The organism is Niastella vici, assembly GCF_002077945.1.
In the GTDB taxonomy this organism is placed as follows: domain Bacteria; phylum Bacteroidota; class Bacteroidia; order Chitinophagales; family Chitinophagaceae; genus Niastella; species Niastella vici.
Genome location: NZ_LVYD01000124.1, coordinates 230,687 through 288,357, shown reverse-complemented (window position 1 = coordinate 288,357; position 57,671 = coordinate 230,687). Strand labels below are relative to the sequence as shown.

General features: G+C 45.5%; 55 protein-coding genes and 1 tRNA gene (1 of these 56 cut by a window edge). 26 read left to right on the top strand and 30 right to left on the bottom strand.

What is annotated here, in order from left to right:
* Positions 1 to 53: 53 nt before the first annotated feature.
* The 3 genes from A3860_RS38730 to A3860_RS38720 form a co-directional block, all read right to left on the bottom strand.
* The gene (locus A3860_RS38730; protein ID WP_081155958.1) at positions 54 to 962 is read right to left on the bottom strand and encodes a transglutaminase domain-containing protein; all 909 of its coding nucleotides are present in this window, start codon (positions 960 to 962) and stop codon (positions 54 to 56) included.
* 359 nt (positions 963 to 1,321) lie between these two features.
* Positions 1,322 to 1,591, bottom strand: a complete 270-nt coding sequence (locus A3860_RS38725) for a hypothetical protein (RefSeq protein ID WP_081155957.1) — start codon at positions 1,589 to 1,591, stop codon at positions 1,322 to 1,324.
* A gap of 495 nt (positions 1,592 to 2,086) precedes the next feature.
* Entirely contained in the window at positions 2,087 to 3,787 is a 1,701-nt protein-coding gene (locus A3860_RS38720) for an HAD-IIB family hydrolase (RefSeq protein ID WP_081155956.1), read from the bottom strand.
* A gap of 223 nt (positions 3,788 to 4,010) precedes the next feature.
* On the opposite strand from A3860_RS38720, the gene ku reads away from it, so the two are divergent.
* Together ku and A3860_RS38710 are read left to right on the top strand one after the other, a co-directional pair.
* Positions 4,011 to 4,805 (top strand): non-homologous end joining protein Ku, encoded by a 795-nt coding sequence (gene ku / locus A3860_RS38715; protein ID WP_081156271.1) that lies wholly within the window; start codon positions 4,011 to 4,013, stop codon positions 4,803 to 4,805.
* A gap of 208 nt (positions 4,806 to 5,013) precedes the next feature.
* Positions 5,014 to 5,508, top strand: a complete 495-nt coding sequence (locus A3860_RS38710) for a hypothetical protein (RefSeq protein WP_081155955.1) — start codon at positions 5,014 to 5,016, stop codon at positions 5,506 to 5,508.
* A 6-nt stretch (positions 5,509 to 5,514) separates the two neighbouring features.
* On the opposite strand, the gene ligD is transcribed toward A3860_RS38710, so the two are convergent.
* From ligD to A3860_RS38690, 4 genes are all read right to left on the bottom strand, one after another.
* Positions 5,515 to 8,298: a DNA ligase D gene (ligD, locus tag A3860_RS38705; RefSeq protein ID WP_081155954.1), complete on the bottom strand. Its 2,784-nt coding sequence runs from the start codon at positions 8,296 to 8,298 to the stop codon at positions 5,515 to 5,517.
* A 56-nt stretch (positions 8,299 to 8,354) separates the two neighbouring features.
* A complete protein-coding gene (locus A3860_RS38700; RefSeq protein WP_245843719.1) occupies positions 8,355 to 9,269 on the bottom strand; it encodes an alpha/beta fold hydrolase in 915 nt (304 codons plus the stop codon).
* A gap of 226 nt (positions 9,270 to 9,495) precedes the next feature.
* Complete coding sequence (locus tag A3860_RS38695) at positions 9,496 to 9,756, bottom strand: hypothetical protein (protein ID WP_081155953.1); 261 nt, start codon at positions 9,754 to 9,756, stop codon at positions 9,496 to 9,498.
* 62 nt (positions 9,757 to 9,818) lie between these two features.
* A complete protein-coding gene (locus A3860_RS38690; protein WP_081155952.1) occupies positions 9,819 to 10,166 on the bottom strand; it encodes a hypothetical protein in 348 nt (115 codons plus the stop codon).
* 463 nt (positions 10,167 to 10,629) lie between these two features.
* On the opposite strand from A3860_RS38690, the gene A3860_RS38685 reads away from it, so the two are divergent.
* From A3860_RS38685 to A3860_RS38675, 3 genes are all read left to right on the top strand, one after another.
* Complete coding sequence (locus tag A3860_RS38685; protein ID WP_081155951.1) at positions 10,630 to 11,424, top strand: alpha/beta fold hydrolase; 795 nt, start codon at positions 10,630 to 10,632, stop codon at positions 11,422 to 11,424.
* 46 nt (positions 11,425 to 11,470) lie between these two features.
* Positions 11,471 to 11,881 (top strand): DUF3175 domain-containing protein, encoded by a 411-nt coding sequence (locus A3860_RS38680; RefSeq protein WP_081155950.1) that lies wholly within the window; start codon positions 11,471 to 11,473, stop codon positions 11,879 to 11,881.
* Positions 11,882 to 11,989: 108 nt separating this feature from the next.
* Entirely contained in the window at positions 11,990 to 13,174 is a 1,185-nt protein-coding gene (locus A3860_RS38675; RefSeq protein WP_081155949.1) for an acetyl-CoA C-acyltransferase, read from the top strand.
* Positions 13,175 to 13,226: 52 nt separating this feature from the next.
* Here A3860_RS38675 and A3860_RS38670 read toward each other — a convergent pair whose 3' ends face one another.
* A complete protein-coding gene (locus A3860_RS38670) occupies positions 13,227 to 13,946 on the bottom strand; it encodes a hypothetical protein (RefSeq protein WP_081155948.1) in 720 nt (239 codons plus the stop codon).
* A 163-nt stretch (positions 13,947 to 14,109) separates the two neighbouring features.
* Here A3860_RS38670 and A3860_RS38665 point away from each other — a divergent pair, with 163 nt between their 5' ends.
* Complete coding sequence (locus A3860_RS38665; protein ID WP_081155947.1) at positions 14,110 to 14,628, top strand: GNAT family N-acetyltransferase; 519 nt, start codon at positions 14,110 to 14,112, stop codon at positions 14,626 to 14,628.
* A gap of 670 nt (positions 14,629 to 15,298) precedes the next feature.
* Here the strand turns inward: A3860_RS38665 and A3860_RS38660 are convergent.
* Entirely contained in the window at positions 15,299 to 15,697 is a 399-nt protein-coding gene (locus A3860_RS38660; protein ID WP_081155946.1) for a single-stranded DNA-binding protein, read from the bottom strand.
* A gap of 195 nt (positions 15,698 to 15,892) precedes the next feature.
* On the opposite strand from A3860_RS38660, the gene A3860_RS38655 reads away from it, so the two are divergent.
* A complete protein-coding gene (locus tag A3860_RS38655; protein WP_081155945.1) occupies positions 15,893 to 16,339 on the top strand; it encodes a hypothetical protein in 447 nt (148 codons plus the stop codon).
* Here the strand turns inward: A3860_RS38655 and A3860_RS38650 are convergent.
* From A3860_RS38650 to A3860_RS38640, 3 genes are all read right to left on the bottom strand, one after another.
* Positions 16,299 to 17,009: a LytR/AlgR family response regulator transcription factor gene (locus A3860_RS38650; protein ID WP_081155944.1), complete on the bottom strand. Its 711-nt coding sequence runs from the start codon at positions 17,007 to 17,009 to the stop codon at positions 16,299 to 16,301. The two genes, A3860_RS38655 and A3860_RS38650, sit on opposite strands and share 41 nt — an antisense overlap.
* Positions 17,006 to 18,049 carry a sensor histidine kinase gene (locus A3860_RS38645; RefSeq protein WP_081155943.1) on the bottom strand — a complete coding sequence of 348 codons (1,044 nt, stop codon included), beginning with the start codon at positions 18,047 to 18,049 and terminating at the stop codon, positions 17,006 to 17,008. Before A3860_RS38645 ends, A3860_RS38650 begins: the two co-directional genes overlap by 4 nt.
* 70 nt (positions 18,050 to 18,119) lie before the next feature.
* Positions 18,120 to 19,346 carry an acyltransferase family protein gene (locus tag A3860_RS38640; protein ID WP_081155942.1) on the bottom strand — a complete coding sequence of 409 codons (1,227 nt, stop codon included), beginning with the start codon at positions 19,344 to 19,346 and terminating at the stop codon, positions 18,120 to 18,122.
* 321 nt (positions 19,347 to 19,667) lie between these two features.
* Here A3860_RS38640 and A3860_RS38635 point away from each other — a divergent pair, with 321 nt between their 5' ends.
* A complete protein-coding gene (locus A3860_RS38635) occupies positions 19,668 to 20,654 on the top strand; it encodes a pyruvate dehydrogenase complex E1 component subunit beta (protein ID WP_081155941.1) in 987 nt (328 codons plus the stop codon).
* A 266-nt stretch (positions 20,655 to 20,920) separates the two neighbouring features.
* Here A3860_RS38635 and A3860_RS41445 read toward each other — a convergent pair whose 3' ends face one another.
* Both A3860_RS41445 and A3860_RS38630 read right to left on the bottom strand, forming a co-directional pair.
* The gene (locus tag A3860_RS41445; protein ID WP_158085495.1) at positions 20,921 to 21,064 is read right to left on the bottom strand and encodes a hypothetical protein; all 144 of its coding nucleotides are present in this window, start codon (positions 21,062 to 21,064) and stop codon (positions 20,921 to 20,923) included.
* 119 nt (positions 21,065 to 21,183) lie between these two features.
* A complete protein-coding gene (locus A3860_RS38630; protein ID WP_143774477.1) occupies positions 21,184 to 21,963 on the bottom strand; it encodes a DUF4846 domain-containing protein in 780 nt (259 codons plus the stop codon).
* Positions 21,964 to 22,034: 71 nt separating this feature from the next.
* Here A3860_RS38630 and A3860_RS38625 point away from each other — a divergent pair, with 71 nt between their 5' ends.
* Entirely contained in the window at positions 22,035 to 23,198 is a 1,164-nt protein-coding gene (locus A3860_RS38625) for a sigma-54-dependent transcriptional regulator (RefSeq protein WP_081155940.1), read from the top strand.
* A 25-nt stretch (positions 23,199 to 23,223) separates the two neighbouring features.
* Here the strand turns inward: A3860_RS38625 and A3860_RS38620 are convergent, their stop codons facing one another.
* Positions 23,224 to 24,150, bottom strand: a complete 927-nt coding sequence (locus A3860_RS38620) for a MerR family transcriptional regulator (protein WP_081155939.1) — start codon at positions 24,148 to 24,150, stop codon at positions 23,224 to 23,226.
* Between the two features lie 184 nt (positions 24,151 to 24,334).
* Between A3860_RS38620 and A3860_RS38615 the strand changes: the two genes are divergently transcribed.
* The 3 genes from A3860_RS38615 to A3860_RS38605 all read left to right on the top strand — a co-directional run bounded on the left by A3860_RS38615 (position 24,335) and on the right by A3860_RS38605 (position 27,205).
* A complete protein-coding gene (locus tag A3860_RS38615; RefSeq protein WP_081155938.1) occupies positions 24,335 to 25,918 on the top strand; it encodes a S26 family signal peptidase in 1,584 nt (527 codons plus the stop codon).
* A gap of 126 nt (positions 25,919 to 26,044) precedes the next feature.
* The gene (locus A3860_RS38610) at positions 26,045 to 26,530 is read left to right on the top strand and encodes a cytidine deaminase (protein WP_081155937.1); all 486 of its coding nucleotides are present in this window, start codon (positions 26,045 to 26,047) and stop codon (positions 26,528 to 26,530) included.
* Between the two features lie 81 nt (positions 26,531 to 26,611).
* Positions 26,612 to 27,205: a suppressor of fused domain protein gene (locus tag A3860_RS38605; RefSeq protein WP_081155936.1), complete on the top strand. Its 594-nt coding sequence runs from the start codon at positions 26,612 to 26,614 to the stop codon at positions 27,203 to 27,205.
* A gap of 8 nt (positions 27,206 to 27,213) precedes the next feature.
* Here the strand turns inward: A3860_RS38605 and A3860_RS38600 are convergent, their stop codons facing one another.
* The 6 genes from A3860_RS38600 to A3860_RS38575 form a co-directional block, all read right to left on the bottom strand.
* Entirely contained in the window at positions 27,214 to 28,275 is a 1,062-nt protein-coding gene (locus A3860_RS38600; protein ID WP_081155935.1) for a flavin reductase family protein, read from the bottom strand.
* Positions 28,276 to 28,277: 2 nt separating this feature from the next.
* A complete protein-coding gene (locus A3860_RS38595) occupies positions 28,278 to 29,279 on the bottom strand; it encodes a YhdH/YhfP family quinone oxidoreductase (RefSeq protein ID WP_081155934.1) in 1,002 nt (333 codons plus the stop codon).
* A gap of 94 nt (positions 29,280 to 29,373) precedes the next feature.
* A complete protein-coding gene (locus A3860_RS38590; RefSeq protein WP_081155933.1) occupies positions 29,374 to 29,880 on the bottom strand; it encodes an O-acetyl-ADP-ribose deacetylase in 507 nt (168 codons plus the stop codon).
* Positions 29,881 to 29,967: 87 nt separating this feature from the next.
* The gene (locus tag A3860_RS38585) at positions 29,968 to 30,471 is read right to left on the bottom strand and encodes a methylated-DNA--[protein]-cysteine S-methyltransferase (RefSeq protein ID WP_081155932.1); all 504 of its coding nucleotides are present in this window, start codon (positions 30,469 to 30,471) and stop codon (positions 29,968 to 29,970) included.
* Positions 30,472 to 30,474: 3 nt separating this feature from the next.
* Positions 30,475 to 31,113 (bottom strand): TMEM175 family protein, encoded by a 639-nt coding sequence (locus tag A3860_RS38580; protein ID WP_081155931.1) that lies wholly within the window; start codon positions 31,111 to 31,113, stop codon positions 30,475 to 30,477.
* A 19-nt stretch (positions 31,114 to 31,132) separates the two neighbouring features.
* The gene (locus A3860_RS38575; RefSeq protein WP_081155930.1) at positions 31,133 to 31,468 is read right to left on the bottom strand and encodes a tRNA-binding protein; all 336 of its coding nucleotides are present in this window, start codon (positions 31,466 to 31,468) and stop codon (positions 31,133 to 31,135) included.
* Positions 31,469 to 31,503: 35 nt separating this feature from the next.
* On the opposite strand from A3860_RS38575, the gene A3860_RS38570 reads away from it, so the two are divergent.
* From A3860_RS38570 to A3860_RS38560, 3 genes are all read left to right on the top strand, one after another.
* A complete protein-coding gene (locus A3860_RS38570; RefSeq protein ID WP_081155929.1) occupies positions 31,504 to 31,914 on the top strand; it encodes an OsmC family protein in 411 nt (136 codons plus the stop codon).
* 184 nt (positions 31,915 to 32,098) lie between these two features.
* On the top strand, positions 32,099 to 33,517 hold the full coding sequence (locus tag A3860_RS38565) for a Gfo/Idh/MocA family protein (protein ID WP_081155928.1): 1,419 nt from the start codon (positions 32,099 to 32,101) through the stop codon (positions 33,515 to 33,517).
* A gap of 870 nt (positions 33,518 to 34,387) precedes the next feature.
* Positions 34,388 to 35,824 (top strand): Gfo/Idh/MocA family protein, encoded by a 1,437-nt coding sequence (locus tag A3860_RS38560; RefSeq protein ID WP_173820329.1) that lies wholly within the window; start codon positions 34,388 to 34,390, stop codon positions 35,822 to 35,824.
* Between the two features lie 74 nt (positions 35,825 to 35,898).
* Here the strand turns inward: A3860_RS38560 and A3860_RS38555 are convergent, their stop codons facing one another.
* From A3860_RS38555 to topA, 3 genes are all read right to left on the bottom strand, one after another.
* Positions 35,899 to 36,789 (bottom strand): transglutaminase family protein, encoded by an 891-nt coding sequence (locus A3860_RS38555; protein WP_081155926.1) that lies wholly within the window; start codon positions 36,787 to 36,789, stop codon positions 35,899 to 35,901.
* Positions 36,790 to 36,881: 92 nt separating this feature from the next.
* Positions 36,882 to 37,427: a YcxB family protein gene (locus A3860_RS38550; RefSeq protein WP_081155925.1), complete on the bottom strand. Its 546-nt coding sequence runs from the start codon at positions 37,425 to 37,427 to the stop codon at positions 36,882 to 36,884.
* Positions 37,428 to 37,592: 165 nt separating this feature from the next.
* On the bottom strand, positions 37,593 to 40,190 hold the full coding sequence (gene topA / locus A3860_RS38545; protein WP_081156268.1) for a type I DNA topoisomerase: 2,598 nt from the start codon (positions 40,188 to 40,190) through the stop codon (positions 37,593 to 37,595).
* A gap of 423 nt (positions 40,191 to 40,613) precedes the next feature.
* Here topA and pxpB point away from each other — a divergent pair, with 423 nt between their 5' ends.
* From pxpB to A3860_RS38520, 4 genes are all read left to right on the top strand, one after another.
* Positions 40,614 to 41,315: a 5-oxoprolinase subunit PxpB gene (gene pxpB, locus A3860_RS38535; protein WP_081155923.1), complete on the top strand. Its 702-nt coding sequence runs from the start codon at positions 40,614 to 40,616 to the stop codon at positions 41,313 to 41,315.
* A gap of 135 nt (positions 41,316 to 41,450) precedes the next feature.
* The gene (locus tag A3860_RS38530; protein ID WP_081155922.1) at positions 41,451 to 42,443 is read left to right on the top strand and encodes a 5-oxoprolinase subunit C family protein; all 993 of its coding nucleotides are present in this window, start codon (positions 41,451 to 41,453) and stop codon (positions 42,441 to 42,443) included.
* A complete protein-coding gene (locus A3860_RS38525; RefSeq protein WP_081155921.1) occupies positions 42,437 to 43,201 on the top strand; it encodes a 5-oxoprolinase subunit PxpA in 765 nt (254 codons plus the stop codon). The genes A3860_RS38530 and A3860_RS38525 overlap by 7 nt, the downstream gene beginning before the upstream one ends.
* 185 nt (positions 43,202 to 43,386) lie before the next feature.
* Positions 43,387 to 44,586, top strand: coding sequence for an NRAMP family divalent metal transporter (locus A3860_RS38520; RefSeq protein WP_081155920.1), 1,200 nt, complete (start codon positions 43,387 to 43,389; stop codon positions 44,584 to 44,586).
* Positions 44,587 to 44,588: 2 nt separating this feature from the next.
* Here the strand turns inward: A3860_RS38520 and A3860_RS41440 are convergent, their stop codons facing one another.
* Positions 44,589 to 44,747 carry a hypothetical protein gene (locus A3860_RS41440; protein ID WP_158085494.1) on the bottom strand — a complete coding sequence of 53 codons (159 nt, stop codon included), beginning with the start codon at positions 44,745 to 44,747 and terminating at the stop codon, positions 44,589 to 44,591.
* Positions 44,748 to 44,849: 102 nt separating this feature from the next.
* Here A3860_RS41440 and A3860_RS38515 point away from each other — a divergent pair, with 102 nt between their 5' ends.
* Positions 44,850 to 46,115, top strand: a complete 1,266-nt coding sequence (locus tag A3860_RS38515; protein ID WP_081155919.1) for a DUF4407 domain-containing protein — start codon at positions 44,850 to 44,852, stop codon at positions 46,113 to 46,115.
* On the opposite strand, the gene A3860_RS38510 is transcribed toward A3860_RS38515, so the two are convergent.
* From A3860_RS38510 to A3860_RS38490, 5 genes are all read right to left on the bottom strand, one after another.
* The gene (locus tag A3860_RS38510; RefSeq protein ID WP_081155918.1) at positions 46,107 to 46,598 is read right to left on the bottom strand and encodes a hypothetical protein; all 492 of its coding nucleotides are present in this window, start codon (positions 46,596 to 46,598) and stop codon (positions 46,107 to 46,109) included. The two genes, A3860_RS38515 and A3860_RS38510, sit on opposite strands and share 9 nt — an antisense overlap.
* Before the next feature lie 96 nt (positions 46,599 to 46,694).
* On the bottom strand, positions 46,695 to 47,309 hold the full coding sequence (locus A3860_RS38505; RefSeq protein WP_081155917.1) for an SGNH/GDSL hydrolase family protein: 615 nt from the start codon (positions 47,307 to 47,309) through the stop codon (positions 46,695 to 46,697).
* Between the two features lie 244 nt (positions 47,310 to 47,553).
* Complete coding sequence (locus A3860_RS38500) at positions 47,554 to 50,214, bottom strand: TonB-dependent receptor domain-containing protein (RefSeq protein WP_081155916.1); 2,661 nt, start codon at positions 50,212 to 50,214, stop codon at positions 47,554 to 47,556.
* A 288-nt stretch (positions 50,215 to 50,502) separates the two neighbouring features.
* Positions 50,503 to 51,111 (bottom strand): DUF445 domain-containing protein, encoded by a 609-nt coding sequence (locus A3860_RS38495; RefSeq protein ID WP_081155915.1) that lies wholly within the window; start codon positions 51,109 to 51,111, stop codon positions 50,503 to 50,505.
* A gap of 100 nt (positions 51,112 to 51,211) precedes the next feature.
* Positions 51,212 to 51,285, bottom strand: a tRNA-His gene (locus tag A3860_RS38490).
* 153 nt (positions 51,286 to 51,438) lie between these two features.
* On the opposite strand from A3860_RS38490, the gene A3860_RS38485 reads away from it, so the two are divergent.
* The 6 genes from A3860_RS38485 to A3860_RS38460 form a co-directional block, all read left to right on the top strand.
* Positions 51,439 to 53,595, top strand: a complete 2,157-nt coding sequence (locus tag A3860_RS38485; protein WP_081156267.1) for a carboxy terminal-processing peptidase — start codon at positions 51,439 to 51,441, stop codon at positions 53,593 to 53,595.
* A gap of 124 nt (positions 53,596 to 53,719) precedes the next feature.
* Positions 53,720 to 54,241, top strand: coding sequence for a KdsC family phosphatase (locus A3860_RS38480; protein WP_081156266.1), 522 nt, complete (start codon positions 53,720 to 53,722; stop codon positions 54,239 to 54,241).
* Positions 54,242 to 54,364: 123 nt separating this feature from the next.
* Complete coding sequence (locus tag A3860_RS38475) at positions 54,365 to 55,309, top strand: geranylgeranylglycerol-phosphate geranylgeranyltransferase (RefSeq protein WP_081155914.1); 945 nt, start codon at positions 54,365 to 54,367, stop codon at positions 55,307 to 55,309.
* A gap of 1 nt (position 55,310) precedes the next feature.
* Positions 55,311 to 55,892, top strand: a complete 582-nt coding sequence (locus A3860_RS38470) for a Maf family protein (protein ID WP_081155913.1) — start codon at positions 55,311 to 55,313, stop codon at positions 55,890 to 55,892.
* A gap of 176 nt (positions 55,893 to 56,068) precedes the next feature.
* Complete coding sequence (locus tag A3860_RS38465; protein WP_081155912.1) at positions 56,069 to 57,373, top strand: DUF2851 family protein; 1,305 nt, start codon at positions 56,069 to 56,071, stop codon at positions 57,371 to 57,373.
* 95 nt (positions 57,374 to 57,468) lie between these two features.
* Positions 57,469 to 57,671: the beginning of a glycosyltransferase family 2 protein gene (locus A3860_RS38460; RefSeq protein WP_081155911.1), read on the top strand. Its footprint extends 550 nt past the window's final position; 203 of the gene's 753 nt are visible here — the first part of the coding sequence; it begins with the start codon at positions 57,469 to 57,471; the stop codon falls past the right edge of the window.

Below are 57,671 nucleotides of genomic sequence, written 5' to 3'. Positions count from 1 at the left end.
AAGTTTGTTAGTTCCAACTAAATTATAAACTTAAAAACCGGCTTCTTTTCCCCCTACAGATTAATAATTGCGTACGCAGTTTCACTCACATACGGGCCGCCGGGATAGCGGGCGGTATAATCGAGGTTGATCCAGTATTGTCCGTTTTGTTCGTGGTAATACATGTTGTCGATGGCTTCATTGCCAAACAGGTGAATTACGGCCTGTTGCATCATTTCGAACTGTTTTTCGTCGCCGCACAGCAGTTCGGGATATAAGTGCCCGTCGGTGAGTATCATGCGGCAATGAGCGCCAATGGCCTTCATACAGGTTACCATCAATAGGGTATGGTCATCGCAATCGCCGCCGAGGCCATTCTGGATGGTTTCCCTGGCTGTGGCGAAATATTCATCCCTTTCCGAATCGGATACATACTTGAAGTTGCTGTTTATATGTTTGAACAGCGATAACAGGCGCACCTGCGACCCATATTTGGGATAATATTCATCGAACGACTCCAGCGAATATTTTACTGAATAATTTCTAACCAAAGAATCGGTGGCGATCACTTTCGATTGAAGCGCTTTAACCGTTTTGGTAAGCGGTCCGTCAAAAAAGGTTGGACGTAAAACCAGGTCAATTTCCTTTTGCTCCTTTTTACCCCAGTTGTTCTGCACCATGGTTTTATAATCCCTGAGCATATTACCAAAGCCGTAGCCATTGGTAAGCTGGTTGTAAATGAGCACCAATATCAATAACCCTACAGCAGGTAACAATAAAAAACGGAACAGCCGGAGGGTTGTAAAAGTAAGTGCAGCGGCAAGAATAATGGAAACGGTGAGATCGAGGTTCCAGTCGCCAAGTACTAATGGTGGAATGTAGCGGTTGATTAATGGGGCCAAGGGAATTACTGCCAGTATGCTCAATATAACCAGCAGCACTTTTCGGGTATGGCCGTATTTGTCGTCCTGGGCTTGGTTCATAACGCTTGTAATTTACATAACGTAAGATCAACCGTTTTTATCGTATGGCAAGTGTTAAACTTTTACTTATTTAACCGGTAAAGATTTTACCTGATAACGCGGTATAAAATTGCATGGAGTGGTATCAGGCGCTTACCGCCGGTTAGCCAAATTGAATCCCGGATTACAGTGAAACAATAAGGTGACCGGTTAAAGCAAACTTACGAAAAACCAGTTAGAAAGTAAAGGGTTTCCCCTTGTGATAAACAGAAAAGAAAAAGGTTTAAAGTTGTTACCACTTTACATGAAATTTCTCTTTAAAGCGTATTTCATCAAGTGAGTCAACTACTTTAAACCTTCTATCTTACAGAGTAAAAATTTTACTCGTCGTCTTCTTCCTCATAATAGGCATCCTGGCTGTCGTTGTAAACAGCTTCCCACTCTTTGACTTTGTCGTCACTCAGCAGTTCCAGGATGTCAAAAATCGGATCAGCTTTCTTTTTCCACACCAGTACCGGCATATCCTCATATTGGGTTATGTACAGGCACTGGTCAGTTTCTACCGTTATCTTAATAAGCGTTACAGGTTCGTCTTCTTTTTCCTGTATCAAATAATAACAGCCGGGCTCTAATAATGAATACGAATACATACTAATATCCTCCACCTTTTTTAATGTTTCAAAAAAGAAGAATCAACAGGTTGCAAGCCGAATTTAATAGGTAGTGTACGTCGCTTCGTTCTAACAGAATTTAATGGGTCGGTTCCATGTAGTATAATGGGATATGTAAGTAAAGTTTCCCGGAACGCGTACAAACCAAAATTAGGATAAATAATCACACCGGCCATAATCCTGGAGGCTGCCAACCCGAATTTATAATTTGTTTAAATTTGCCTATTGACAATCAGTGGTTTGCGTGTTTTAGCCTTATTAGCTGGCAAACATTAATTGATGAAATTTAAATTTTCGGGCGCTTCCGTTAAAAGCGGTTTTTGGCACCGGTTTTAGGCCGGGCAAGCTGGCAGAAGGATGCCAATTTGCTAATTGGCTAATCCCGTGGAGCATGGAATATAGGTAACAGTTTCAGATTTTCCCCTTATTGGCAAATCGGCCCAACCGGTTCAGGCTTTAACCGGAAATAGCACATTATGCTGTATATCGTTCATTTATAAGGTCCACGATCTTTTTTCGGGAATCCCGGAAATGCTTCTCGTCTTTCTCAACCACCTCAACCAGGTCGGCCAGTTCTACATCGTGCACCGAATTCCGCAGCCAGTTCGAATAATCCTTTCTTTTTAAATGAAAGAGCCAGGTTTCCTCATCAATGCCCGACGCCATTTGCGTAAAGATCACCAGGTTGTAGGCTTTCAGGCTTAGCTTGTCTTCCGGGCCCCTGAAATAAAAGCTGTTATAATCCATATCGCCCGTAGCATACTTCTTTTTGTGCCGTTGCTGCAGGTACACCGGGGTACCCGTGTTTATGAGCACCGGTTCCTGTCTCGCTTCCACATCCCATACCCAGGCCTGGCCCTTCTGTAAGGGCGTTACGGCGTTCCCGGGCAATTGAATACCCCTGAAGGCACTGAAATCCCCGATGGCTTTGGCGGCATCATCGCCCATAGAGATCAGAAGGGTTGTTTTATTCAGAATGGCTTCATTCATGCCTTCGGTGGAAACGGTAATGAACAGGCAGTTTTTAAACTCATCGGGAATGGCATAATACGATGCATTTGCCGGCGCCGGTAACATGTGGTGGGCTTCATCGACCAGTATCCAGTGAGGATGGCCCATTTCCCTGCGCATTTGCGATAAAGCCGATAATAAGCCGTTAAAGAAACGGGGCCGGTCTTCGAGCGGAACGGCCAGAATGCATACGATCACACTTTGCATGGGATTGGCCAGCAACGACATCATTTCTTCCAGCACCGGCTGATGCACGTTATCGCCGATGCGCACAACAGAAGGCAGGTCAACATAATCGCCTTCAGGATCTATTAAACAGAACTGGTAATGTTTCTCAATCAGCTTTTCGAGAATAAAAGTAGCCATGGTGCTTTTACCACTTTTGGTAGTGCCGGAGAGCAGGATGTTAGGGCCGTACGGACTGATCCCAAAACAGGTTTCGTTGAGTTGCTGCCCCAGGGGCAGATAATGGCGGATCAATTTGCCGTCGAGGTTCTCCAGATCATTTTCCAGTAAACGGTCTATAAGCTGAATAACGCCTTTGCCATGCGCATAGTCAGTTACCCAGTCGGCCATGTTTTGAACGGCCGGTAAAGCGTTTGAAACGGCTACTGCGCATTCGGCTGCCTGTAACATGGCTCCATCGTTCTCTGCATCACCAACGGCTACCACGTTGTGCAACGACATATTCAATTCTTTCAGCGTTTCTTTCAGGCCTTTTGCTTTGTTGATGCCTGCCGGAAGGATCATTACCGCGCCTTTGTTAAAGATCACCTGCAGTTCAAGCCCGGCCTCTTTAATTGTCTCCAGTACTGTTGTATGATGCGGTTCCCAGGTGGCCACGATCACTTTTCCGATCGACAAAGGTTCTACCCGGCGGCGGTATAATTCATTGATGAAGGAAGCAGGTGGCAGCTCACCCAGGTAACGCTCTTCTTTTGTGTCGGGGTTATACAAAAGAGCCCCGTTCTCTGCCACAATGCGGTCGAACAATTCGTGTTCAGGAAAAACGGTTTTTAGTTCGTCCAGTACACGGCCGGTGATCAGTATCAATTTGCGGGTAGATGCTTTTAACCGGTTCAGGGCATCAATAACCGGTTGTTCAACTTTACCGTGTGTCGCTAATGTTCCGTCATAGTCTGCTGCCAGGCATAAATATCTCATTCTCTATAATTTAAATTGCAACAAGTATCAACGTTGTGGTTACAATCATCTGGCCACAAAACCTGCGTAAAAAAATACCCAATTGCAGCGTTTTACTGGTAATAATGGCCTTACCAAATGTGTTCAGCAGCCTGGTACCAACTCATCAGATCAAAGAATATTACCACTTTGGGAAGGGGATCTCAACTGGCATAAAAGTTTAAGCACTTCTAAAAATTCAGTTATGCGAGCCATTTGGACCGGAGCCATCGGTTTCGGGTTAGTAAACATTCCAATAAAATTATACAGCGCCACACAAGCCAGTGAGCTTGACCTGGATATGCTTGATAAAAAGGACCATGCCAATATCAGGTTCAAGCGGGTGAATGAAAATACGGGCAAGGAGGTTGCCTGGGAGAACATTGTACGCGGTTATAATCTGGATGGCCATTATGTGGTACTGACCGATGAGGACTTTCAGAAAGTGCGGCCCGAAAAGACAAAGATCATTAACATAACCGAATTTGTTGATGAAACGGAGATAGATACCATGTATTATGAAAATCCCTATTACCTGGCGCCTGAAAAGAATGGGGTAAAAGCGTATAACCTGTTGCGTGATGCGCTGGAAGAAACCGGTAAAGTGGGGTTGGGCACCTATGTGTTGCGGAATAAAGAAAGTATTTGCCTCATAAAGCCGCATGAAAAGATATTGGTGTTGAATAAGATACGTTTTGGTGAGGAAATACGCGATACTTCTGAGCTGGATATTAAAGAAACCAAGAGCAATGCGGCAGAATTGAAAATGGCCATCGCCCTGATCAACCAGTTATCGGGCGAATTTGATATATCACATTTTAAGGATACTTATTCCGAAGATCTGTTGAAGCTGATCAAGGATAAAGCAAAAGGCAAGAAGATTACAGCGCCTACTTTACGGGTGGTGCATTCCCGCTCGCAAGACATTATGGAGCAATTGAAAGCCAGCCTCGGCGGGAAAAAAGAGAAAGGAGGCGGTCGCCGGAAAGCAGCGTCCTGATACTTTCTCATTTTTCATTTTAAATTTTTCATTTCTCATTTTCAACTGTCATCTTCCTGAAAAATTTTCATTAAATTAGTAGTGATCCTATGCGTGTTTTGTTAATGATTGACTAAACAGCAGTAATTGTCGCCTGCGGGCGTTGAATTACACGTCTATAGAACGATATTGGAATGATTATTTATTAACAATTCAAAACCTCACGCTTGTGGAATATCAACAAATAGCGGAAATTTTAAATGACCTTTCTACAATTAACCGCGAACGGGCTAAGGCTTATGAAGAGGCGTCTTTTCTGAATTTCATTTTTAACCTGGAGTTGCGGGGTTCCTTTGCCTTACTGGCCAACCAAAGCCGGCAAAACAGTTTTGCACTTCGCCAGCAGCTGGAACAATTACAGAGCAATCACCCTGGGTTAAAAAAGCCATTACCGCAGCTCACCTTCGGTGACCTGTTTAACCAATGGAAAGAAATGGGGGTTTCCTTTTCGGGCCCCAATATTTACGACATGCTGAAAAGCAGCGAACAGGGCGAAGAAGCTATTCAGGTTATTTACAGCAGGGCAATTGAGCAGTTGCCTGCCGGTGAATTGCAGTATATGCTCGAGAACCAGTTACGTGGGCTGCATACTTCGCACAGTATTGTCAAAGGCATTTTAAACCAGCCGCAGAAAATGCCGCAAAAGATGAAGAAGTCAAGCTAAAAGAAATTATTTGTTTTGCAGACCTCCGATCCTGGCGAGTACTTTATTAAGATTGATCCCTTTCCCTAGTACGGGTTTGAACAGATCGCCTGCTTCGTTCGCCCGGCTATACATATTTTCGATGGTAAAATCCTGTATACTTAAACCCTTCTTCACTTCATCCCAATATAAAGGAGCAGAGGCGGTAGCGCCTGCTTTTGGCCGCAGCGAATAAGGCGCTGCAATGGTTTGAATAGAGCGGTTCTGTAAATAATCGAGGTAGATCTTATTTTTTCTTTTGGCCGGGCTTCGTTCCAGGCTCGTGAATGAGGGGATCTCGGTGTGCACCAGGGTAACCAGTAATTCGGCTAACTGTCTCGACTGATCGTAATCATAAGCCGCCCCCAAAGGAATATAAATATGTAAACCGGTGGAGCCTGATGTTTTACAGTAAGAATCTATTTCCAGTTCATCGGCCAGTTGTTTAACCACCAACGCTGTTTCAATCACTTTATCAAATGAGATGTTGCCCGGGTCGAGGTCAATAACACACCAGGTAGGGTTATCGGGTTTTTTAGTAGTGCTGTGCCAGGGGTTCATTTCAATACAACCCAGGTTAGCCATATATAACAACGATGCTTCATCGGTACACACCAGGTATTGTTTCTTTTCTCCGTCTGATTCACTTACATAATCATGCTTTTCGATCCAGTCGGCCACTTTACCGGTAACATCTTTCTGGTAAAAGCTGGGTTTGTTAATGCCGTTGGGATGGCGGTTCATTGATTGCGGCCTGTCTTTCATATAGGGCAGTATAAATGGTGATATGCGATCGTAATAGTTCAACAGATCCCTTTTTGTGATCTTATCGGCCGGCCAGTATATTTTGTCGAGGTTGGTAAAAGTGAGCTCTTTCTTATTGATAATAACCACCTGTTCCTTATCGGTGTCGTTCAACAGGGCATCGGGCAATGTAGACGAAATAGCAGGTCTCTTTGAGGTGGCTGTCTTTGTGGGAGCGGAACCGGTTTTCTTTTTAGCAGATTTCGTTTGCATCTTTTTGGCAGTGTGGGTTTGTTTTTTGGAAACGCTTTCCTTTTCTTTTTCACCTTCAGCTACGGCCGTATTGGTGTGAATGGCTTTTTCTTTGTGTACGTCTTTTGCGTTTTTGTCTTCCCGCAAACCCATGAATATGGGCTGGCGCAGTATATTATCTTTTGTCCATTCACTGAACTTCACTTCACAAACCAAAACCGGTTTCACCCAGGTACAGGGCATATTGGTTTTTGGTTTCTGAGCGAAAGGAGTTGTAGTAGTGATCAGCGGTCTTAGCTTTTTATAAACAGCGCTTAAAGATTGTTCAGTAAACCCTGAACCAGTATGTCCTATATAGATCAGTTTATTTTTTTCATACACGCCCAGCACCAGGGCGCCAAAATGACTGCGGCTGCCGCGGGTTTCGGTAAAGCCCCCGATCACCACTTCCTGCCGTTGGTTGGCTTTGATCTTTAACCATTGCCGGGTGCGTACTGTTGGGGTATACGGGCCGTCAATCGTTTTGGCCATAATGCCTTCGAGTCCCTGTTGTATAGCCGCTTCAAAAAATTCTTTTCCTTTTTGTTCAATGTGGTCACTGTACCTGACCATAGGGTGCTCGGGCAATATATGCTGCAGAATTGCCTTGCGTTCATACAGGGGCAGGTCCATTAAATTATAGCCGTTAAGCCATAGCAGGTCAAACGCATAATAAATAAGTTCGCCCTCACCGGTCTTTTGCCATTGTTGTAAAAGCTGGAATTCACTTTTGCCTTCCTCATTCAAGGCAACGATCTCGCCATCGAGAACAGCTTCCAGTCCCAGTTCCTGCAAAGCTTCCACTACGGGTGGAAATTTTTTGTTGAAAGAAAGGTTCTTCCGCGACATGATGGTGACGTCGTTATCGTTGATATAGGCCACAGCACGGTAACCATCGTACTTGATCTCAAATATCCAGTCCTTGTCATCAAATGCGTCGTCGGTAAGCGTGGCCAGCATGGGAATAATGCCTTTGGGCATGGGCTGCCGTTTACCCTGCTTAATAAGATCGTTTATTTCGGTTGGGAGTTTTTTTTTAACGGGTTGCTTTTTTGTAGCTGATGTACGCGTAGCCGCTTTTTTAGCCGGGGCTTTGGCGGGTCTGGGTTTGCTTTTTTTCGCCGTACTGCTTTTTTTATTACTTACCCATTCATGGGTGCTTTCTTTGGCCACCTGCTCAAGCTTCATACCCGATTGAACCGATTTATTCTTTTTGGTGACATCGGTTTTACTGGCGTGTTTGTCGTGTTTCTTGATCAGCAGCCAGGCATTGTCTTCACTGCTTTTTATATGCACCAGGGCAAAATCGCCTTTTAATTTCTGCCCGTGTAGGCTGATCTTGAGGTCGCCTTTGCGTAATTGTTCCAGCAAATGTTTCTCTGATTTCTTTTTATCGCCCTCAAAATTCATGGGTTCATAGGTGCCTTCATCCCAAACGATCACTGTGCCGGCCCCGTAATTGCCGGGCGGAATAATGCCTTCAAAGTCTTTATAATCGTACGGATGGTCTTCCACCATCATGGCCAGCCGTTTGTCATCAGGGTTCATCGAAGGGCCTTTGGGGATGGCCCATGATTTCAGCACACCTTCCATTTCAAGGCGGAAATCATAATGCAGCCGGGTGGCATCGTGTTTCTGTACAACAAAATGCAGCGAACCGGCACTGGCTTTCTTTTTGCCTTCCGGCTCGGGTGTCTTATTGAACGACCTTTTCTTTTTATAAGTGGCAAGACTCATATTAAATATTTCAAAAAAGTTGTGCCATCTACCATCACCCCGCAAGGCTGCTGACCTTATTTCAGAAAAGTCAGCAATACCTGCTTAAATTGTCCCAGATCCTGCACATGTGGTATATGGCCGACGCCCGGTACTTCGAACAGCAGGGCGTTGGGAAGCTGTTCCTTTGTTTTTTTCGCCAGCGCCGGATACTGGCCGTATTTATTTTTGTCTTCATCACTTAACAGGGCTTTGCCCACAATGGTACGGTCATCGGTGCCTATGATCAGCAGGGTGGGAGCCGAAATGCGGTCCCATTCGTAACACACCGGTTGTTCATAGATCATTTGATAAGTGATGGCATTTACACGGGCTATACGGGGAAATTCCGGGCTTTTAAGTGCTTCGGCCTGGGCCTGTACATATTGTTCATATTCAGGTTTCCATTGCGGATAATAACCTTGCTGGTATTTTTTATAGGATTCGTAGGTAGCCTTTATTTCATTTTCATACAACTGTTCAATGGTTTGGTAAGGAACAAATCGTCTATAGTCTTCCAGTCCAATCGGATTTTCCAGCACCAGTTTTTCCACTTTGCCGGGATACAACATCGAAAACCGCGCGGCCAGCATGCCGCCCATGGAATGGCCTACCAGGTATATTTTTTCGATATGCAATGAATCAAGCAGGCGGTTCATGGCATAGGACAACAAATGAAAACTGTAATGTAGCTCCGGCTTGTCTGACCGTCCCCAGCCGGGTTGATCAGGTACGAGCACCCGAAAACCGGCTTTCACTAAAAAGGCCATTACATCTTTCCAGTAATAGCCATTGAAATTCTTGCCATGGAAAAGCATCACGGTTTTCATGTTCGAACTAATAGAAGAGTCGGGCCGGGCGTCCATGTAAGCGATCTGCACCGGTTTATTTTCCAGGGTAATATTGAATTTTTGAACGGGATAGGGATATTCAACCTGAGCCTGTGTAAACATTGGAGCCAACAGGCAAAAAATCAGTAAAAGGCAAATAGAATAATGTTTAAGCAACATGCAGGTATAATTAAAGCATGAAGTTATATGCATTTTAGAGCCGTTATATAATTCCGGATTTTTTAACAGTATGGTAAGAGGGCTGTAGGTTTTCCTCTCTGCAAGCTGGTTACAGCTGTGCAATCTCCTAAACAGGCAATAGCGTTTTCTGCGGTTTGGGGGGTAGGGGCTAATCCGGTTCTGTATCCAATTTTGCTTTAACCATTTCAATAACCTCATTCAACTGACGGGGATCCATAATTGTTATCTGGTGTCCCACTTCATACTCATTGAACAACACGTCTCCTTGTTGCGAAAGGGTGAAGAGGTATTGGTCATCTCCAAACACGTCAAAAACGATCAGATCGCCAAAATCCCTTTCCTTGATCTGGCAGGAAATGGTTTTACCGCTTATTGCAATATCCAGTGTTTTCGTTTGTAGTTCTTCCATACCTGCAAATTTTAATTTAAAGAATAAGGGAGCGGCTCATGTATTCTTTTCATCAGGCATTATTAATGGAAAATTTCCTGTTCTTCCCTTTCCTGTACGGGGAGCCTTTTTATAAGGTCATCGTAATTATCCACTTCATCATGGGTGGTATAAACGCCGTAGGCGTCCATGGTGTAACCCAGGGTGCCATCATGTGCTTCAATAATGTATACGATCGATGAATCGGCAGGGTCGGAAACACCCTCAAAACGATAGGTTTTAATAATGGTCAGGTCTTCTGGTTTGTAAAATTTACCAGCAGGAGTGATGAAGCCATCGTTCTTAGGTTTAAATTCATTATCGTTGTGTTGATGTCTTAACTTTTCCAGCACTTCGGTTAAGGTTGTCATTTCAGAAGGTTTCGTTTCCATAAACAAGTTTTTTAAATGAAAAAATATCAGCGTTCAATAAATCCTGTCTCGTATTAAATCCGTGCTATACAACATGTCAAAAACCTGTGCCACCCTGAGGCCTGTAAACCGGTGTTTTTCAGTAATAAAGTTACGGCTGCTTATTGGGGAACCGGTTGTTTGTTGAAGCAGGTGGTTAATATTGCAGAAATATTTCTACAGGGGTGCGCCCGATCCAGGGCTGTTCATTACACAATTGATTGATTGCCGGACCGATTGAATTGTAAGATCGCTGGCACGGGATTTTCTGTTATGATTATAAGCGATAATTTTTTCCTTCCGGCAATTACGCTCTCTTGGAGAAAAGTAATAATGGCGGATACGTAAAAGTATAAAGGGAAAAAAATATCACGAGCCCCGGGTAAAACCGGGGTTTTTTATTGCTGCCAGTTTGTGTACTCCAATTAAACCGTATCTTAAGCCTATGAAAAAACTGCTTTCCTTATCTGGCCTGCTAATAGCTTCCTGCCTGTTATTTGCCCAAACTGATTCTGCAGGCTATTATACTTCTTTTGATGGAACAAAGATCTGGTACGAAGTAAAAGGGACCGGTGAACCAGTAGTGTTGGTGCACGGGTTTATTGTTAATGGCGAATCATGGAAGAAATCAGCTTTATATTCCGATCTGATAGCGAAAGGATTTCAGGTGATAACTTTTGATATGCGGGGTAACGGAAGATCAGACAAACCGCATGAGGCTTCGGCTTATGCCAATGATGCGGAGGCAAAGGACATCATGGGTTTGCTAAAAAGCCTGAAAATAAAAAAGTATGCAGTGGTTGGTTATTCGCGCGGTTCCATTATTACAGCCCGCTTACTGGTTTTGGATAAAAGGGTCAGCAAAGCCGTTATGGGTGGTATGGGAACCGATTTCACCAATCCTGAATGGCCGCGGCGGAAATTATTTTACCGGGCCCTTTCTGGTGATACAGTAGCAGAACTGGCGCCCATGGTGAATTATGTAAAAAAATCGGGGCTCGATCAGCAGGCGCTGGCCTTATTGCAAAAAGAGCAACCTTCAACACCCCGTGAAACATTGCAAAAAGTTCAGCAACCCATATTGGTTATTTGTGGAAGTGAGGATAGTGATAATGGTTCTGCAGAAGACCTTGCTAAGGTTTTTACACATGGCGTATTTAAAGCTACTCCGGGTGATCATAATAATGCTTCCAGAACACCGGAATTTTCAGCCACTGTAATTCAATTTTTAAAAGAATAGGATTGGGCATGGTATTATGGTTGCATCGGTTTCTTAAAAGTTTCCTATGGCAACCGCAAAAAAGAAGAAAGGCGCAACAGTGGCCAGAAAAAGAACTTCCACTGCCCGTAAAAAATCCACTGCACACAAAAAGACGGCCCACAAAAAGACTGTCCGGAAAAAGACCGCCAAAAAAGCGGCACCCAAAAAGAAATGGTCGCGCCGGGTAATGCAAACCAGTGATGCATTGGACCTGGAATCGGGCGTATTCAAATCAAAAGATCCCAAAAAGATCGCCCGGTCATTAAAGCGGTCGGCCGAAAAAAGTAAAAGAAGAAAAGGAACCCCGTTCCAGTCGGCCATGTCAATGCTGAATTTTTACATTAACCGGGCGGGCAAACAGTTTTCTGCCAAAAGCAAACAGCCGCTCGAAAAAGCAAAGCACGAGTTGCGGAAACTATATGGGCGGGAAGGGTAGAACAATCCGTTCCCGGTAATCGTTATTTAATAGCTAACGATTGTTAGTAAAGCCATATCTTTGTGCTTACCATTAACAAACCGCATCTCAAAACACAGAACTTATTATATGAACAAAAAAGAAGTGTATATTATTTCAGCCGTTCGAACACCGATGGGCAGCTTTGGCGGCGGGTTAAAAGATTTTTCCGCTACCAAACTGGGCGCCATTGCCATAAAAGCCGCCCTTGATAAAGCCGGTTTGCAACCAAACCAGGTGCAGGACGTGCTCATGGGTTGTGTAATACAGGCTAACCTGGGACAGGCGCCTGCCCGGCAGGCCGCGAAATTTGCCGGCCTCCCAAATGAAGTGAATTGCACCACCGTAAATAAAGTATGCGCCAGTGGCATGAAAGCCATTGCCCAGGCTGCGCAAAGCATTGCCCTCGGCGATGCAGACATTGTAGTAGCGGGCGGCATGGAAAGCATGAGCAATGTGCCGTTTTACGTGGATAGTATGCGCTGGGGAAATAAATATGGTAACAGCAGCCTGATTGATGGACTGGCCAAAGACGGGTTAACCGATGTATACGATGGCAAGGCCATGGGTAATGCCGCCGAACTGTGTGCTAAGGAGTGTGGTATTTCCCGCAACGAACAGGATGAATTTGCCATTGAAAGTTATAAACGCAGCCAGGCGGCCTGGGCGGCAGGAAAATTTGCCGATGAGGTAGTGCCGGTAGAAATTCCTCAACGTAAAGGCGACCCCATTCCCTTTTTTAAAGATGAGGAACCGTTTAATGTAAAATTTGATAAGATACCTGAACTTAAACCCGCTTTTCAAAAGGAGGGTACTGTTACCGCTGCCAATGCCAGTACAATGAATGACGGCGCTGCAGCGCTGGTATTGATGAGTAAGGAAAAAGCAGAAGAATTGGGGCTTAAACCCATTGCCAGGATCGTCTCCTACGCCGATGCAGAGCAGGCGCCGGAATGGTTTACCACAACACCGGCAGTAGCTGTGCCCAAAGCGGTAGCGAAGGCCGGACTGAAAATGACCGATATTGATTATTGGGAATTGAATGAGGCGTTTGCGGTAGTGGGCATTGAAAATACCCGCCGTATGAAACTGGACCCGGCGAAAGTGAACGTACATGGCGGGGCTGTATCGTTAGGCCATCCGTTAGGAGCCAGTGGCGCGCGCATTATTGTAACGCTTATCAATGTGTTGAAACATAACAATGGCCGTTATGGCGCAGCCGGCATTTGCAATGGCGGCGGCGGTGCATCGGCCATGGTGATAGAGCGTATGTAAAATAACACTACATTTAAAGGAGCCCTCCCGGTACACCGGGAGGGCTTGTTATTTATTTAGAACTGAGGTCGGGGCGGTAGATGAGGAGTTCGGCCCAGCTTCTTTCAACATATTGTTGTATTACGGCCAGGTAATCGTTATAACCACTTTCATTGTATTCGGCTTTGTATCTTTCCATAAATGGTTTCCGGAAGCTGGGGTCTCTTTCCTTCCAGCCGGTTTTATACCGGAACACCAGTACGAATTGCGCCGGCCCGGAACCCGATGTTTGGTAAACAGCAACCGGTTCATTGGTTTTTTGCCACACTGCTTTAACCTTTTTGATCAGGGCTGTAATGGTATCAACACAGCCCTGTTTGGGAAATACATGGGTGATGGCCATTTTATCAGTGAACTCGAGTAAAGGCACCGAGCTCAGGTCTTCGCGGTAAACGGAATAACCCTGGGTGCCCTGGCCGGTTGTTAAGGGCGAAACGTTGGTATTCCAGTCGGCTGTATGTTCCTTGCTGATGTCTTTACGATCATCAAGTTGTGCCCAACTGTTAGGGCCTTCAGTTACATGATATGCCCCGGCATCGGGACCGGAAAGAACTTCGTAGGTGCGCCATTTCCAATCACCGGTATGAAACTTTTGCGCATGCGCTGTGAGCGCTTTTTCAAATTCAGCAACTTTTTCAGGTTTGGGAAAGGCCCTGAATGTGCTTACAACGTTTTTAGTTTGGCTATTTGCAATAAAAGGAAGCAGTAGCCAACAGAGAAAGATTTTTCTCATGTTTAAACGATTTTTCGGGTTAATTAATTTAGTGAAGAGTGATAAATAGGGAAGGAATGAATTATAGAAAAAGGATATGGAAAAGGTACAAAGAATATATGGCAGCAAAAAATGATATAGATCAATACCCTTATAACAGTGTACTTCGCACTACATTTGCAGCATGAACGAGATCAGCATAAGAGAAGCAACAACAGAAGATGCGGCCCTGATTGCCGACCTGAGCCGCCAAACGTTTTATGATACGTTTGCAGCGGCCAATACAGCCCAGGATATGGATAAGTTTATGAACGAAGCGTTCACCCGCGAAAAATTAATGGCGGAAGTAGGCGTTCCCGGCAATATTTTTTTACTGGCTTATGAGGCCAGTGAACCGGTAGGCTATGCGCGTTTGCGTGAAACGGGTAGTCCGTTATTAATAGAAGATGGCCTGGCCCTGGAAATAGCCCGCATATACGCGGTACAAAAAAGCATCGGCAAAGGGGTAGGACGTGCCCTGATGCAACATAGTATAGAAATAGCCCGCGAAAAGAGTGCCCGGGTGATCTGGCTGGGGGTATGGGAGAAAAATCAGAAAGCCATTGCGTTTTATATGAAATGGGGGTTTGAAAAATTTGGCGAACATGTGTTTATGTTAGGCAATGACCCGCAAACAGACTGGTTGATGAAGAAAGTGTTGTAAAAATAAACCCGCCGATAGATATCGACGGGCTCTACACAACTGTAAGCTGCTCAAATAGCATGGCTTATGAGAGGAGGGATGAATGAACTATGCGTGTTACACCTTTTACAACCATACGCTCTTTCTAAAAAATTATAAAACAATCATCTGACAGGCGCATACATTCAATCATGTGCTGTCATTGCCAGGCAGCATTGAGCTTTGTACACTGAATGAACACCCATTGCTACACCACATTAATTACCCCTGTTTCAGGTACAATTTGTACTTACTACCCGATATTATTTTAAGTTGATATTGCATTGCCCAACCTGAGCATGGGATGTGTGGCCCAGCCTCAATGACTGATGCACATACAACCAGGGGCCGCACTATGTTGATTTCGGATTTTAAGGCTCAATATGAGCTCATCATGCAATACCACATCGGAAGCTAATATGTAGGGTACGGATATGGCAGCAGTTCGCATAAGGTTGTTGGAGTGGCAGGAATGGATTATATACTAAACATGGAATTTGATTTTATACCTTGTTTTAGTGATTGGCACTTTAATGCCCAGGTTTGATGATCGATTACATGAACCAAAGCCCTTCTGCGAACATGTCTCCGAACACGAACTCTTACGATCGCGTTAGATCCAGTTTGCCAATTCGTGGAATTCTCAGGATTATTAACCTTCTGCTTCAGGTTCAACTTGCTCTTCCTCTTGCCAATCGGGGTTCTCATTTTGGCCTTTACCGCCACCCAGCATAAGCAATTCGTTCAACACCACTTCTGTAACATAGCGTTTAACCCCATTCTTATCTGTATAATTGCGGTGAACCAGTTTACCAGAAACGGCCACTTCTCTTCCTTTTGTGAGGTATTTTTCAGAAATTTCTGCCAGTTTACCCCAGGCTATAACGTTATGCCAGGATGTTTGTGTAATTCTTTCACCGTTAGCGCTTCTATAAGTATCGTTGGTGGCGATTGAAAAGCGGGCAACTTTTTTACCGGTTTCGGTAGTGCGTATTTCAGGTAATTGCCCCAGATTGCCGATCAGTTGAACTTTATTTCTAATTGCGTACATAACTGTAAGTTTTTAAGATTATCGATTTATTTCAGTCGCTCGGGCGCCGTTCGATTGACCACACAAAGATGCCCCCCACGGAAAGCCATAGTCGGTTTTTAAACGTTTATACCCGGATATTAAACGTTTGTTGTCGCTTACAAACGGCTATTTTTTGTATTTTCCATCTTTCAATAGCCATCTAAACCTTTGATAATGACTGTTAAAAACTGTCTGGCCTGCGATAGGCCTATTAAAGGCCGCACGGATAAGAAATTCTGCGACGATTCATGCCGGAATAACTACAATAACCGGTTAAACAGTGACGCGACCCCACTGATACGAAACATCAATAATATTTTAAGGAAGAACCGGCGGATACTTATGGACCTGTTATCGGGATTGAACAAGCAGGTGTTGGTTGTTGACCAGAAAAAGCTGGTTGAAAAGGGTTATCGGTTCGACTACTTCACGGAGCACTATAGCACCAAGGAGAACGAGAAATATTATTATTGTTATGATTATGGTTACCGGCCGCTCGACGATGAAAAGCTGATGTTGGTAAAGGATACAAGGAAGAAAAGTTTTGCGGGGGAGAAGAAGCAGGTGCTGGAGAAGAGTGCTACTTCCTCAACAACTTATTATTCACAATCTTCTCCATAACCTCATCCTTCTGATATTTACTAATAGGGATCTGGTACCTGCCGCCTATATGCAGTATGTTGCCTTCGATAGATTGTATACATTGCATGTTCACCAAATACGATTTGTGCGGCTGAATGAACAGGCCGCCTGGTAGTTTCTCCTGTAAGGCTTTCAGGGTAGAATGGGTGATCAGCTTTTTATCGGCGGTATACAGGGCAACATAATTTTCCATGGCTTCTACAAACAACAGTTCATGCAGGTTTACTTTCTCCAGCTTGTTGTCGGTCTTAATAAACAGGTAATTGTCCTGGCTGCCTGCAGCTCCGGCAAAGTAATCGTAAGCTTTATTGGCAGCTTTTAGAAACCGTTCAAAGGAAATAGGTTTTAACAGGTAATCGAGCACATCCAGTTCATAACCCCTGATAGCATATTGTTCATAGGCCGTAGTGAAAATTACTTTAGGCGCCTGGGGGGTGTTCTTCAGAAAATCGATACCGGTTACATAGGGCATTTCAATATCCAGGAACAGCAGGTCAACTGGTTGTTGTTTTAATAACGAATTCAACTGTATCGCATCTTCACAAACACCTGCCAGTTCCAGGAAATCAATTTTATCAATATAACCCTGTAATCCTTTGCGGGCTATAGGTTCATCATCTGTTATCACACATTTTATGGTTGGCGTCATATTACGGGTAGTTGAATCGATGCAAAAAAGCTTTTATCCTTTTTTATTGCGGTAAAGGTATGGTTTACCGGATATAATAATTCAAGTCTTCGTTTCAGGTTCTCCAGGCCAATTCCGTTCCGGGGTATTGAACTGTTCTCTTTTATCCATGCTGTTTCTTCGGGTATTGAGTTCTCAACAGTAAAGCAAATGCGATCTTCTTCTTTGCGGGCATCAATAGTAATGCGGTAATCGCCGCCAACATATTTAAATGCATTTTCCACCAGTGGTAAAAACAAGAGTGGATACACCTGCTCTTCTGTTAGCGAATCATCAAAATGAACCTGTAATTGTAATTTATCGGAGCTTCTTACTTTTTGCAGTTCAATAAAATTCTGCAGGTAATGCAATTCCCTGCTTACCGGAACGGTTTGTTGCTGATCGTATAACTGGTAACGTAACAATTCGGAGAACTTCTCAATACTTCTCTTGGCTTCGGCTACGTTATCGTCCATTTGAAAATAAACGGTATTGAGCGCATTGAATAAAAAATGCGGATGGTATTGCGCTTTTAAGAACTTGAGCTCAGTTTGCAAATGGTCATTCGTCGTTTTTTCGAGCAATAACCTGTTGTTTATATATGCTTGCAACAATTTATTACTTCGCACCACTGTATAGTAAATAAGGCAGTATAAAAGTGGAATGATGTTAATATTGGCAAAGTCGCCCCAGCTTAAGCCGTCGTCGGTTAAAGCTACCATAGGTGTAACGACAATGTTGTTGATCAATTCGACAATAATTACTACCCAGGCCAGCTCCTGCAGCACAATTTTGAAATTAATATTGTGCTGCAGTTTTTTATCGAACCGTTGAAACAGTTTTTGAAATGCATACATGGTAATATAACCCGTAACCACAACAAACACCAATTCAATTCCCGTTATGGACCAGGCCCGCCGCCAGAATTTGAAATGCGAGAGCGTATCATTCATCACCCGTATGTTGGCATAAATAAACAAGCCAAACAAACCGGGGAACACATATTTCCAAAACCATTTCATCTGAAATTTTTATTTATTTTTTGGCCAAATGGAACCGGCCTGTACGCAGGCAGGTCCCATCTCTTGTAATTTACGATAATTGAATGGCCGGTTGTATTGTTTCTGCTGATTTCTCCAAGGGGGCGTCGCCAGTTTCAACAACCCGCTTCACTTCTTTTTTCTTCGGTTTCATCCCAAACAGGAAACGCGTAAGGGCATATGGCCTTATGAACAAATGATAAATACACATCACCAGCACAAAGGAAGTAATAAAAGTGAACAGGAACTTGTTCAACACGGGTTCATTCGTCCTTATTACATAAAATACTACTATCACAATGATCGTTTGGTGCAAAATATAGAACGGATAAACGGCTTCATTTATATAATTCTGAATGCGATGTTTCTTGTTCAAATATCGTTTGGCGTATCCGATGGCGGTAAATATCCAAAGCCAGGCAGTAAGGGGAAATAACGACAAATGTGCATACGAAAGCCAGTCGCGTCCCCAATCCGGCTCGGGGCCAGGGTTGTTCCAGCGGAAATAATTGATGATAAAAATACTGGTAAAGGCAAACAGAAATGAGGTACGGCGATTCCTTTCCAGGCTATCCATCAACGCGGGAAAATTGATACAGGTAAACCCTGTTATTAAGAAAAATATCCAGTATACATGCCGGCCCCAATCATGTATAAGGTCGTGCGTTTCGGGAAAATATAAACTCATGGAAAGATAAGCGATCACACTAGGCACCATCAAAAGATAAACCCTTTTCCCTATGGCCAGTTTATTAAAGAACGCCAACCGTTGTTTGCCGCGCTCGCTCATGCTCCATTTAAATGCCGGTGCAAAAATGATGTCATACAGGAACAGGTATAAAATAAACCAAAGGTGATGCCAGCTCAAATTGCCTTTGGGGTAGGCGCCAGTTGTAAAAATAGAAGGGTAGAAGTCGGCGAAATTTCCTTTAAATCCCTGGGTCAGTCGTTCCATATATACCTGGGGCGGTACAATTACCAACATGCCAAATAACAGCGGAATGAATAACCGCCTGAACCGCAGTCCGATGAACGAGCCGGTAGTTCTGCTTTTCAACATAAAATAGGTGACCGTGCCCGAAATAAAGAACAACAGGGGCATTCTGAACCTGCCTATCCAGAAATTGACTTCCATAAGCAGGTTGCTGGTCTCTTTGTTCTTAAGGTGCCATCCCCAATCTTCCACGTATGCCATGCCGGAATGCAGAAAGAAAACAGCCAGTATCGATAAAATGCGAAGCCAGTCTAAATACGCCTGGCGGGTAGAAACAGGTTGCATATGGTTAATTTTCTACAAACCTAGTTTCCGGAGTTACGGGGCTGAAATTACTTTGACGTATGGACGGTTCCCGGTGGTGAAAAGAATTAGGCGGTAAAAAAAATCGAAGGTTTTGCGGCCGGGAGCTCCCATTTGCCTTCAAATGATCAAAAATCCAAATAAGTTATTGCCGCCTCAGGACCAGCTAAAACCGCCAGCCACGGGCCTTTACGGTTCTACCTGACTTTCTGTCTTTTAGACATTTAATTTATTATTGCCCGGCAATTTGTTATTATGGCCTTCAACCAATAATTTTGCCGGGTTTTAAAAACTGAATACAGAATGGCAAGAACTATCGCATTTCGCGAAGCGCTCCGCGAAGCTATGAGCGAAGAAATGAGGAGAGATGACCGGGTTTTCCTGATGGGTGAGGAGGTTGCTGAATATAATGGTGCCTATAAAGTAAGCCAGGGTATGCTGGCAGAATTCGGCCCTAAAAGAATTATTGACACGCCTATTGCCGAGCTGGGTTTCACCGGTATTGCGGTAGGTGCTGCTCAAAACGGTTTACGTCCCATCGTTGAATTCATGACCTGGAACTTTGCCGTTCTGGCGCTGGACCAGATCCTGAACACGGCTTCCAAAATGCTGGCCATGAGCGGTGGTCAAATTGGCTGTCCCATCGTTTTCCGCGGACCTAATGGTTCTGCCGGTCAGTTGGGTGCCCAGCACTCCACTGCATTTGAAAGCTATTACGCAAATATCCCCGGTATAAAAGTTATTTCTCCCTCAAACCCATACGATGCTAAAGGTTTGATGAAAGCCGCCATCCGCGATGAAGATCCTGTGATGTTCATGGAGAGCGAAGTAATGTATGGCGATAAAGGCGAAGTTCCTGAAGAAGAATATATTATCGAGATCGGGAAAGCCGACATAAAGAAACCCGGTAACGATGTTACCATCGTTTCTTACAATAAAATGATGAAGGTAGCCCTCGGTGCTGCTGCTGAACTGGAAAAAGAAGGCATCAGCGCTGAAGTGATTGACCTGCGTACTATTCGCCCGCTCGACTGGTTCACCATCCTCGAGAGCGTTAAAAAGACCAACCGCCTGGTGATCGTGGAAGAGCAATGGCCCATGTGTTCAGTTTCTTCTGAAATTGCTTATCGCATTCAGAAAGAAGGTTTCGATTACCTCGATGCGCCTATCCGCCGCCTCACTGCTGCCGATGCGCCGCTGCACTACGCCGCCAACCTGGTTGAAGCTGCTTTACCAAGTGTTGATAAAACAGTTCGCCTGGTAAAAGAAGTGATGTACACAAGAAAATAGTTGAACGTTGAAAGTATAAGGTTTAAATGCCTTATGCCGGAGACCATTACTCAATTTATATCTCAGAAATTGGTTACAGAAATAAGATCTGTAGCCAATTTTTTTTTTGCACCCTTCGCCTACGTCTAAACGAAAACGGCATACACTGAAACTGCATGACACAAATAGTGTCTGTAAGACCGGGCCAGCAAACATTCACTACTCCCCAATAAAACAGCCCCGCTTTCGCGAGGCTGCTTGCTTGCTTTGGATATTAATAAAAGAGTTTACTGAAATATTTTGAACACGGAAGAACACAGGGTCAACAGACCAACCATGCCACCGAGAACGATTCCACCTAAAAGCACTAAACGGGTAATAACTTTAGATAATGACAGATGGGATTGAACATCTACTGCAGATGCCTTCATAAGTAACGGATTTTGGTTAGAAATGTGTTTTTTAAAGGATATGGCTCTAAAATAATATGCATTTATAAGTCTTGCAAGGTAGTTTTACTAAGGAATACTCTTACGGATGCTGATAATATTTACCATCTGCGCAACTGGCGGGGCTCAAACGTCCATTCGGGCGTGTAAATGAATGAGTTATCGGTCTTCACTTCATACCAGGGACTTAAATTTTCGTCCACAGGATTTTTTAGCAGGTGAATATCCTGTGCCGGCATATAACTTTGCGCCAATAGATAAATGACCTGACCGCTTTTGTTGACCGCCATATCCATAACTATTACACAATGTCCCGGGTAACCGCCTTTTATTAAAACATCGCCCGGTTGTAGTGCGCCAAAATCAGCCACCGGGTGTAATTGTTTTTCGAGCGAAGCCGTGCCGCAATTGCTGAACACTTCTTCCAGATAATGTTCGAATCGGATGCTGTCGGCACCTGCCGGATAGGTATATCTTTTGCCATTGTTATCGGCAAATGAAATTTCCATATACTTTTTTTGACTGTACAGGTACATAGCACGCAACCGCATTACCGCATCGGCGCATTGCTGCAGGTCTTTATTGCCAACCGGAATGTTCAGCACCGCATACTGGGCGCGCTGGTTTTTCTTTGGCTGCCCGTTGTAGAGGTATACGGTAGTGTCTTTTTTAATGCTTATTTTACGCAGCCAGGTGGCAAATGAACCTTCGGGATAATTGATCCGTTTGTAGCCAGCAGGGAGCGGAACGAGCGCCACTGAAGCTGGCCTTGGCGGAATTTCGGGCACAACGGCATTGGAAATAATTGCATGTGGGGTTTTTTCTATACATGACAACAGTAAAACCGGCAGGATAATTGTCAAGTGGATGTTCCGTTCCATATCATTACTTTTGAAGAACCATTAGATGAAGGATTTATATTTTTCCATAGCAAAAGACTGTTAAACCAACTATGTCAAACATTTTAATTATCGACGACGAAAAAGCGATCCGTAAAACCCTCAGTGAGATCCTTTCTTATGAAGGCTATAAAATAGAAGAAGCCGGCGATGGGGAAGAAGGCCTCAAAAAGTTTAAGGAAAAGGCGTATGACGTGGTGTTGTGTGATATCAAAATGCCCAAGCTGGATGGTATTGAATTTCTGGATAAAGCCCGCGAGGCCAACCCCGATGTACCGGTGATCATGATCTCGGGCCATGGTACTATTGAAACCGCCGTGGAAGCGGTTAAAAAAGGCGCCTATGATTATATTTCAAAACCACCTGATTTAAACCGGTTGCTGATTACCATTCGCAATGCGATGGACAAAAACAACCTGGTTACCGAAACCAAAGTGCTCAAACGCAAGGTGAGCAAGGTGGAAGAAATGATCGGCGAATCGGCCCCCATCATAAAGATCAAGGAAACCATTGATAAAGTGGCCCCCACCGATGCCCGCATTCTGGTAACTGGTGAAAATGGGGTAGGTAAGGAGCTGGTGGCCCGCTGGGTGCATGAAAAAAGCAACCGCGCGGCAGGTCCGCTGGTTGAAGTGAACTGCGCCGCCATTCCCAGCGAACTGATCGAAAGTGAACTGTTCGGTCATGAAAAAGGTTCTTTTACCTCTGCCGTAAAACAACGCATTGGTAAATTTGAGCAGGCTCATGGCGGTACGCTTTTTCTCGATGAAATTGGTGATATGAGCCTCAGCGCGCAGGCCAAAGTGTTGCGCGCCCTGCAGGAAGGAAAAATTACCCGCGTGGGCGGCGATAAAGATATCAGTGTGGATGTGCGCGTAATTGCGGCTACCAATAAAGACCTGTTGCGGGAAGTGGATGACAAGAATTTCCGGCTCGACTTATACCACCGGCTCAGCGTGATCATCATTCATGTGCCTTCTCTCAATGATCGCCGCGAGGATATTCCCTTGCTGGTCGATAAATTCCTTGCCGATATTTGTGCCGATTATGGTATTCCCAAGAAGGGGATCGATAAAGACGCGCTGGAAGGACTGAAACAACATAACTGGACGGGTAACATTCGCGAGCTGCGTAACGTGGTAGAACGCCTCATCATCTTATCGGGCAAAACCATTATGCCCGATGATGTAAATTCATATGTAATTCCGAAACGGTAATATATTGAGTTGAAAAGTTAACGGGTTAACTGGTTAGCTCGTTAACTTTTCCTTCTTTCAAAAATATTTTCTTCTCTTCAATCGTCTTCAACAGCCGCACATTCGGCAAATGATCGCAACTGCACTGACAGGCTTCGGGGCCTGAAAAAACGATCTCTTTATCGGGGAACATGCGGGAGAACTTTTTAAGGTACTCATGCATATCGCATTTATTCAAATTCGGGATAAGCAGGAAATACAACTGGGTACAGGGCAGTTGCGCACAAATGATTTCTAACATGCTCAGTGGAACGTTCTTCCCCATATAAATAGTGGGTACGCCCTCTTTTTTCAGCATGTAATACATGAACAGCAGGGGCAGCTCCTGGCATTCGCCGCCCGGCATATCGTGGTGATCGCCGGCCGGGGTGAACAATAGTACCCGTCTTCCGCCGGTATAAACCGTTTTTTCGAGCCCGTCAAGGGCCACCATTGTTTTTTTGATGATGAGGGCCCGGGCAAAATGGGCATGCGCCTGCATCATTTGCCCCGTAAGCCACAGCACCCCAATCTTTTTGAGGAAGGGGTACAGCACATTGATCATACTTTTTTCGAACCCGGCATGAAGCACCAGGTTGTGCAGTATTTTATCGAACCGGGGCTGGTCAAGGTCAATGGCCGCCTCGGTAAGCTGATTGATGAAAATTTCGTGATTTTCGGTATCGGGCTTTATTTCCAGTGCCAGCCGGGCCATTTCTTCGGCCGAACAGCCCGCAATCTGGGAAATTTTATGTCCCTGGTTATACAGGTAGGCAATGCGTAACAGGTGCTTAAGATCTTCACAATCATAAATACGGTGCTTGCTTTCCCTGCGCTTAGGGCAGAAAAGGTTGTAGCGTTGTTCCCAGATACGCAGGGTATGCGCCTTAATTCCCGTTAAGTTTTCAATATCCCGGATGGAAAAGAGATTCATAGTTTTGTAACAAAAAGTAAGATATTACAACTAATTCATCTGGAGAAATACTGTTCATCATTAAATAAAGCCATTCTGCTAAGGATATACTACATATTTTTTAGCAAAATGTTCGTTATTAGCCTGTTTCTGTGAGAATTAATATGGTATTTTTGCCCGGATTTTTTTATAAAACAGCCCCATAATGAGTTTACACGATCTGTTTATAATCATATTAATATCCTTATTGATTGTTGAATTGCCTGCCTTTGGGTTAGCAAAATTATTCGAAAAAGCCGGTATCCCTTCCTGGAAAGCCTGGGTGCCATTTTATAATATCTGGGAGATCTTAAAAGCCACCGGGTTAAAAAAACACTGGTTTTACTGGCAGTTTTTACCCGTAGCAGGCTGGTTCATAAGCATTTGGCTACTGGTTGAGTTTGTAAAACTGTTCGGCAAGTTCAGTTTTCTTGACCATGTGGGCGCAGCCCTGTTATCGGTGCTGTATTTTCCCTATATCGGCGCCGACAAAAAAGTGAAATTCCTGGGGCCCCAGGCGGTTAAAAATCATAAAAAAACAACCGTTCGCGAATGGATCGATGCCGGGGTGTTTGCCGTAGTGGCGGCTACCCTCATCCGCGTTTTTGTGTTTGAGGCCTATACCATTCCAACCGGTTCAATGGAAAAGACCCTGCTGGTGAATGATTTCCTGTTCGTTAGCAAGCTCACCTACGGTCCGCGCATCCCCAATACCCCGCTGGCCATTCCGTTCGTACACCATACTTTGCCTGTTTTCAATACAAAATCATACACCGAGATCATTCATTTGCCTTATACCCGCTGGTTTGCCAGCCCTGTAAAGCGCAATGATGTGGTGGTGTTCAACTTCCCGGCAGGCGATACGCTTACCAAGGAACTTGATTCGCAGGATCCCTATTACGATATTCTGCAAAGTGAGGAAATGCGGCAGTATCAGCAGTTGAAGGGACAAATTGCCAATGAAGCCGAACTGCAGGCCGTAAGCAAGCAAAAGGCCCGGGAAATTGTTTGGAGCGATTATACCATTATGACCCGCCCGGTTGATAAACGCGAGAATTACATTAAACGATGTGTGGCCATTGCAGGCGATACCATCCAGATCGTTGATGGCATTTTGTATGTAAACGGACAAAAAGCCTTTATTTCGCCCACTTCTGCAACCGATTATATGGTTACCACCGCCAGTAACAGAATATTGAATGATGATGAACTGCGCGAGGCCGGTATTCGTTTGAACAGCGATGAAAGAAACCCCGATTTCATTCAGTACGGCGCCAACAGCTACCAGATAAACCTGAGCGAGGCCGAAGCCGATATTCTGAGAAAGATGCCGGGCGTAACTGTTACCCGTAAGCTGGAAAATGTTGGCGACCCCCGCATTTTCCCACGCGATACAGCCGTGGTACTGTGGAGTGTCGATGAATTTGGCCCCTTGTGGATCCCCAAAAAAGGCGCTACCATTCAGCTGAACGTTAAAAACATAGCCTGTTATAAACGTGCCATTAAAGTGTACGAGAATAATGATTGGGAAGAACGCGACGGCAAGATCTTCATCAATGGTAAGGAAGCTACTTCCTATACATTTAAAATGAATTACTACTGGATGATGGGTGATAACCGCCATCGTTCGCAGGACAGCCGCTTTTGGGGTTTTGTACCGGAAGACCACGTGGTAGGTTCGGCCTGGTTGATCTGGATGAGTTGGGACCATGGTGTACGGTGGAACCGGATGTTCAAATCAATACATTAAGACATTTATTTACTATCTTTAAGAATCCTCTCCGCACTGCGCGGAGAGGATTTTTTGTCTGGTCATGATCCCATACACCGGTCAATCCGGGCGGGCATCTGGCTATAACACAATAAATATTTACAGATGAAAAAAGATGAATATTCATTTTCATTTGAGGTGTATGATTCCATCAATGAATTGAGCGAACAGGATGCCTGGCTGCTCAATGAGGCCCGGGAAGTAACGGAACTCGCCTATGCGCCTTATTCGCATTTTCATGTAGGAGCGGTGGCAAAGCTGGCCAATGGAGAAATTGTGGCCGGCAGCAACCAGGAAAATGCCTCTTTCCCGGTAGGATTGTGCGCCGAAAGGGTTTTGTTGGCTTCTGCATCTTCCTTGTATCCCAAAGTGCCTATTGAATCACTGGCCATCAGTTACCAGGCAGGTAATGGTGACAGTGATCATCCCATTTCGCCCTGCGGTATTTGCCGGCAATCGTTACAGGAATATGAAATGCGGGTAAAACATCCCATCCGGCTTATCCTGGGCGGTATGGAAGGAAAAGTATATGTAATACCCAGCGCAAGTTCATTGCTGCCATTGGCGTTTACCAGCGATGAGCTGAAATGAATAAGTTATTAAATTATTGAGTTATTGCCTGTATTAACTTATGAACTTAATAACTAACGAACTAATTAACTCTTCTTGCAAATGAGCCCTGGCCATACCAACTTACTCAAACAGCTCACCAAACATTTCGGCGATGCGCCTTCCTTATTATGGGATCCCAGCGAAGAGGCGCCATCTGTAGGTTGCGCTTATTTTCCGGCAGAAAAAACCGGCCGTCCCTGGGGCACCCTGGTCACTTATGGTATGAGCCTTGAACCAATGGTCATGGATGAGCGGGCAGAAGATACAGATACCCCGCGCGCTGAAATGATCGCCTATGTAAATGAAAATGAAACCCGGCTCGATGATCTTGCCAACTGGTTATGCTTCACCGGGGCTTTTCCCTCTTTGCAGGAACCGCCTACCTTCCTTGGATGGGGGCATACCATTCACATGGGCGAGCTGTTCCCAAATTCTTCTTTAACCACCTTGCTTACGCTCACTTCCATTGTTAAAGCAGATAATGAACCGGCATTTAAGGTAGATAATGAGGATGTTTCCTTTCTCTGGCTCACCTTTCTCACCGATGCGGAGTATGCCCTGAAAAAAGAGCATGGCGTGAATGCAATCCTCGACCTGTTCTCAGCATATAAACACCCCGTTACGCTTGACCGTTTCCGTAAAAGCTATGTGTAAGTCTTTATTCATATCTCCAGCTCCAGGTCCGATGCCGCATAGCCCGTACAGGTAAGTATCAGTTTGCCCTCCAGGTCGCCATCGGTAAGCACTTCATTATTGCTCATGGTCACCGATCCTTTACGGCAAATGGCGGCACAGGTAGCGCACCGGCCGGTATTGCAGCTATAGGGCAGGGTGATGCCCTGTTGTTGGGCCGATTGTAAAATAGTATTGGGCCAGGCAGTAGTAAATTGATGCGTTTCATTGGCATAATGCACCACCACGGTAAAGGCCGTTGATGGCATGGTGAACGCAGGTTTGCGCAGGGTTTCAATTACAAAATGTTCCTTCCGCAACTGGTCTTCATTATAACCCAGCACCCGTAAGGTGAACTGCACCATTCGCATAAAGGGTTCGGGTCCGCAGGTGTAGAATAGGGGTGAATGAGAAGCCGTCCTGAACTCAGCCGAAGGAGCCCTGCCGGCCGAATGGGTTACCAACTGTTCGAGCAACCAGTTATTCAATCGCGCCGGTTTGGTATCGGGGTCAACCGGGTTGCTCAACAGATCTATCCGGGTGAACCGGTGTGCATATTGTTTTGCCAGCTCCTGCAGGGCCTGGTGGTAAATGATGTGGCGTTCATCGTGGTTTTGATATATGAGCGTGATGTGGCTCTGCGGTTCATGGTACAATACTTTTTTCAGCAATGCCAGCACCGGTGTTATACCGCTTCCCGCTGCAATAAACCAGATATGCCGTTGTTGCGAAGGATCGGTATCAATGATAAACCGGCCGGCCGGTTGTAAACTGTTTACGCTGGTTCCCTTCTCCCAGGTGCGAAGAATGTGCCGCGAGATTTCGCCATTCTCTTTCTTCTTTACGGTAATGCCCAAATGTTTGTCGATACCCGGCGCGGTACAAATAGAGTAGGAGCGGCGTATTTCGTGCCCATGCTGGTTGAACAGGAAGGTAAGGCTTTGACCCGCATCCCAGCTAACCGGTTTTCCGGTTGCTTCTTCCAGCATATAGGTTACCGCATCAGGTGTTTCGCGTATCACCTGTATCACTTTCCATTGCAGTAATTCCATAGTTACAGGTTATTTAAGTTCACCACTATCCGGCCCATAACTTTTCCCTGCAAAATGCTGTCGATATAGGTAGTATTCAATTCTTCGAGGGTAACTTCTTTGGCAATGGCAGATAATTTATCTTTTATATTCCACTCGGTGGCCAGCTTTTCCCAAATAATAAGGCGTACAGCCATAGGCGTTCCGGCAGAACCTACGCCCAGCAAATTTATTCCGTTCAATATAAAGGGATACACGGTTGTATCGAGTTTGGGTGAGCTTACCAGTCCGGTGCTTACTATACAGCCTTCGGGCATACAGCCTTTTAATAAAGTGGCCAGCGTATTGCCGCCAACCGTATCAACAGCGCCTGCCCATTGGGGTTTCAGCAATGATTTTTGAGAAAGATCGTTCACGTAATCCCTGTTCTCTAACCGCGCGGCGCCCAGGTGGGTTACATACTCCAGGGCATTTGATTTACCGCTTACCGCTATCACTTCATAACCCGCTTTTGATAATATAGAGATGGCCATGCTGCCAACACCGCCGGTAGCTCCTGTTACTACAATGGGACCAGCATCGGGCTGCATTTTCATGAGCTCCATTTTATATACAGCATTGGCAGCGGTAAAACCGGCCGTGCCAATGATCATACATTCTTTCAATGAATAATTCCCGGGTTTTTTAACCACCCAGCTGGCTGGCACCCTTATATACTGGCCAAAGCCGCCACAGGTGTTCATGCCCAGGTCGTACCCTGTTACCAGTACTTCATCACCTACGGCAAACAGTTCGTTCCGGCTGATCTCTACCACGCCGGCGGCGTCAATGCCCGGTGTATGCGGAAACTTGCGGGTAATTCCTTTATTACCGGTTGCCGATAGCGCGTCTTTATAATTCAGGGAAGAATAATGCACCCTGATCACCATTTCGCCTTGCGGCAGATCATCGATGTACCTGTCTACAATATTCCGCTCAAAGGTTCCTGAATTTGTTTCTGTTACCCAAAGGGCTTTAAATGGCATATATATGATTTCTGATTTAGAGATTTAGAGATTTTGTGATTTGGGGATTTCTTCTAAATCTCGAAATCCCGAAATCTCAAAATCAGCAATTTCTTTATAATCGTTCTTTATACAAACTATAGTTCTCGTCATCAAAACAAACAAACAACACTTCAGTGAGATTATTATCGTTTGCCAGGAACCGTTGTACTTCCTGTATGGCAATGGACGCTGCATCGGGCTTTGGAAAATGATAAATGCCCGTGCTGATGTTGGGAAAGGCAATGGTCTTAATGCCATTGTCAACGGCCAGCTGTAAGGAATTACGATAGCAGTTGGCCAGCAGTTCCGGTTCGCCTTTCTGGCCGCCATTCCATACGGGGCCAACTGTATGGATCACCTTTTTGGCCGGTAATGCTCCGCCCGTGGTGATCACGGCTTCACCCGTTTCGCAACCGCCCTGCCGGGCCCTTATTTGCCGGCATTCTTCCAGTATGGCGGGGCCGCCTGCACGGTGAATAGCGCCATCGACACCGCCGCCACCCAGCAGGCTGCTATTGGCTGCGTTAACGATCGCGTCTACCTTCATTTTTGTTATATCTCCCTGTACTAATGTGATCATTATTGCTGATTTCTGGATTTAGTGATTTTGAGATTTCGGGATGGTATTCCAAAGTATAAATTTCAAAACCTATGCCGCTTGGTTCCGTCAAAAAAGCGTTTGCACGCCATGCGCAATTTTGTTCTCATGCTGCAGTAACCATTTTTTACGGGGCAATCCGCCGGCATAACCTACCAGTTGATTATTGGCGCCAATGACCCGGTGACAGGGCACAATAATAGCCACATTGTTCTTCCCATTGGCGGCTGCAGCTGCCCTTATCACTTTGGGATCGCCAAGGCGGTGCGACAGTTCCAGGTAACTGATGGTTTTACCAAATGGTATATTCATCAGTTCGGCCCAAACCTTTTGCTGAAAAGGCGTGCCTTCCTGCGATATGGGCAATTCAAAAAAACGGCGCTGTCCCTGAAAATACTCGATCAGCTGTTCAACCGCCTGTATGGCCATTGGTGGCAGCGAATTGGTATCGGTTCCAGCCGTGACTTCGTCCTGCTCATCAATGAAATGTACTTTACTGATGAAATGGCCCGTGCCTTCAATTTGCAGCAGGCCTACAGGCGATTGATAATATGTGGTGAATGATTCAGGCATTAGCTACACATATTTGGGTTTTTTAGGGGGAAATAAATACAGGAATGCCAGTATTATAGTAACAATTATAGCGGCGTTTGGATTAAAAAGCGAAATAATAATAGCCATAAAATAAGCGCAATTTGAAATAAAGTACAACCGGGTAAGATAGCGAATGTAAGCCGGCGACAACCGTTCATTCAGCAGGCGTTTTTTATGGCTTGCATATAACCAAAGGAGGAGCCACCCAACGGCCGGCAAAAAAATACCGATGGTATAAAAGGTGACTGCAGTTTGTTTTTGTTCGGGATGAGTAATGTAATCGCCCAGTACTGCGGTAGGAAAGGGCAGGAACGAAATGCACATCAGAAAAAATACATTCAATAAAATAAAAACATGATCGGTCTTTCTGAATAGCTTTAGCCAGTGATGATGATTGGCCCAAAAAATGCCAATGGTAAAGAAGCTAAAAACATAGGCCGCATATTTGGGCCAGCTCTTCAATAAAAGCTGTGTAAGGGACGCGTGTTCCAGTTCACTGTGCGCCGGTACTTTGATCTCTATAACAAGCAGGGTTATGGCTATGGCAAAAACCCCATCACTAAACGCTTCTACCCGTTGCATTGAATTTTCAGCGTCATGAAGCGGTTTGGGTATTTCCATATTGTTAAATTAAATATGATCAACCGATCTTCCAGCCGTTTTCAACGGGCCGGTCGGGTGTTAGTAAAACTACCTCTTTTTTATCAGTGTATACGCCCAGCACCAGGCATTCGCTGAAAAAATTAGCGATCTGTTTCGGTGGAAAATTTACTACAGCCACCACCTGTTTGCCAACCAGCGATCCCTTATCATACAAATGGGTTATTTGTGCTGATGATTTTTTAATACCCAATTCTCCGAAATCAATGGTAACTTGCCAGGCCGGGTTTTTGGCTTTGGGAAAATCATTAACTTCCGTGATCGTTCCGACCCGAATCTCTATTTTTGCGAAATCGTCCCATGTGATGTTGCTCATTGCTTATAATTTTTTCAAAAATAAATTACAACTAAATGAAACGTACAGCTACTGCCGTTTGGAACGGCTCAGGTAAAGATGGAAATGGAAATTTGACTACACAAAGCACTACATTAAACAAAACGCAGTATTCGTACAAATCAAGGTTTGAAGAAGGGGTTGGAACCAATCCTGAAGAGCTGATCGCCGCTGCACATGCCGGCTGTTTTGCGATGAAATTGAGTTTTGTGCTGGGCGGCGCCGGTTTTACACCCGATACGCTCGATGTAACTTCTACCGTTACACTCGAAGACGGCGCTATTAAAAGTTCGCACCTGGTGTTGAAAGCAAGCATTCCGGGTATCAGCGCCGATAAATTCAAGGAATGTGCTGATGACGCGAAAGCGAATTGCCCCGTGAGTAAGGTGTTGAATGCAGAGATCACATTAGATGCGTCACTCGTATAAGTAGGGAAAAGAAGTAAGAAATTTTGAGATTTAGGGATTTCGGGATTTTGAGATTTTTCGGAAAATTCAAATCTGGCGAAATCTCAAAATCTCTAAATCTCAAAATCAGAAATTGATCTCTTCAAAACGTTCTCATACAGATCCCTGTATCTTATTAAACTTTCATCCTGCTATAACTTGCCATATGCCCTCAAACAAACGCACCATCAACCGGCGTAACTTTATAAAGAATACCTCCCTGGCTGCCGGTAGCTTCTTTATTGTTCCCCGTCATGTACTGGGCCGTGGGTATACTGCCCCCAGCGATAAGCTCAATATTGCCGGCATAGGCGCTGGTGGCAAGGCCGAAGTGAACCTGCCTTTCGCGTACAACAATGGCGCTGAAAATATTGTGGCCCTTTGCGATGTTGACGACCGCATGGCTGTAAACGCCCGCAAAAGATGGCCCAATGCCCCGTATTACCGCGATTACCGCGAAATGCTGGAAAAGGAAAACAAGAACATAGATGCCGTTATTGTTACCACGCCCGATCATATGCACGCTGTACAGGCCATGGCCGCCATGCAGCTGGGCAAACATGTATATGTTGAAAAACCTTTAACACACGATATTTACGAAGCCCGGCTATTAACCCAGGCCGCTCAAAAATATAAAGTGGTTACGCAAATGGGTAATCAGGGCAGCAGCGGCGATGATACCCGCAATGTGGAAACCTGGATCCAGGCCGGCGTCATAGGTAAGGTACATACTGTACATGTATGGACCAACCGGCCCGTATGGCCGCAAGGCATTCCAACCCCCACCGGTAAATTCGATATTCCCGCCGAAGTTAGCTGGGACCTGTGGCTGGGCACAGCCCCGTTCCGCGATTTTAATCCGGCATATTTACCGGCCACCTGGCGTGGCTGGGTCGATTTTGGCTCGGGCTCGTTGGGCGATATGGGCTGTCATTTTATAGATGTGCCGTTCCGGGCGCTGAAGTTAGGGTACCCCGAATCGGTAGAATGTAGTGTGGGTTCGGTATACACTGGTTTTTTCAAAGAAGTGTTCTATACCGATAGCTATCCGCCTTCTTCCAGGATCAGTATCCGGTTTCCCGCACGCGATAAAATGCCGCCGGTAGAAATGATCTGGTACGATGGCGGCATAAAACCCGACCGGCCCGAAGAACTGTTGCCCGATGAACCTTTTGGTGAATGGGATGGCGGTATTTTGTTTGAAGGCACCAGGGGTAAGCTGATAGCCGGTTTATTTGGCCGCAAGCCCACTTTATTGCCCACACAAAAAATGAAAGACGCCAAACTGCCCCAATCAAAATTCCCGTTTGTTGAGAAGGGGTCAGAGGGGCACCAGACCCAATGGGTGCAGGCCTGCAAAAAAGGGTTCGGCACTTACACCAGTTCTTCTTTTGATATGGCTGGTCCGCTCACTGAAACCGTACTGATGGGCAATCTGGCTGTAAGAAGCTATAATATTAAAGTTGGTAATGATTTCCCCGGCCGCAAAAAGCTGTTATGGGATGGCGCCAATATGCGTATCACGAATTTTGAGGAAGCGAATGCGTTTGTGAAGCGGGAATACCGGAATGGTTGGAAACTTTGATGCAAATACTGTCAGCAGTAGTAAGAAATTTTGAGATTTAGGGATTTCGGGATTTTGAGATTTTTCGGAAAATTCGAAGCCAGGGAAATCACAAAATCTCTAAATCACAAAATCTCCAAATCTCAAAATCAATAAATGTGGTTATGCTTCTTACTTCTTTTTCGTATCTTTATATCACTTCATATAACCCGGTTCTTACCCGGGAATAACTCAGTTTTCCTTTTACCATTTCTTTTTTATTAACTACCTCAGGTTGGTACCTGGGCTACTCCTGCTTCGCTTTGGCTTCGCTCCGGCTTTTCCTGTTTCCTGTATATATATCGTACATGTCTCGTATATGTCCCGTATATGTTCCGTTCTTTTATAGGTACGGGATATCTATGGCATACCAGGGGAACACCTACATGAAACATAGGAAATGTTAGCAAAGCTGATACGAAGCAGGTATAATACCGGTACCAACAAGGGGTAAAGCTGCAGTAAATAATAAGGGAAGAATGGGGCGAAGTTGTTCAGCAGTTTTTAGCAAGCCAGTTCCAGCGGGATGCAACAATTATTTGAACTGGTTTTTTGTGCATCAAATGCTATACGCAAATTTAAACATATAAGCGGCCATGCCCAAAACTCACTGGCTAAAGAAAGTGATGTATGTAATAAAACACTCATGATTCACTAAGCAATCGTTTGCTTAAAAATTCACCCGCTTTGCAACACATTGCCTTTAAATTTCGTCTCCCATTTTGCAAAAATATTTTTGCAGTCAAACATCCAAAAATCATTTGGCGGATATAGAAAGATTAAAGTAACTTAATTTGCTAAATCGGTTTAAATCTATACTTTCAGGCTTCCAAAAACTCAATGCTTTTCTGTATGAAGAAGAACAAACAAAACAACCAGTCACGCCGGGACTTCCTTAAAAACACCTCTCTGGCAGCTGCCGGATTCTTCATTGTTCCGCGTCATGTACTGGGCAAAGGATACATTGCACCCAGTGATAAATTGAACATTGCCGGTATTGGAGTGGGTGGAAAAGGTACCAGCGATCTGGCTGAATTTGCCAAAAGCCCCAAAGTAAATATCGTTGCACTATGCGATGTTGACGATCGCCAGGCAGTGAAATCGCGTCAAAGCTTCCCCAAAGCCCCTTATTATAAGGACTTCCGCGAAATGCTCGACAAAGAAAAGAAAAATATTGATGCTGTTTCCGTTTCCACACCCGATAATACCCACGCCGTAGCGGCCATCTCGGCTATGCAGTTGGGTAAGCATGTGTACGTTCAAAAACCATTGACCCACGATATTTACGAAGCCCGCAAGCTTACCGAAGCGGCTAAACGCTACCAGGTAGTTACTCAAATGGGTAACCAGGGTGGTTCGGGCGATGGCGTTCGCAAAATGAAAGAGATGGTTGATGCGGGGCTCATCGGCCGCGTGCACACCGTGCATTGCTGGACGAACCGGCCCGTATGGCCACAGGGTGTTCCAACGCCTACCGGCCAGTTTGATATACCTGCCGAAGTGAACTGGGACCTCTGGATAGGGCCTGCAAAGAAGATCGATTATAACCCGGCTTACCTGCCATTTAACTGGCGCGGCTGGTGGGCATTTGGTACCGGCTCGCTGGGCGATATGGCCTGCCATATTATGGACCCGGTATTCCGCATACTGCCTATTGATTACCCTTCTTCGGTTGAATGCAGTGTGGCCACTGTTTATAAAAAAATGTGGGACGATACCATGAACCCCGATAGCTGTCCGCCCTCTTCTATCATGCACCTGGTTTATCCGCGTAAAGATGGGAAAGGGGAGATCAAGGTTAGCTGGCACGATGGTGGGTTGTTACCTGAACGCCCTTCCGAACTGTTGCCCGAAGAAGCCATGGGTAACTGGGATGGCGGCGTTATCATGGAAGGCACAAAAGGAAAGATCATGTGCGATTGTTATGGCGCCAACCCACGCTTGTTGCCAACAAAACTGATGACAGAAAAGAAAATGCCGAAGGAAACCATCAAACGTGTTCCTGAAGGTCACTATATTCAATGGGTAAACGCCTGTATGGAGGGTTATGGAAAAGGGGTTACCAGTTCGCCGTTCGAATATGCAGGTCCGTTCACAGAAAGCATTCTGATGGGTAACCTGGCCATTCGCAGCTTTATGATGAAGAACCCCAGTGCCGCCGGAGACAACAAATATCCTGGCAGAAAACGCCTGCTGTGGGATGCCCAGAATATGAAGATCACGAATTTTGATGAAGCCAACCAGTTTGTGAAGAGAGAATATCGTGAAGGTTGGGGATTGGGATTGTAAGTTTGTAAGTTTTAAGTTCACAGTTTAAAGTTCGGAATATAAAAACTTTAAACTGTGAACTTTGAACTATATAACTATTCTTCTGTCTTTGGCTTTTCGGTAATTAATTCTGCGAGTGCCAGCAATTCCTTTTGCTTGTAACTGTTCTTCTCATCGGTAAAGCACTTGCTGAATTCTTCCATCAAAAATTGTATCACCCGTTTGTTCGAGAGCTGTTTGAAGTAGCCGGCAGCCGGCGCTACATTAATGCGTTTGAAGTAATTCTCTACATCTTTATGCGTGAATACCTGTCCGCTCATGGGATCAATAAAGAACTCCGTTTTATACAACGGGTTCTCTACATGACGGGTAAAATCGTAATCGGTCTTAAAATAACCCAGCACAAACTGGTGCGGTATATTGATGGCACGAACCGGCACATCGAGCAGTTCGCACAGTATCAAATATAAAATACCATTGGCAATGGTATTGCCGCGTTTGCTTTCGAGTTGTTTGTTGATGAGGAACTCTTCGGTGTTCTGATAGCCGATCTCTGCGCCGCGTAAATTGAAATAATTATACAGTATGCTGGTGACCACATTTACCTGCTCCAACGGAGTGAGGTAGCTGTTGAGCTCGAGCCAGATGTTACGTCGTAATTTTTCAACTTCCTGGTACACCTGCGAGGCTACCAGGTCGGGGTATTGAAAGCGGGCCACCAGTAACGCACCGGTAAGCAGGTCCTGGTGTATATTGTTATTCCATTGCGTCAGTTCTTCCGTGAGGTCGCGGTAATGCAGCCGGTGAATTAACATTTCAATACGTTCCTGCACATCTTCGCTGATGGTATTCTCCCAAAGGTTTTCGAGATTGGGGATGATCCCTTTCCCGTAATTGATTATGCGCGTAGATACCACATTGAAGACCTCTTCATCGGGATCGTCAATCAAATGGAACAATGCCGATATTTCTTTGTTTTCTTCCATTACTCTTGTTACAGTTCTTGCCGTTTAGCCGGTATCAATATCGGAATCTTACAAAAGATATCAATAAAAATCTTATCCACAAAGTTTCTTCACTATGTGGGGAACTCTGAACTCAAGGGCAGATACTGGTTAAATAATCGTTCCAGCTCCTGTTTTTCCTGGGTGGTTATTATCACCCGCCGGGGAATAACAATGGCATGATACGAATTTGTATATAAATAATAACAGGCGGGTGTTTCTGCTTTTTTAACGATGGCTTCCCAGGTATACCTGCTTTCCGATGCGGTGTCTTTATCGATAATACCGGCATCGGTGAGTACCACTTCGGCCTCTTCAAGCACATGCTGGTTCTCGGGTTTGGCCAGAATATTCCTTACCCGGCGCAGGATCGACCGTTTGATAAGATAAGGAACCATTAAAAAATAAACGATCGCAATGACGCTAAAGATGATCAGGTCAATAAAGATCTGTTCGCTCCGCCGGCTGAAAACGTACAAACCGGCCACCGCAGCATACAGCACAAAAACGCGTACATAGTACCAGGTACGGTATGCTTTTTTGTCGGGCGCTGCCCAGGCCGTGTAATAGTTATAGTCGAAATATTCTTCTTCAGTAAGGTGGTACTTCAGGTTAAGCATGGATAGTGAAAACTTGTAGTGAATTGTAATGGGTTTTCCTTGTTTACAAATGCTACAATGCAAAAAGAAAGGGGCAATTTAGCCCCTTTACCTTTCTATAATGCATTTATTGGTTCTTTTAACCCTTTCTTTTAATCCACATTGCGGGCCGCGCTCATATTATTACTATTTCTTCTTTGGCGCTGCTTTTTTGGTGGCCGATTTAGGCGCCGCCTTCTTGGTGGGCGCTTTTTTGGCAGCTGCTTTTTTAGTGGTAAATGCATTGGGTATCTGCAGCTCGATCATTTTCTTTACATCGTCGAGCGACACGGTGGTCAGTTCATCGGCGGTGTATTTTGAATCGTCGGCTTTGCGGGTCACCTTCAGGATCTTCTTGCCAAATTTCAGCACCGGACCCCAACGGGCATTTTCAATCGAGATCTTTTCATCGGGCCAGTTCTGGATGTAGCGGTTCTCTTCTTTTTTGATCTTTGCTTCAATCAGCTCATCGATGTTGGCCTGACTGAGGTTTTCAAAATCGTACCGCCGCGGTACGTTTATGTACATGTTGTTCCATTTAATGAATGGACCAAAGCGGCCTGTACCTTTTGTAACCGGTTTATTATCGTAATGCGCTATGGGCGCGTCGGCTTTTTGTTTATCCGCGATAAATTCCAGGGCCTTTTCCATATTCACATCGTTGGGATCTACACCCCGTGGCATGGAAATGTTCTGCTCACCAAATTTTATATAGGGGCCAAAGGGGCCCATGTTCACAACGATTTCCTGGCCTTCGTGCTCACCAAGGGTTTTGGGCAGTTCGAATAATTTCAATGCATCTTCGAGCGTAATGGTTTCAATACTTTGTCCCCTGCGTAAACCGGCAAAGCGCGGTTTTTCTTCCTCATTTGCATCGCCGATCTGCACCATAGGGCCAAAGCGGCCTATACGGGCAGTGATCTTTTTACCGCTTTGCGGGTCAATGCCCAGCTCACGTTCGCCTTTTGCACGTTCAGCTGTTTCAATGGTATTGTCAACGTCTTTTTTGAAAGGCAGATAGAAGTCATCGATCATGCTGTTCCATTTCAGCTTGCCGGCTGCCACTTCATCAAACTCATTTTCAATACGGGCAGTGAACCCGTAATCCATGATATCGTCGAAATATTGTTTCAGGAAATCGGTAACCACCAAACCCAGGTCGCTGGGGAACAGTTTCGATTTTTCGGCGCCGGTATTTTCCTGTTCTGTAACCTTGCTTATTTGATCGCCCTTTAAAGTGAGGATGCGGAAGTTGCGTTTCACCGCTTCCTTATCGCGCTTTTCAATGTATTTGCGCTCCTGGATGGTATTAATAGTGGGCGCGTAGGTGGAAGGGCGGCCGATGCCGAGCTCTTCCAGTTTCTTTACCAGCGAAGCTTCCGTATAACGGGGCGAAGGCCGGCTGAAGCGCTCAATTGCCTTCATTTCGTTCAACGGTAATTGCTGGTTAACGGTCAACGGGGGCAACATGCCTTCCTGTTGTTCATCGTCTGCTATATCTTCTTCGTCGCGGTCTTCCCGGTAAACTTTCAGAAACCCGTCAAACTTCAACACTTCACCGCTGGCGGTGAGTTCTTCTTTATTGGTAGAAATTTCAATTTTGGCAATGGTCCTTTCCAGCTCAGCATCAGCCATCTGGCTGGCCATGGTGCGTTTCCAGATGAGCTCATACAAACGGCGGGCATCAGGATCATCTATGGTACTGGTTTTGTTTTCCATGTAGGTAGGCCTGATGGCTTCGTGCGCTTCCTGGGCCGACTCATTCTTGTTCTTGTATTTACGGGGCTGGTAATAATTATTACCATACTGACCGGTAACCTGCTTGCGGATATCTGCCATTGCAGTATCACTCAGGTTTACGCTGTCGGTACGCATGTAGGTTATATTACCACTTTCGTACAACTTTTGCGCCAGCACCATGGTTCTTTTAACACCAAAACCCATTTTACGTGAGGCTTCCTGTTGCAGGGTAGAAGTGGTAAACGGTGCGGCCGGCGATTTCCTGGCGGGCTTTACCTGAATGTCGTTGACCTTATACTTTGCCCCGATACAGGTTTGCAGGAATTTTTCTGCATCTTCGGCAGTATCGTACTTTTTGCCTTCGGCAACAAAGGTTACGTTCTTACCGGTAATATCGGGTGTGGTAAATAATGCTTCAATTTTAAAGGTGCTGGTAGCAAGGAAGGCGTTTATTTCGCGTTCGCGTTCGGCAATAAGGCGTACGGCCACGCTTTGTACCCGGCCGGCGCTCAGGTTGCTACCCCGGGCGCTGATCTTGCGCCACAGTACCGGGCTCAGCTCAAAACCCACAATACGGTCGAGCACGCGGCGGGCCTGCTGGGCGTTCACCAGGTTCATATCCAACCTGCGTGGGTTGCTTACGGCCTGTTGAATGGCGGGCTTGGTAATTTCATGGAAAACAATGCGTTTGGTAGTTTGGGGATCGAGGCCTAATACCTCGCACAAATGCCAGCTGATGGCTTCTCCTTCGCGGTCCTCATCCGTTGCGAGCCAAACTTCGTCACTACTTTTGGCGAGGCTTTTGAGTTCTTTAACTACCTTTTCTTTATCACCGGGAATTTTATACCGGGGTTTGTAACCATTCTTTATATCAATACCCATTTCTTCCTTTTCCAGGTCACGGATATGTCCAAAACAACTTTTAACCTCGAAATCTTTCCCCAGGATCTTTTCGATGGTTTTGGCTTTCGCGGGAGACTCAACAATCAATAAATTCTTGGCCATAGGTTCAATAAATGGTTTATATGCACTTTTTTTACGATCGGTTGCCTTCGGTCGTAAAATGCCTTTACAGCCCCGCATTTTGGGACAAACAACTAGCTATTTCCTTCAAATTCAATGATCTTTACAATTGAATTTTTGTTGCACTGGCGGCAGAAACTGCATGTCGCTGGCGTGCAAGTTTACAGTATAACAATGAAATCAACAAATTGGTACTTATTTGGTAAAAACATAACGTGCCGAAATGTCGGTTATTTTTTATTTTTAAAGGGATACCATCCTGGCCGGAAAAAGGCTGTAAACAAGCCAATTGCATTTGGGAAACCCGGTACAGATGACCATAATAAAAATATAATATGGTGATATTTATGACAGAATGCGCGGTTATGTGGTAAAAAAATTAACTTCAGTCTTTTTAAAGCAACCTTGACCAACCAACATAAAATATTTCCGCTCGGGGATGCCGCGATAACCTTTGACATGGGTAATGTGATCAGCGAAGCCCACAATCAAAAGGCGCTGGCCATGCAGCAATGGTTGCTGGCTCATCCGTTTGAAGGGTTGAAGGATTGCCTGGTGGCCTATAGTTCAATAACGGTGCTGTACAATCCCGTTGTTATCAAAAAATATTATAATCCAACTACAACCATATTCGCCTGGGTTGCCGAACGCCTGCAACAGGCATTTGAACAAGCGCAGGAAACAGGGAATGCCGGCAGGGAGGTCATTCGTATACCGGTTTGTTATGAAGACCCTTATGGCCCCGACCTGGCAGCGCTGGCTGAGCAAAAACAGCTAAGCGGGCAGCAGGTGGTGAACCTGCACACCAGTCCTATTTATAATGTGTACATGATCGGGTTTTTGCCTGGTTTTTCCTATATGGGTGTAGTTGATGAACAAATTTCAGCACCACGAAAGCAACAGCCCACACCCGTTTTGGCCGGAAGCGTTGGGATTGCCGGTTCACAAACGGGGATCTATCCTTTAAATAGTCCCGGCGGCTGGCAGATCATTGGCCGCACTCCATTAAAGATGTTCGATCCCTTTGTGCCCGAACCGGTAAAATTACAGGCCGGCGACCGGGTACAATTTTTTGCGATAACTAAACAGGAGTTTGAAAGTTATTAAGTTGTTCAGGATTGAGTATTGAGTTCCCTTTGATTTCAGGCCTCGTGATTTGTGATCAGAAACTCTAAAAATGATAGAACTGAATAACTCACAAACTGAATAACTCATGAACTGAGAACAAGGAATCATTAGAAAATGTCATTAACAATTATCAAACCAGGGATACTAGACACAATCCAGGATCTTGGAAGAACAGGGTATGGCCGGCTGGGTATAAATGCCGGCGGGGTTATGGACAGGTATGCGGCCCAGGTGGCCAATATGCTGGTGGGGAACGACACGCGGGAAGCTGTGCTGGAGATCCATTTTCCCGGCGCGCAGGTGCTGTTTGAACAAAATTCCCTCATCACAATTACCGGTGGCGATTTTGGTCCCATGATCAACGATGAGCCCATACCGTTATGGCATCCCATAGTGGTACGGAAGAATGCGATATTGCATTTTCCCAAACTGCAATACGGCAACCGCTGTTACCTGGCCGTACATGGCGGGTTTTGTGTGAACAAATGGCTGAACAGTTACAGCACCCATTTAAAAGCCGGGGCCGGTGGCTTTAAAGGCCGCAAACTGGAAAAAGGAGATGAAGTGCCTTACCGGGAAAGCTGTATCTATTTTGCCGGATTATTAAAGCCCGGAAAAGAGCTGGAAGTGATGAAGTGGAAAGTTGATACGGGCCATACCTACCTGCATCCGCACGAGATCTACATCATTAAAGGAAATGAATGGGAGCAGTTGACCAGCCAGTCGCAGGAACAAATGCTGGAAGATAATTTTATCATTCATCCGTTCAGTGACCGCATGGGCTACCAGTTAAAGGGTATTGATCTGAAACGGGTTGAAGATACCGAGCTGGTTTCTTCGGGTGTAAGTTTTGGCACCATTCAGTTATTGCCCAATGGCCAGCTTATAGTACTGATGGCCGATCACCAGACAACGGGCGGTTATCCCCGGGTGGGACACGTGATCTCGGCCCATTTACCCAAGCTGGCCCAATTGCGCCCAAGCGATTGTATTCATTTTCAAATTACGGACCTTGCAACTGCCGAAAACCTGTTGATCGCCCAGCAACAGGAATTAAATATATTGCAACGCGCCTGTACCGAGCGCCTGAATAACCTGGTATGTTAAGTATTGATCTGAATTGCGACATGGGCGAAAGCACCCATTTGTGGCCTTACCATATTGAGAAGGACCTGTTGTTGTTATCGTATGTGAGCAGCATAAACCTCGCCTGCGGTTTTCATGCCGGCGATGCACCTACCATGCACCAACTGGTGGCAGCGGCCGTGGAGGCCGGTGTGGCTATTGGCGCCCATCCGGGTTTTGCCGACCGGGAGAATTTTGGAAGAACCAACCTGTTGTTGCCACCTGCGGCAATATATGACCTCGTACTATACCAGATTGGAGCGCTGGATGCTTTTTTAAAGGTGCTGCATACCCGTTTGCATCATGTAAAACCACATGGTGCCTTATACAATATGGCGGCAAAAGATGCAGTAATGGCGGAAACCATTTGCAAGGCCGTATGTGATTATGACAGCAGCCTGGTGTTATATGGTTTATCGGGCAGTAAACTGATAGAAGCCGCCCATGCAACGGGGCTGGCTACCTGCAGCGAAGTATTTGCCGACCGTACGTACCAGGATGATGGCCATCTTACACCGCGCACGCACCCGCAGGCATTGTTGCACGATACAAATCAATCACTGCAGCAGGTGCTGCAAATGGTAGAACAGCGAAGCGTTACCAGTATAAATGGACGCGAAGTACCGTTGGTGGCTGAAACGGTTTGTATACATGGGGATGGGGAGTTTGCTGTAGCGTTTGCCCGGGTTATAAAGGAAACTTTGGAGAGGAATGGGATTGTAGTGGTTAGTAGAAAGTAGTTGCACGTTACAAGTTACATGTTACAGGTACCGGTTACTAGTTACCAGTTACCCGGGGCGAAAATTAATTGCAGTCTGATTATTGGCGGGCATCCCGTGTTTAGGTCCTGGCAACCGGAAACCGGCACCCGGTAACTGTTCACGTTTGCTGACTGTAATCATAAATCACAAATGATAAAATCTTAATGAAAAGCTCCTCCAAATCTGCTTTATTAGGTGCTGCCTTCCTGATGGCCACTTCTGCTATTGGTCCGGGCTTTATTACCCAAACTACGGTATTCACCCAGCAATTGCTTACGAGTTTCGGTTTTGTGATCCTCGTTTCTATCCTTCTCGATATAGCCGCCCAGTTGAACGTGTGGCGCATCATCGCCGTTTCAGAAAAACGGGCGCAGGACCTTGCCAATAGTTTATTACCCGGCATGGGATATTTTCTGGCAATACTTATTGTGGTGGGCGGACTGGTGTTTAATATTGGTAATGTAGCCGGGGCGGGCCTGGGTATGAACGTCGTGTATCCGTTTGATGCCGATCTCAAACATCCGGTAATTGGAGCCGGGATCAGCGCGGCCATCGCGCTTTTTATTTTCTGGTTCAAAGAAGCCGGGGTGGCTATGGACTGGTTTGCCAAAATACTGGGTTTTGTAATGATAGGGTTAACGCTTTATGTAGCCATTAGCTCACACCCGCCGGTTGGCCAGGCCATTTATCGCTCTTTCTTTCCCGTTAAAATAAATACCACCGCCATTGTAACGTTGGTGGGTGGCACCGTTGGCGGCTACATCAGTTTTGCCGGCGCCCACCGCCTGCTCGATGCCGGCATAAAAGGAAAAGAACATTTACCCGAAGTAACACGCAGCAGCATAAGCGCTATTTTACTGGCATCGGCCATGCGCATCCTGTTATTCCTGGCGGCATTGGGCGTGGTATATGCCGGTGGAAGCTTGCAGAAAGATAATCCGGCCGCATCGGTATTTCAGATCGCAGCCGGTGATGTGGGGTATAAAATATTCGGCATTGTGCTGTGGAGCGCTGCCATTACATCTGTTGTTGGTTCTGCCTATACATCGGTGTCGTTTTTGCGTACGCTGCATCCGGTATTTGAAAAATACCAACGGCTTGTTACCTCCCTGTTCATATTGGTATCGATGGGCATTTTTGCATTTCTGCAACAGGGAGCAGTGCAGTTGCTGGTAATTGCCGGCGCCCTGAACGGATTGATATTACCCGTTTCGCTGGCCTTGTTGTTAATGGCGGTTTTCAAAAAGAGGCTGATGGGGGATTATAAACATCCGGTATGGCTATCGGTGGCCGGTTTAATTGTTGTAATTATCATGGGCGTCATGGGCGCCAAAACCATTGTTGATCTGTTAAGCAACTTATAAATTCAATGTTGCGGCCTGATAATATAATTACTGTTTTGCAAGCGTAATTTTTCCTGTTTCATGCGGTTTTTACCAATGACATAATGAATTTGTGTTAATTGTGTTTGCGGCACTATTTTCGCCTTGTTAAAAGCGTTCTTTTTTACGGTTCCTTTACACATATACCGAATTTTTTATCGTTATTTGTGTTGTTCCAACCCACTCAACCCACCTAATAAGAAATTTTTCTTAACAATTATTCCATTAATTAAACCGTAACGGTTATGGCTGACAATCAGCAAGGGCCTGATACTGGCCTGTATACCTATGATTCATTTACCGGCAGAGGCCCCGGCAAAAAGGCCGACACTAATTTTTTATGGTGGTGTTCCGGGGCTCACCAGGAACTCCTGAAACAATTTCCCTCTGAACACAGCAAATACTGGGGATTAGGCGGTGTTATTCTGGCCACCTTTGTACTCGCTGCATTATCTTCCGGCTATGCTATTTACAGTGTGTTTGGCAACTGGGTTTGGACACTATGTTTTGCCATCATCTGGGGATTGATCATCTTTAACTTCGACCGTTTTCTGGTTTCTACCATGCGCAAGTATGGCGTAAGCCGCCGCAAACAATTATCCATGGCATTACCGCGTATGGCGCTGGCCATATTGATCGGTTTTACCATTGCGAGGCCGCTCGAGCTGAAGATCTTTGAAAAGGAGATCAATACAAAAGTTATTGAGAACACGCACAAGAAAATTCAACTGAACGACAGTTTGCTGCAGGCAGAAAACACGGCGTTGATGCAAACCACCGAAGCAGAAAGAAACCGGTTGTTCGAACGCAAGAAAACTATTGAAGCTGATCTGGCCCGCTTACAGCAATCCTATGTACAGGAAGCCGATGGAACCGGCGGCTCGCAGATCCGTGGCGTGCAAAAAATTGCAAAGCTGAAACTGGATGCCTATACTTCTTCTGCCAGCCAGGCAATACCTGAACTGCAACAGCTCGCCAACAGTATTCATGAGCAGGACAGTATTTTGGCCAATGCAAAAAGCAATATGGAAGCCAAACGCGCAAAATATGAATTGAGCGCGCTGGAAAATGTTGGTTTCCTCGAAAAGAACAAAGCATTGACCGATCTGGCTTCGGAAGAAAGCAGTGTTTTCTGGACCAGCTTTTTGTTATCGCTGCTCATCATCCTCATTGAGGTAGGGCCTATTATTTCAAAGCTCATTATGCCCGTTGGCCCTTATGATATAGCGCTGGCAAAAGAAGAGCTTACCAGCATGGCGGCCGCAGAGGAAGAAATGCGCCGCAACAAGGAAATGCTGGTTGATAAAAAGAACACCTGGTACAAGAAACAAAAAGAAGTGAGTGACCAGCTGGTTGAAAAAATGACCACGCTGCAACAAAAGCACATTGACCAGGAATTGGACAAATGGGAGCGGGGCGATTGGAACCCACGCGACCACCGGGCTTCCATGGACGAAGTAATGCGCAAAATAAAGGAGCGTTACCAGTTCAGCGGCGAAGACCTATTGTAAGAACATATAGGCGCCACCAAGGCCTACAAATAACAGCAGGGTTAGTATAAGCACGCCTTTACTAACCCTGTATTTTTGCCGGGCCGAAGGCAATAACAGGAACAGGATGGCCAGGAATAACAGAAAGATGCCTGCGCCGAACCCGATCATACTGTTATTGAATTTCTTTGTTTTCAATAACTGCTCCACAGTTATAGTTCCTATTACTGCAGTAATAAACAACAGGATCGGAAGACCCAACATCCAGCCCAGCCGTTTCCCTTTCAGCAAACACCAGCCTGCCACAATACCTGCAATGATGAGGGAGTATGTTTTGAGATCGGAATAAAATTCATTCTTATTGATCACGAAGGTGCCGTTTTGTATGGTGTATGGACCGGACCTTTGCCCAGACAGGGACGCCAGCTGTAGCAATAAATAAATAATGCTGATCAACAAGACCAGTATGCCGGCGTATTTTTCTCTCCAGCTTAATTTAACCATAGGACTTTATTAATAATATTTGTTGAAACGCATTGAGCCGCCCGGTAAGTATGTATCATACGTTAAGAGAAGCGAAACAAATCAGGTTACAGGGGCTTAATTATTTACATATATTTTTTTGATCGCATTTGCCAGTTTTGCGGCCCACCGGGCATAATCCTTTCCCGAGGGATGCAATTGATCGGCAGCCAGCAGGGAGCTATCAGTGGCGGCCTCGCGGGTACCCGGTGTAATATCAATATAATTCACCGAATATTGTTGAGCATATGCCTTATTCACCGCATTGAACGCATCAATTTCCTGCGCTATGGCAGCGCTGTTCTTTCCACCCGCAAAAGGGGTAACGCCCCAGTCGGGAATAGAGAGCACAAAAACATGTTGCGGCTGGTTGCCCGCAAAAACGATAGCCTGTTTTAACAACGTTTCAAATTGCATTGTATATTCTTCCACACTTCTGCCGCGGTATTGGTTGTTTACCCCAATAAGTAAAGAAACCATATCGTACCCCGGAAGCAAATGGCTGTTGGTGATACCCGATTGTAATTCATCGGTCGTCCAGCCGGTTTTGGCAACAATTTCAGCCGCGTACAATGCATACCCTGCACGGCGCAATAACTGTACGGTTTGATAGGGAAAACTTTCATAGATGGGAACGCTTTCGCCAATGGTATAGGAGTCGCCTAAAGCCAGGTAAGAATATGTTTTTGACATAGCTTGTAAATGGGGGCGAAAAATACAAAGAAATTAAAAATGAAGAATTATAAATTGGAAATAAAAAAGGGGCTGATTGCTCAACCCCTGCCACATAATTCATGTAGTTTCTATGGCGAATGGTCAATGGTCAATGGTGAGTCGGTTCACTAATTTTTTTGATGTCTGATTATTCGCGAGCTTCACTAATTGTCAGACTTTTTATTATTCGGAGATTCATTCACCATTGACCATTCACCATTGACTACTGCTGCATTCCCTGCATGCCGTTCTGCATACCTTCCTGGTCGCCTTTCAGATTCTTGCGTTTGAACAGGGACGCATCAAATTTCCCGAACCGGTAGCTGAAATTCAGGCGTACGATCTGCGGGTCCCTTCTGCGCCAGTCGTCCTGTACAAAACCGGTTGCTTCGGAGTGTACAAAATAGCGGCGTGTTCTGAATATATCGCTCCAGTTCACAGAAATAGTTGCTGTATTCTTTTTAATGGCAATGTCTTTGCGCAAGCCCATATCAACTCCATAATTGGCATTTATATAACCCTGCGTGGTTGTAGGCTGGCCACCGCCAAAACCGCCACCGCCACGGCCGCCGCCGCCGCCACCAAAACCACCGCCACCGCCGCCACTGCCGCTGTTGCTGGTGCTTACAGGCAGGGCGCTTTTGCCCTGGTAGTCGCCGCTGATCTGAACACTCCAGCCTTTATTGAATTTAAAGTTGTGGTTCATTTTGGCCGACCAGCTGGTGCGTTCATTTTCCAGATTGGCTATTACATTGCTGCCATTGATCTTTGAATAATAGATGTTGGTGCTGGTAGTAACATCCCACCATTTGGTGAAGTTGTTGCGGAAGATCAATTCCAGACCGCTTGCATATGCCGTAGAAGCATTAATGTAAGTAGCTATATAAACAGAGTCGGGAAAATTGCCCAGCTTGCCGGGGTATTGATACCGTGAAATAAGATCGGTGGTATATTTCCCAAACAGCGTAGCCAGAAAAGTATTGCCGTTTTTGCCATAGGTTTTCTGGTACGAGAGTTCGAGCGAATGCGTGAACTCGGGCTTCAGGGCCGGGTTACCGGTTTGATAGTTCAATGGATCGGAATAATCGGTATTCGGCATCAACTGAAAAAAGTTAGGCCGGTTAATACGGCGCGTATAGTTCAGCTGCAGGTCCTGCTTATGTTGTAAGGTCTTGCTTAAAAATACACTGGGGAACAGGCTGAGCGGGAAATCATTTTTATAGGTGTCTTTACCGATCTGTTTTCCCTCGTAGCCGCTGCTTTCGGCCCGCAAGCCCAGCTGATAATTGAAACTTTCTTTAATTTTTTGCGAGTAGGTAACATAACCGGCATATACGTGGTCGGTATATTCAAAGTTATTACTGAAAGAAGGGGCAAAAGTGCCATTGAAATAATTGTACTGGAAGCTTTCGAACTTGCGCACCTGCGCCCGCAAACCTGCTTCCAATTTGATCTTATCGGTAATGGGATTTACATAATCTGTTTGTGCAATAAAGAATTTGTTTTGGCCGCCACCATCGATCGTTTGCAGGTTTTCATCGTTAATGGCGTTCTTCATGTCAATATCAGAGAACGAGCGGTAGCGAATATCGCTGTAATTGGTATTCTTGCTTTGGTTGTAGTTCAGATCGGCCGTCCATTCCTGACCGGCACGGGCGAACAGGTGTTTATAACTCAGCTGCGTACCATAATTGCGGAAATTATTTTTGCCCGTGGTATTGCGGTACTGGGTTGTAAAACCGCCGCTCGTTGTATCGTAAATGCTGTTGGTGCGGTTATCGGGTTTGAAATCGCCGTTCACGATCGACTGTGATAATGAAATGGTATTGCGGTTATCGATGAAGTAGTCGAATCCAAAACGGCCAAAGGCAAATGCGCCATTGAACACGTTCTTGCTGTATTGTTTGGTGTAGGCTTCTTTTGAATCCATGAAGCTGGTACGGTCGGTTTCGCCCCAGCCCTTTGATTTACGCTGGTTATACATGGCATTGGCAAACACGTTCACCTTGCCCTGACGCAGGTTGATGTCGCCGCCGCCATTGAATTTGCCGCGCGAATCAACACCGGCGCGCACGCTTCCGTTGTAACCGGTTTTGCGGTTCTTCTTTAAGATAATATTTAAGATGCCACTTTGGCCACCGCTGGCGTCATACTTGGCCGATGGGTTGGTGATGATCTCGATGCTTGAAATGGCATCGGCGGGTATCTGGTCCATAGAAAGGGTAGTGGGGCGGCCATCTACAAAGATCTGTGGCGCCGCATTGCGCAGCGAAACGTTCCCATCTATGTCAACATTTACCGAAGGAACCTGGCGCATTACATCGATGGCGGTTCCGCCCGAAGCAGTGATGCTTTTTTCTACGTTGAATATTTTACGGTCAACGCCCATTTGTATCATGGGTTTTGAACCGGTGACGGTTACGTCCTGCAGCATGGTAGCGTCCTGGTCCATTTTAATATTACCGAGGTCTTTATCAACTGCATTAAGCAGTTGCGACCTGTCCATGCCCGGACCCATTTTAATATCGAAGGCTATTTTCTGTTCTATCTTTTTATAACCGATGGCGGTAATAACCAGTTTGAACTGGCCAAATACCGGCAGGCTTTCGAGACTAAAATCGCCATTGCGGCCGGTGAGCATACCGCCGATGACCACATCTGCTCTTTTTTTGCTAACCGTATCGAATTTGTTCTGGAATAACTGAACTGAGGCTGCATCCAATCCTTTATTGGTTGTTTTGTCGATAATACGTCCGTAAAAGTGACCAATATTCATTTGCTGACCGCCACCTTGCCGGTTTCCGCCCCCGCCTGCGCCGGGAAATTGGGCATGGGCTACCTGAAAACTGGCAATGAGTACTAAGAGCCATCCAAAATGTTTCATGAGTAAGTGCTATGGTTGAGTTCGATTAGACGCAAAATTGCCGTAGAACTTGTGAAGGGGGGATTATTTGTGATGAACGGTGGGGGGCGTTCACGGATTTTGGGTTCACAGTTGATAGTTTTCAGATTCCGGTGGGCAGAAGCAGGAAGAGGTTTAATTTCGGAGATGCCGATAATTGGTTACCGGTTTACGGTTTCCAGTTCTCAGTTTCCAGTTCTCAGTTTCCAGTTTAAAGTTCCCTGTTATCGGGTATTTCTTACTTCTTATCTCTTACTTCTTACTTCGAATTTATTGGAACAAGATGATAATCCCCACCTGTATTAAACCTACCAACAAACCCAGCACCAAACCCACCAGCCGCGCCTGGGCTAATTCTTTTCCCATATTCGCGTACAAGGCAGCTTCGAGTGTTGAGGGCGTTAAAGACGTGATCTTATCGCTGATGAGTTTATCGAGATTGAGGTCCTTTTGCAGGTTTTGCATGTATGCTTTCATGATGACCGGAAAAAGGGTCTCCAGTTCATTCATAAAGATCTCTTTGAGGGTATTTATAGTTCTGTCGCCGATCAGCATGCCGATCATCGGGAAGGCCTCTTTCAACTTATTACGCAGAAAATCGTCTACATGCTCTTCTACAGTGGGCTTTATTTTACTGAAACTATCGGGGCTGGTGATCTTTGCTTCGAGGTCGCTGAACGACAGCAATTCCCTGCTAACCAATGCGCTTAGTTGAGCGGCCAGCTGTTTTTGCCGTTTGGGATAAATACCCTGAATGGTAAAACCAGGGAGGCGTAGGGGTTTTTGGGGATGGAACAATAGTTTAATAAGTAGCCAATTGCCTGCCCAGCCAGTAAATGCCGAAAGAAACGGGATAATGATCAATAGCCACCAGTTCATAAAACCTTTTTAAATAAAAAACCGTATATTATGCCAGGGAAATACCCTCAAATTCAGCCAATAAAAAACCCCGAAGTTTACCTTCGGGGAGATATCTGAGGGAGGATGAAGGGTTTCGAACCCTCGACCTCTAGAACCACAATCTAGCGCTCTAACCAACTGAGCTACAACCTCCGTGTTCAGGCTGCAAATGTAGGGAAAAAAATGTTTTAGTAAAAAATCTTTCTAAAAACCATTCATCAAAATGGGTTGTTAATTATAACATTAGTGCAACATCCCATAAATTTTATCGTTATTTTTGAATTGATGCCAAAAGTTTTAAATATTATGCTACAACGAAAAAATTTACCCATTGTCTTGCTTTTATTTGGTGCAGGGTTGATCCTGGCGTTCAAGTCGCTGGGGTTTGGATTGGGTAATGGTAATCCCCCTACGAAATATGAAAAGATACTTCATAATGTGGGGGAAATGCTTGCCGAGATCCATTACAGCCCTAAAAAGATCGACGATAACTTTTCAAAAGAGATCTTTAAGAAATACCTTGGCGAAAAGATCGACGATCAAAAGAATGTGCTGCTGCAATCGGATATTCAGCAATTGAAAAAATACGAGACCAAGATCGATGATGAGATCCTTGGCGGGCCAGTTCAGTTTGTACCGGCCGTTACAGAGATCTATAAAAAACGTTTACCCGAAACAGAAGAGATCTATAAGGACATACTGTCGAAACCCTTTGATTTTACAAAGGATGAAACAGCGAACCTGAATGATGATAAGCTCGATTACCCCAAAACAGAGGCAGACCGCAAGGAAGCCTGGCGCAAACGGTTAAAATACATGGCGCTGGAGCGTTATTATGACCTGCTCGAAGACCGGGAAAAGAATAAAGGCAAGGAAAACTTTGTAGTAAAAACTGATGAGCAGTTAGAACAGGAAGCCCGTGACCGGGTGCTGAAAATATTGAACAGGAATTACGATCGCCTGAAATTGAAAGTAAGCGATGACGACCGGTTTAACGAGTTTGTAAAGACCATCACCGAATCGATGGACCCCCACACTACGTTTATGCCGCCAGTTGATAAACGGTATTTTGATGAAGAAATGAGCGGCCGTTTCTATGGCATTGGCGCTTCTTTACGCGAAGAAGACGGCAATATCAAGATCGGTTCGGTACTGCCAGGAAGCCCGGCCCTTAAATCGGGTGAAATTTCCATTGGCGACGCCATCATCAAAGTAGCCCAGGGACCTGCAGAACCTGTTGACCTTACCGGTTACAATGTTCAGGATGCGGTGAAACTGATCCGTGGCAAAAAAGGAACAGAAGTTCGCCTCACCCTCAGAAAAACCGACGGTTCGGTTAAAGCAGTTACCCTGATCCGCGATGAGATCGTTCAGGATGAAACTTTCGCCCGCAGTGCGGTGATCAATACACCCAAAGGCAAACTCGGCTTTATTTACCTGCCTGAGTTCTATGCCGACTTCGATAATCCAAAAGGCGCCCGTTGCTCAGAAGACGTACGCAAAGAGATCATCAAGTTGAAAGAACAAAAAGTTGATGGCATCGTTATGGACCTGCGCAACAATGGCGGTGGTTCGCTGTATGATGTAGTGCAAATGGTTGGCCTCTTCATTGAAGGTGGTCCCATTGTTCAGGTAAAAGACCGCGAAGGCAAACCGCAGGTTTACTACGATCGCGATAAAGCAGTTTTATATGATGGTCCGCTGGCAGTAATGGTGAATGAATTCAGCGCTTCGGCATCTGAGATCTTTGCCGCCGCCATTCAGGACTACGACCGCGGTGTTATCATCGGCAGCACTTCTACCTACGGTAAGGGTACTGTACAACGTAACATCGGGTTAGATAAAACAATGGGTTTCCTTGACCCCAACAGCGAACTGGGAACCATCAAGCTTACATTGCAAAAATTCTATCGCATCAATGGCGGTTCAACCCAATTACGCGGCGTAGCCAGTGATGTAAACATCCCCGATATTTTTGAGTATACCAAGATCAGGGAGAAAGACAATCCGGATGCATTGGCCTGGGATGAAATTCAAAAAGCTGATTACAACCGCTGGAAATACGGCCTCGACCTGAACCCCATCAGAAAAGCCAGTGCCGAGCGTATTAAATCAAACGCCCTGTTCACCACCATTCACAACAATGCAGAATGGCTGGCCAAACAAAGCGATAAAATGGTTTCGTTAAGCCTGAAGAAATACCAGGAAGAACAGAAAAAGAACAAGGCGATCGCCAAACAGATAGAGCAACAGAACAAATTGCCACATGAATTGAATGTGGAACCGTTGTCAGAAGACATGAAACGCATTGAAGCTGGTGGTGATAATGCCAAGCTGGAACGTTACAAGACCTGGTTAAAGAACCTGCGTAACGATCCTTACCTCGACGAGGCTACCAATGTGTTGAATGATATGGTTACACAAACCAACCTGGTGTACGCCAACGTAAACAAAAATCAGTAACAACAGTCATTGTATATATAATAAAACCGTTCTGACAACAGGACGGTTTTTTATTTTCAGGCATAACGTTCCACCACTGGTATAAGATGGATTTTCCGCTTATTTTTGCACCCATCTAATGAGTATGAATATTTTAGATCAATTTAAGCAGGTCACCACCTTCGTCTTTGATGTAGACGGCGTACTGACTGATGGTACGCTGTTTGTTTTTGATGACGGACAGTTTGTGCGCCGCATGAATATTAAAGACGGGTTTGCGCTTCAACTGGCCGTTAAAAAGGGATTCAGGGTGGCCGTGATCTCGGGTGGGGCAAGCGATGCCGTTACCCAGCGCCTGAACCGGTTGGGCATAAACGATGTGTTTATGCAGGTGACCGATAAAAAAGGCAAATTGACCGAATACGTACAACAGCATAACCTTGCATGGAGCGAAGTACTGTTCATGGGCGATGATATTCCTGATTATGAGGTAATGCAGCAGGTAGGGATGCCCTGCGCGCCTGCCGATGCAGCCATGGAAATAAAACAGATAGCCAAATATATTTCCTCATTGCCGGGCGGTATGGGTTGCGTGCGTGAGGTGATAGAGAAGGTGTTGAAGTTGAATAATAAGTGGGAGTTGCATACTGATATAGCTAGTAAATGATTTCTGATTTTTAGATTTAGGGATTTTGCGATTTATTCTAATGCAGGATTCGCTAAAATCTCAAAATCTCTAAATCCAGAATTCTCAAAATCCAGATATCCCGAAATCCCGAAATTGTATTTCATGAAGTTACTGGCAGCATTTTTACGCTTAATACGTTCAGTGAACCTGCTGTTCATTGCCGTTACCCAATTGCTGTTTCAGTATTGTATTGTTAACCCTGTGTTGCAACGCGCACAGGTGCCACCGGTACTTGCATTGCCTGTGTTTATTACCCTCATTGCCGCCTCGGTGCTTATTGCAGCGGCCGGTTATATCATCAATGATTATTTTGACCTGAACATTGACCTGGTGAACAAACCCAGTAAGCTGGTGGTGGAAAAGATCATCAAGCGCCGCTGGGCCATCATCTGGCACCTGGTGTTGAGCAGCCTTGGTGTTTTGTGCAGCGCTTATGTAGCCTGGAAAACCCGGGCCTGGTGGTTGATACCCGCCAATATTGGCTGTGTGGGCGCCCTTTGGTTTTACAGCACCACCTTCAAAAAGAAATTATTGAGCGGCAATGTGATCATTTCATTGCTGACGGCCTGGACAATACTGGTGATTGGCTTTATTACGCATTATGTTGTGTTTAAAAGACCCGATATGTATGCAGGAGTAAATGCATCAAAACTGATGCGGCTTACCTTCCTGTATGCCGGTTTTGCCTTTATTACTTCGCTCATCAGGGAAGTGGTGAAAGATATGGAAGATATTGCCGGCGATGCCCGTTATGGCTGCCGTACCATGCCAATAGTATGGGGCATTAATGTATCGAAAGTATTCACGGCCACCTGGCTCATTGTTTTGATCACTGCCCTTATTATAATGCTGGCCTATATACTGCCATTCAAATGGTGGTGGGCGGCTGCATACAGCGCATTCCTGATCATTTTACCTTTATTATTACTTTTCCGGAAACTCTTTAAAGCCGTTAGTCCGGCCCATTTTCATACTATAAGCACCTGGTTAAAACTGGTGATGCTGAGCGGCATTTTATCGATGTTGTTCTTTAAACTTTACGCATAACATGAACGGCACCCGTATCATCCTGGCTTCCCAATCGCCCCGTCGCAAGCAATTGCTTGAATGGGCCGAGATCCCCTTTGAGATCATGGTACAATCGACCGATGAAAGCTTTCCGCCCGGGATGCCGGTACCCGAAGTACCGGTGCATATTGCCCGCGAAAAAGGGATCGCGGTTAGAAAGAAGTATGAAACACTGCATCATGATACCAACATTATCATTGCTGCCGATACAATAGTGGTACTGGGTAATACGATCATTGGTAAACCAAAGGACCGCGCCGATGCACTGGATATACTGGCCCGCCTTTCGGGCAACAAACACCAGGTAATAACCGGCGTGGTGCTGTTGAAAGGGGAACAGGAGATCGCGTTTGCCGATACCACCGACGTTTGGTTTCACCCGCTTACTGCGGAGCAGATCGCGTTTTATGTTGATAAATATCAACCCTACGACAAGGCCGGCGCCTATGCCATACAGGAATGGATCGGTGTGGTGGGCATTAAATCAATACAGGGCGATTTCTACAATGTAATGGGCCTGCCCGTTAGCCGGGTGGTAAGTGAACTGGGCCGGTTGATATAAATAATTTGAAATATAGGAAATGTGCGTTAGCTTTAGGAGGAATTAAGGCATCTTCTTCCGCTCTGCATAGTAGTGAATCAGTTGATTACTGATTGTTTTTTTTCTTACTGTTTAAGGCCGCTTTCATAGTAGCATCGGTGTGGTCGCTGATTGTGGTGTAATTTATTTGTATTACTATGACAGAAAGGCTATTACAATACCTCTGGCAATTCCAGTATTTTAATAAAGAAGCGTTGATCCTGGATAATGGTGATGTTTTCCAGGTCATTCACCCCGGGCGCTATAATACCAATCAGGGCCCCGATTTTCTGGAAGCCAAGATCAAAATAGAAAATACTTTGTGGGTGGGGCATGTTGAGTTGCATTTAAAAACCAGCGACTGGTTCAGGCATGCCCATCAGTTCGACCGCAACTACGACAACGTGGTGTTGCATGTAGTGTGGGAGAACGACCTGCCCCATATGGATAACCGCATACCCGTTTTCTCCTTACAGTCAAAAGTACCTGGGTTGTTGTTGAGCCAGTATGAACACTGGATGAACAATGCCGGTTTTATTGCCTGTGGAACCCAGATGCAGGAGGTATCGCGTATTATCTGGATTTCCTGGCGCGAGCGGCTGCTGGCCGAACGGATGCAACGCAAATCGTCAGCCGTTTTCTCGTTCCTGTTGCAAACGGCCCAGCATTGGGAAGAAACCTTCTGGTGGCTGCTTGCCCGCAACTTCGGTGCCGTATTGAATTTTGAACCCTTCGAGGCCCTGGCCAGAAGCCTGCCTGTAACCCTGCTGGCGCGGTACAAAAATCAATTGCCGGTGCTGGAAGCCCTGCTGTTTGGCCAGTGCGGTTTACTGGAAGGCGAATTCGATTCGGCCTACCCCCTTATGTTGCAAAAAGAATACGGGCATTTAAAAACGAAGTATCAGCTGGAACCGGTAAGGCAGGCAGTGCATTTCCTGCGCACCCGCCCTGTAAATTTTCCAACTGTAAGGCTGGCGCAGCTGGCCATGCTTATACACGGTTCAAGCCATTTGTTCGCGTTTATCAAAGACACTACCGACCTCGGCGACGTAAAAAAATGGCTGGCTGTAACGGCCAGCGAATTCTGGGACCATCATTATACTTTCCACAAACAATCGGTTCACCGGCCTAAAAAGCTGGGCAACCAGATGATTGACACCATTATCATCAACACCGTAGTACCCATGCTGTTCGCCTACGGCCTGTTGCACAATGAAGAGCAATACAAGAACAGGGCGTTGAACTGGCTCGATGAGCTGGAACCCGAAACCAATGCCATTACCCATGGGTATACCGAATTGGGGATCGTTAACAAAAGCGCCTGCGATTCGCAGGCCTTACTGGAATTGAAAAGCCGCTATTGCGACCCCAAAAAATGCCTCGATTGCGGGGTAGGGAATGCCCTGCTGAAAAGCTCGGTGGCCGTTTCCCTTGAATCGGAGCTTTCGGCCCAAAATCATTAGAGATTTTCAAATTAAAATGAGGTAATTGTTATATTATTGCGCCGAATTATCCCGGTTCGGGGTTTCCTTTTATATTTGTTAGATTGTATATAAGTATGATCAAAGGACAAAAAGTAGTAGTAGTGCTGCCCGCGTATAATGCAGCCAAAACGCTCCGGCCAACCTATGATGAAATCGACAGATCGGTTGTGGATGAGGTGATCCTCGTTGATGACGCCAGTAAAGACGATACCATATCTGTAGCCCGCGAAATTGGTATTCAACATATTATCAGGCACGAAAAGAACAAGGGTTATGG

Coding starts and splice junctions, on each gene's coding strand:
- A3860_RS38730 (WP_081155958.1), bottom strand. CDS start 962: ATGAACCAAGCCCAGGACGACAAATACGGCCATACCCGAAAAGTGCTG.
- A3860_RS38725 (WP_081155957.1), bottom strand. CDS start 1,591: ATGTATTCGTATTCATTATTAGAGCCCGGCTGTTATTATTTGATACAG.
- A3860_RS38720 (WP_081155956.1), bottom strand. CDS start 3,787: ATGAGATATTTATGCCTGGCAGCAGACTATGACGGAACATTAGCGACA.
- ku (WP_081156271.1), top strand. CDS start 4,011: ATGCGAGCCATTTGGACCGGAGCCATCGGTTTCGGGTTAGTAAACATT.
- ligD (WP_081155954.1), bottom strand. CDS start 8,298: ATGAGTCTTGCCACTTATAAAAAGAAAAGGTCGTTCAATAAGACACCC.
- A3860_RS38700 (WP_245843719.1), bottom strand. CDS start 9,269: ATGTTTACACAGGCTCAGGTTGAATATCCCTATCCCGTTCAAAAATTC.
- A3860_RS38695 (WP_081155953.1), bottom strand. CDS start 9,756: ATGGAAGAACTACAAACGAAAACACTGGATATTGCAATAAGCGGTAAA.
- A3860_RS38690 (WP_081155952.1), bottom strand. CDS start 10,166: ATGGAAACGAAACCTTCTGAAATGACAACCTTAACCGAAGTGCTGGAA.
- A3860_RS38685 (WP_081155951.1), top strand. CDS start 10,630: ATGAAAAAACTGCTTTCCTTATCTGGCCTGCTAATAGCTTCCTGCCTG.
- A3860_RS38680 (WP_081155950.1), top strand. CDS start 11,471: ATGGCAACCGCAAAAAAGAAGAAAGGCGCAACAGTGGCCAGAAAAAGA.
- A3860_RS38675 (WP_081155949.1), top strand. CDS start 11,990: ATGAACAAAAAAGAAGTGTATATTATTTCAGCCGTTCGAACACCGATG.
- A3860_RS38670 (WP_081155948.1), bottom strand. CDS start 13,946: ATGAGAAAAATCTTTCTCTGTTGGCTACTGCTTCCTTTTATTGCAAAT.
- A3860_RS38665 (WP_081155947.1), top strand. CDS start 14,110: ATGAACGAGATCAGCATAAGAGAAGCAACAACAGAAGATGCGGCCCTG.
- A3860_RS38660 (WP_081155946.1), bottom strand. CDS start 15,697: ATGTACGCAATTAGAAATAAAGTTCAACTGATCGGCAATCTGGGGCAA.
- A3860_RS38655 (WP_081155945.1), top strand. CDS start 15,893: ATGACTGTTAAAAACTGTCTGGCCTGCGATAGGCCTATTAAAGGCCGC.
- A3860_RS38650 (WP_081155944.1), bottom strand. CDS start 17,009: ATGACGCCAACCATAAAATGTGTGATAACAGATGATGAACCTATAGCC.
- A3860_RS38645 (WP_081155943.1), bottom strand. CDS start 18,049: ATGAAATGGTTTTGGAAATATGTGTTCCCCGGTTTGTTTGGCTTGTTT.
- A3860_RS38640 (WP_081155942.1), bottom strand. CDS start 19,346: ATGCAACCTGTTTCTACCCGCCAGGCGTATTTAGACTGGCTTCGCATT.
- A3860_RS38635 (WP_081155941.1), top strand. CDS start 19,668: ATGGCAAGAACTATCGCATTTCGCGAAGCGCTCCGCGAAGCTATGAGC.
- A3860_RS41445 (WP_158085495.1), bottom strand. CDS start 21,064: ATGAAGGCATCTGCAGTAGATGTTCAATCCCATCTGTCATTATCTAAA.
- A3860_RS38630 (WP_143774477.1), bottom strand. CDS start 21,963: ATGGAACGGAACATCCACTTGACAATTATCCTGCCGGTTTTACTGTTG.
- A3860_RS38625 (WP_081155940.1), top strand. CDS start 22,035: ATGTCAAACATTTTAATTATCGACGACGAAAAAGCGATCCGTAAAACC.
- A3860_RS38620 (WP_081155939.1), bottom strand. CDS start 24,150: ATGAATCTCTTTTCCATCCGGGATATTGAAAACTTAACGGGAATTAAG.
- A3860_RS38615 (WP_081155938.1), top strand. CDS start 24,335: ATGAGTTTACACGATCTGTTTATAATCATATTAATATCCTTATTGATT.
- A3860_RS38610 (WP_081155937.1), top strand. CDS start 26,045: ATGAAAAAAGATGAATATTCATTTTCATTTGAGGTGTATGATTCCATC.
- A3860_RS38605 (WP_081155936.1), top strand. CDS start 26,612: ATGAGCCCTGGCCATACCAACTTACTCAAACAGCTCACCAAACATTTC.
- A3860_RS38600 (WP_081155935.1), bottom strand. CDS start 28,275: ATGGAATTACTGCAATGGAAAGTGATACAGGTGATACGCGAAACACCT.
- A3860_RS38595 (WP_081155934.1), bottom strand. CDS start 29,279: ATGCCATTTAAAGCCCTTTGGGTAACAGAAACAAATTCAGGAACCTTT.
- A3860_RS38590 (WP_081155933.1), bottom strand. CDS start 29,880: ATGATCACATTAGTACAGGGAGATATAACAAAAATGAAGGTAGACGCG.
- A3860_RS38585 (WP_081155932.1), bottom strand. CDS start 30,471: ATGCCTGAATCATTCACCACATATTATCAATCGCCTGTAGGCCTGCTG.
- A3860_RS38580 (WP_081155931.1), bottom strand. CDS start 31,113: ATGGAAATACCCAAACCGCTTCATGACGCTGAAAATTCAATGCAACGG.
- A3860_RS38575 (WP_081155930.1), bottom strand. CDS start 31,468: ATGAGCAACATCACATGGGACGATTTCGCAAAAATAGAGATTCGGGTC.
- A3860_RS38570 (WP_081155929.1), top strand. CDS start 31,504: ATGAAACGTACAGCTACTGCCGTTTGGAACGGCTCAGGTAAAGATGGA.
- A3860_RS38565 (WP_081155928.1), top strand. CDS start 32,099: ATGCCCTCAAACAAACGCACCATCAACCGGCGTAACTTTATAAAGAAT.
- A3860_RS38560 (WP_173820329.1), top strand. CDS start 34,388: ATGAAGAAGAACAAACAAAACAACCAGTCACGCCGGGACTTCCTTAAA.
- A3860_RS38555 (WP_081155926.1), bottom strand. CDS start 36,789: ATGGAAGAAAACAAAGAAATATCGGCATTGTTCCATTTGATTGACGAT.
- A3860_RS38550 (WP_081155925.1), bottom strand. CDS start 37,427: ATGCTTAACCTGAAGTACCACCTTACTGAAGAAGAATATTTCGACTAT.
- topA (WP_081156268.1), bottom strand. CDS start 40,190: ATGGCCAAGAATTTATTGATTGTTGAGTCTCCCGCGAAAGCCAAAACC.
- A3860_RS38530 (WP_081155922.1), top strand. CDS start 41,451: ATGTCATTAACAATTATCAAACCAGGGATACTAGACACAATCCAGGAT.
- A3860_RS38525 (WP_081155921.1), top strand. CDS start 42,437: ATGTTAAGTATTGATCTGAATTGCGACATGGGCGAAAGCACCCATTTG.
- A3860_RS38520 (WP_081155920.1), top strand. CDS start 43,387: ATGAAAAGCTCCTCCAAATCTGCTTTATTAGGTGCTGCCTTCCTGATG.
- A3860_RS41440 (WP_158085494.1), bottom strand. CDS start 44,747: ATGTGTAAAGGAACCGTAAAAAAGAACGCTTTTAACAAGGCGAAAATA.
- A3860_RS38515 (WP_081155919.1), top strand. CDS start 44,850: ATGGCTGACAATCAGCAAGGGCCTGATACTGGCCTGTATACCTATGAT.
- A3860_RS38510 (WP_081155918.1), bottom strand. CDS start 46,598: ATGGTTAAATTAAGCTGGAGAGAAAAATACGCCGGCATACTGGTCTTG.
- A3860_RS38505 (WP_081155917.1), bottom strand. CDS start 47,309: ATGTCAAAAACATATTCTTACCTGGCTTTAGGCGACTCCTATACCATT.
- A3860_RS38500 (WP_081155916.1), bottom strand. CDS start 50,214: ATGAAACATTTTGGATGGCTCTTAGTACTCATTGCCAGTTTTCAGGTA.
- A3860_RS38495 (WP_081155915.1), bottom strand. CDS start 51,111: ATGAACTGGTGGCTATTGATCATTATCCCGTTTCTTTCGGCATTTACT.
- A3860_RS38485 (WP_081156267.1), top strand. CDS start 51,439: ATGCTACAACGAAAAAATTTACCCATTGTCTTGCTTTTATTTGGTGCA.
- A3860_RS38480 (WP_081156266.1), top strand. CDS start 53,720: ATGAATATTTTAGATCAATTTAAGCAGGTCACCACCTTCGTCTTTGAT.
- A3860_RS38475 (WP_081155914.1), top strand. CDS start 54,365: ATGAAGTTACTGGCAGCATTTTTACGCTTAATACGTTCAGTGAACCTG.
- A3860_RS38470 (WP_081155913.1), top strand. CDS start 55,311: ATGAACGGCACCCGTATCATCCTGGCTTCCCAATCGCCCCGTCGCAAG.
- A3860_RS38465 (WP_081155912.1), top strand. CDS start 56,069: ATGACAGAAAGGCTATTACAATACCTCTGGCAATTCCAGTATTTTAAT.